Raw genomic sequence first — 42,854 nt, forward strand, 5'->3', positions numbered from 1 at the left:
TCGTTTTTTACGAACCATTGTTTTGAGACATAATCTCGAATTTATAACCGTTTTTGACGAAAAGGGCATTTTAAATGAGTATTGCGCGAAATTTCAGGGCTTAGAGCGGCTTGAAGCGCGCGAAGCGATCGTGGCCGAGTTGGAGCGTTTAGGCAACGTAGAAAAGACCCAAGACTACGAAAATCAAGTCGGATACTGCTACCGCTGCAAAAACGTAGTCGAGCCTTATATCTCAAAACAATGGTTCGTAAAAAACGAGATCGCGAGCGAGGCGATCCGTAACGTAAACGAAGGCGGCGCGCAGTTTTATCCGCCGCATTGGATTAATAGTTTTAACGCGTGGATGAGAGAGTTAAAAGATTGGTGTATCAGCCGTCAGCTGTGGTGGGGGCATCAAATTCCCGTATTTTACTGCGAGTGCGGACACGAGTGGGCGGACGAGGCCGATAAACCCGCTAAATGCCCAAAATGCGGCGGGCAAAATTTTACGCAAGATCCGGACGTGCTAGATACGTGGTTTTCCAGCGGGCTTTGGCCTATTAGCACGCTCGGCTGGGGTAACGGCGACGAGCTAAAAAACAAAAAGTGGTTTGAGGGCGATTTGAAGGAATTTTACCCCAATACGATGCTAATTACGGGCTTTGACATACTGTTTTTTTGGGTCGCTAGAATGATGTTTCAGTGCCAAAACGCGCTCGGGCAAATTCCGTTTAAAGATATTTATCTACACGCGCTAGTAAAAGATAAAGACGGCAAAAAAATGAGCAAAAGCAGCGGAAATATCATCGATCCGCTCGATAAAATAGACGAATACAGCGCCGATATTTTGCGATTTACGCTCGCGCTTTTAGCCGTGCAGGGACGCGACATAAGGCTAAGCGAAGAAAAACTCGTGCTGGTGCGAAATTTTACCAACAAGCTTTATAACGCGAGCAAATTTTTACTGCTAAACGCGAGCAAATTCGAAAATTTAGAAGACGTTCAAATAAAAACCGCGCTGGGCAAATATATGCTCTCGCGCTTTAACGAATGCGTTCGCGAGGTTCGCGAAAATTTAAGCGCTTATCGCTTCAATGACGCGGCGACGGCGCTTTACCGCTTCTTGTGGGACGAATTTTGCGACTGGGGCATCGAGCTTAGCAAGGCGGACAAAGGCGCGATAAGCGAGCTGGGCGCGATATTTAAAGAGGCTATGCGCGCGCTAAGCCCGTTTATGCCGTTTATCAGCGAGTATCTATTTCACGAGCTTAGCGGCACGAAATTAGAAGATGGCGCGCAGTCCATCATGGTACAAAGCTATCCTTCTAATCTAAGTCGCGACGAGGCGATAGAGCGAAATTTCGCATTAATTATAGAAGCTATCGTTAGCATTCGCCGCGCAAAGGCGCAAATCGAGCTAGGCAACGCCAAAATCCCGCTAGCATACGTAAAAACTAACGACGACGGCGCAAATTTGGGCGAATTCGCAAATTACATAAAAACGCTCGCAAAATGCGAGGACGTGGAATTTACGCGCGAAAAACTAGAAGGCGCGATCCGCGACGTAAGCGAAAATTTAGAGAGCTTCGTTCCGTTAGCTGGCGTCGATACGGGCGCGATGACGGCGCGTCTAAATTCGCAAAAAATAAAGCTTGAAAAAGAGATACAGAAGCTATCGAATATGCTAAATAACGAAAAATTCATCGCTTCCGCGCCGGCAAACGTAGTCGAGGCTAACCGCGAAGCGCTTGCCGTCGCGCAGGAAAAATTTAATAAAATTCGCGACGAATTGGTCGCGCTCGGGGGTCAAGATTGATAGAGATTAAAGATTTAAAGAAATTTTACGGACAGGCGCTAACGATAGACGGCGTCAGCCTAAACGTAGCAAAGGGCGAAATTTTCGCCATCGTAGGTCACAGCGGCGCGGGCAAATCGACGTTGCTTCGCTGCATAAACGGATTAGAAAGCTATCAAGGCGGTTCGCTTAAAGTATTCGGGCGAGAAATTAGCGAGCTAAAAAATGACGAGCTTAGAACGTTTCGCCGCGACGTAGGGATGATTTTTCAGCATTTCGCGCTGATGAGCCGCAAAAACGTCTTTGAAAACGTCGCCGCGCCGCTTAAATTTTGGGGATTTGATAACGCGCATATTAATTCGCGCGTAAACGAACTCTTAAATTTAGTAGGGCTCGGCGATAAGGCAAAAAGTTATCCTAACGCGCTTTCCGGCGGTCAAAAGCAACGCGTCGCGATCGCTAGGGCATTAGCGCTAAATCCTAAAATTTTACTCTCCGACGAGGCGACCAGCGCACTTGATCCGAACACCACCAAAGGCGTCTTGGAGCTTCTTACTCGCATTAACCGCGAGCTTGGAATTAGCATCGTCATCGTCACGCACGAGATGGAAGTCGTAAAATCTATCGCCTCGCGCGCGATATTGCTAGAACACGGCAAAGTCATCGGCAGCGGTAGCGTAGAGGAGCTGTTTTTAAAACCCAACGAGAAGATGAAGGAATTTTTGGGCGAGGAGGAGATTTTACCTAGCGGCGGCGTAAATATTAGGCTATTTTTTCCAAAAGAGGTCGCGCAAAACTGCGTAATAACCAGCATGGCGCGCGAGCTAGATATCGATTTTAATATAGTCTGGGGCAAATTAGAGCGGCTAAACGAGCGCGTGCTGGGAAATTTAGTCATAAACGTAAACGAGCGCGATAAGCAGCGCGTGCTTGATTACGTAAGTAAAAGCGGCGTTTTATGGGAGGTGGCGTGATGTTTGGCATAGATTTTTCGAAATTTCCGGAGCTTTTTAATAAAATTTTACTTCCGGCGATTAACGAAACGCTTTATATGAGCTTAGTTTCCACACTTTTAGCGTTTATAATAGGGTTAATTCCCGCGGTGCTTTTAATTCTTTGGGATAAAAACGGGCTAAAACCGAACCCGAAATGTTATTTTACGCTCGACATAGTGATAAATACGCTTAGAAGCTTTCCGTTTATCATACTCATCATCGTGCTTTTCCCGCTTACCAAGCTCATCGTAGGCACTAGCATCGGTACCACGGCGGCCATCGTTCCGCTTACTATCGGCGCAGCGCCTTTCGTGGCTAGATTAATCGAAAATTCGCTAAAAGAGGTCGATAAGGGCATCGTCGAAGCGGCAAAGAGCTTCGGCGCGTCGAATTTTCAAATTATCTTTCGCATAATGTTCGTCGAGGCGTTGCCCGGTATCGTTTCGGCATTTACGCTAACGCTAATCGTAAATATCGGCTTTTCGGCGATGGCGGGCGCGGTAGGCGGCGGCGGTCTCGGCGCGGTAGCGATAAACTACGGCTATCAGCGCTTCCGCCCGGATATTATGTTTTACACGGTCGTGATCTTAATCATAATGGTGCAAATCGTGCAAATTTTGGGCAATTATCTCTATAAAATTACTAAAAAGTAGCCGTAATCGGCTACTTTTATTTTTGTTTAAAGTTTTTTTGCTTACAATCACCGCTAAATTTTACCCGAAAGGATCAGCCATGAAATCAGATATGTGCGATATGCGTCGCTATACCCGAAACGAGTCGTCGAGAGACTAACCTAAGCGCGAAATTTCTTTTTAAGTGCTTAGATTGGCTAGCATTTAAAAAGAAATTTAAGCTCCCATTTATACGCTTATCCTTTTTAAATTCGCTAGCAAAAATTTTTAAAAAGGATAAAACAATGAAATTTTCTAAAATCTTACTAGGCGCTTTGCTTGCCGTTAGCTTAAATGCCGCAGACAAAGCTAAAACAATCGTCGTAGGCGCCACCCCAGTTCCTCACGCAGAAATTTTAGAAACGATTAAACCGCTTCTAGCAAAAGAAGGCTACGCGCTTGAAATCAAGGAATTTAACGACTACTCTATACCTAATCTCGCTACTGAGGACGGCGATTTAGACGCGAATTTCTTCCAACATCTTCCGTATTTAAACGAATTTAACAAAAATAAAGGCACGCATTTGGTTAAAACCGTCGGCGTACATTTAGAGCCGATGGCGGTTTATTCGCAAAAGATTAAAAACATTAACGAGCTTAAAAACGGCGATAGCGTCGCGATTCCAAACGACCCTACAAACGAATCTCGCGCGCTTGACGTGCTAGCCGGCGCGGGACTAATTAAGTTAAACGACAACCCGCTAAAAACTCCGCTTGACATAACCGAAAATCCTAAAAACCTGAAATTTAGCGAAATCGAAACCGCGCAGCTTCCGCGTACTTTAAGCGACGTTACGATCGCCGTTATTAACACAAACTACGCGCTAAACGCGAATTTAAACCCAACCAAAGACGCTCTTGTCGTCGAAGGCAAAGATAGTCCTTACGTAAATTACGTAGTAGTTAAAGCCGGTAACGAAAACAGTCCAAAAACAAAAGCCCTCGACAAAGCCATTAACGACGAGAGCGTTAAAAAATTTATCGAGGATAAATATAAAGGCGCGATACTTCCGGCTTTTTAACCGAATTTAGGCGCTCTAACGAGTAAAATTTCAAGTCGCCGGGCCGTTGCGCCCAGGCTAACCCCGCTCAAAGGCTTTTTACCTTTTGTGCTAAATCTAAAAGGAAAAACAATGAAAATAAGCAAAATTTTGCTATCTACGCTAGTAGCGTTATCGCTAAACGCCGCCGATAAGGCGCACACCATTAAAGTCGCGGTCTCTCCCGTCCCGCACGCCGAAATTTTAGAGGCGATCAAACCGCAGCTTAAAAAGGAAGGCTACGACCTTGATATTATAGAAATAAGCGACTACTCGATACCAAACGTCGCTACGCAAGACGGTTCGCTGGACGCAAACTTTTTCCAGCATCTACCCTACTTGCAAAACCAAAACGAAACGCGCGGGTTAAATTTAGTTAGCGTCGCGGCGATCCACTTAGAGCCGCTGGGCTTTTACTCCAAGAAAATTAAAAATATCAACGAGCTAAAAGACGGCGCTACCGTCGCGATCGCTCATGATCCTAGCAACGGCAATAGAGCGCTTCAAATTTTGCAAAAAGCGGGGCTTATAGAGCTAAATAAAAATGCCAAAGTAGCGAGCGTGCAAGATATCGTTAAAAATCCTAAAAACCTAAAATTTACCGAACTTGAAGGCGCGCTTATACCGCGCGCGCTAGATGACGTCGATTTAGCAGCGATTAGCACGAATTTTATCCTTGATATGGGGATGAATCCAAGCAAAGACGCGCTTTTGATCGAGGATACCGATAGTCCTTACGCAAACATAATCGTAGTAAAATCCGGAAACGAAAACGAACCTAAAATTAAAGCGCTTGTAAGCGCGGCTACTAGCAAAGAATCTAAGGAATTTATCCTTAAAAAATATAACGGCGCGATACTGCCGACATTTTAATTAATCAAAAAGGAAATAAATGAAAAATTTAAAATTTTTACTAGCGGGCGCGCTTTTTGCGCTAAATCTACAAGCCGCGGGCGATGAAAAGACGATCGTAATAGGCGCCACTCCCGTCCCGCACGCCGAAATTTTAGAAGAGGTCGTAGCGCCGCTTTTGGCAAAAGAGGGCTATAAACTAGAAGTTAAAGTTTTTAACGACTACGTGATTCCTAATTTAGCCGTCGAACAAGGAGATCTCGACGCAAACTATTTTCAGGGCTTGCCGTATATGAAGTCGTTTAATAAAGACAATGACACGCACATAGTCCCGACCGTCGGCGTGCACGTCGAGCCTATGGGTATTTACTCTCGTAAAATCAAGAAGCTAGACGAGCTAAAAGACGGCGATAAGGTCGCTATCTCAAACAACACCGCAGACTCTACGCGCTCAATAAATTTGCTTGAAAAAGCGGGCGTTATTAAGGCAAAAGACGGCGAATATAAGTCTCCGCACGACATCGTACAAAATCCTAAGAATTTAAAATTTATCGAAATGGAGTCGGCTCAAACTCCGCGCGCGTTAGACGAAGTAGCAATCGCGTTTATTAATATTAACTACGCGCTAGACGTCGGGCTAAAACCTACGCAAGACGCCCTACTTTTAGAAGGCAAAGATAGCCCGTATACGAACTACGTAGCCGTAAAGGCGGGTAATGAAAATTTACCGAAAATAAAGGCGCTTGATAAGGCGATTTTAAGCCCCGAAGTAAAGAAATTTATCGAGGACCGCTACAAAGGCGCGGTGATTCCGTCGTTTTAAAATTTTATGGCGGTTGCTTGACCGCCAGCCCTAACTATTTTGATTACGCTTGCCATTAAAGGAATTTTGTGAATCTGCTTTTAATTGCTACTATTATGGTTACGCACTTTATCGCGCTTATCGTGCCCGGACCAGATATATTTCTCATACTCCGCACATCGCTAGCTCATGGCTTTAAACAAAGCGTATTTGCCTGTCTTGGCGTAGGTGCGGGCATACTTGTTTGGATTATATTGACCGCATTTGGACTAAAAACGCTCTTTACACTCTTTCCACCGCTTAGACTGATTTTAATGGCATTTAGCGTGGCATACCTACTTTATTTATCAATCATTTTGTTAAACTCATCGCGAAAAGGCAGCAGTATAAATTTGGGCGCAAAGCACGAACTAAACGCTTCTAGCCTACGATTTTTTACATTAGGTTTTTTGACAAATCTCTCAAACCCAAAGGCTGTGCTTTACTTTGCCAGTATCTTTTCAAATTTTATTAGCGATACAAGCGAGGCTAGTAGTGTGATCTTGCTAATGACGGTTATTGGTGTTGAAAGTATGATTACTTTTACATTGCTTGGCAAAATTTTCTCTGCCAAAAAGGCTCGCGAGATATTTTTAAAAAACCAACGCATGCTTGACGGTATATGCTCGGCTGTTTTTGCGATTTTTGCATGCGCGATATTTTACGAGCTAGCAAGCGAAATTTTAAGCGAATTTTGACTAAAATCGCCTCTAATTTTTGCTTTAAGGTTTAATTTGCTACATGAAATTATAGATTTTATCGTATCTACCGTAAGTCAGTGGGGCTACGTCGGTATATTTTTTATGATGTTTTTAGAAAGTTCGTTTTTTCCGTTTCCTAGCGAAGTAGTAATGATACCCGCGGGCTTTTTGGCGCACAAGGGCGAGATGAGTCTGGTAGCGGCGTTCGCATCGGGGGTTGCGGGCTCGCTGGCGGGTGCCGCGTTTAATTATTATTTGTGCTTTTTTTTCGGAAGATCGCTCATCGAGCGATACGGGCGCTATGTCTGGATCACGCATGAAAAAATGGCGAAATTCGAAGCTTTTTTTAATAAGCACGGCGAAATTTCTACGTTTAACTGCCGCTTGATCCCTGGTATACGTCAATACATCAGTCTACCTGCCGGACTTGCAAAGATGAATATCTTTAAATTTTGCTTTTATACAACACTGGGCGCAGCCGTTTGGGTGGCGATATTACTTACCGTCGGCTATTTTCTAGGAGCCAATCAAGAACTCGTACACGAAAAAATGACTCAAATTACGATAGGTCTGCTTTTAGCGGTCGCGGCGATTAGCGGAGTTTATTTTGCGGTTTTAAAAAGAAAGAGCCGACCGAAAATTTAGTCGGCTACCGAATTTACGAAATTTTCTTTTGTTTAGGACGAAAAACCTTCATTTTAGTTTCGTCCGTCTCTATAAACGCGCCCTCGATTAGGTCGATGCAGTAAGGAACCGCGGGGAATACGGGCTCTAAGCACTCTTTTATCGCTTTGGGCTGCCCCGGTAGATTAATAATTAGCGCGTGCTTTCTAATGCCCGCCGTCTGGCGCGATAAGATCGCCGTCGGGACGTATTTTAGGCTCTGCGCGCGCATTAGCTCGCCAAAGCCGGGCATTATTTTCTCGCACACCGCCTCCGTTGCCTCGGGCGTTACGTCGCGTACCGCAGGACCCGTGCCGCCCGTAGTTAGAACCAAGTCGCAGCCTAGCTCGTCGGTCATAAATTTTAGCCTCTCGCAAATTAGTTCCAATTCGTCCGGTATCACCTCGTAAAAATACTCGCGCGGACTTATTATCCACTCGTCTAAGCACTCTCTTATCGCGGCGCCGGACTTATCCTCGTATACGCCCTCGCTGGCGCGGTCGCTAAGCGTTAAAATGCCGATCTTTGCCGTCATAACATCTCCTTATTCGTAAGTTTTATTTAAAATATCTACGATCGTTTCGCGTTCGATACTTTCGTAATCTAGTAGGTATTGCGCTACGCTAGCCGTTTGCGGGCTCACTCCGCGTAAAAAGCTGGTCATCTCGTCCTTCGCCTGCGCTAAAATTTTATCCACGTCGGTCGGATTTGGCATTAGTGCTCCGCCCATCGCGTATTCAAACACCATTTTTTGCGCTAGCTCCTTTGCGGCGTTTATGTCTTGCGCCGCGTTTGAAAACAGATCGTTTTCATCGAGTTCTAGCTTGCACATTCCCGCTAGCAGTACCTTTACGCGCGAAAGCATTTGCGTTTTAGACTCGATCTCGCGCTCGGCTAGCGTGAAGCGATCTTCTATGAGCGAAATTTTATCGAATTTTACTTCGAACCAATACGCCGCAAGCGCCTTTGCCGCCTGGTAGGTAGCTAAAATTCGCTTCTCCTCTTCGCTATAACTTAGCACCTTTTTTTTGCCTAAAAGCACCTTGTTTAATACAGCTTCAAAATCGCTAAGGTTTATCGTATCGCCGCCTCGTCTTAGCGAGTTGATCGCGGCTTCGTTAACCAGCGTCGATAGAGCCGCGCCGGAAAATCCGACGCTTAGCCGAGCTAGTTCGTTTACGTCCGCGTTGCAACGCTTGTTTTTAAGATAGGTTTTAAGTATCGCCGCGCGGTCTTTAAAATCTGGCATCGAAAGAAATACGCGTCTATCGAATCGCCCCGAGCGTAGCAGCGCCTCGTCGATCATTTCGATGCGATTAGTCGCGGCGATCACTATGACGCCCGAATTGTCCTCAAAACCGTCCATCTCCGTTAGCAGCTGGTTGAGCGTGGCTTCGCGCTCGTCGTTTCTGCCTCCGCCCCTACTCTTGCCGACCGCGTCTATCTCGTCGATAAAAATAATAGAGGGCGCATAGGCTTTGGCTTTTAAAAACAGCTCTCTAACGCGTTTGGCGCCCATTCCGACGTAAATTTGCACGAAACTAGCGCCGTTTTGGTAAAAAAACGGCACGTTCGCTTCGCCCGCGACCGCCTTTGCGACGAGCGTTTTACCTACTCCGGGAGGCCCTACCATCAGTACGCCTTTGGGCATTTTTATACCGAAATTTTTGTATTTCATAGGGTTTTTTAAAAAATCTACGATCTCCGCAAGCTCGCTTTTGACGTCCTCTATGCCCGCCACGTCGGCAAAGCTAACGTTTGAAATAACCGGCAGCGCAAACGAGTTTAATAACCCCTCGACGCCCGTAGCTTCGGCTTTTTCGCCGTTTTTTAGTTCGGTCGTTTGCTCTTTTTTCTTAACCCTAGCGAGCGCGACTAAAATGATAAAAAACGCCGCAAAGACGATTAAAATCGTTAAAATTTCGCTCGTATCGACGTAGATTTGCTTGTTTTCTATCGGCGCTACTTTAAAAAGCTCGCTTAAATTTACGCTATCTTTTACCACTTTGTAGCGGTTATTTTGCGCGTATAAAATTATTTCATCGCCCTCGATTACCGCACGGTCGATAAAATTTTGGCTAAGCAGCTGCTTATAATCGCTAAAATTTATCGTCTTAGGCTCGCCTCGAAAGCTCGCCGCGATTAATAAAATCGCCAAAAGCGCGGAGCTTACGATTAAAATATTTTTCTTGCTTTTAAATTTTTGCGTAATTAGCCCCGATATTTGCCTCATATTCGCTCACCTCCACCCATTCTTTTGTTATATCCCGCTCGCAATTTATTAAAACTTTATTGTAAAACTGATCGAAGCCCTCGTAAAATTCGCCGCTTTTACTCTCGACTAGGACGCTTAAAATTTCTCGTCGCAACCTTCTAAATACCAAATTTTTCTCGTCCGTTATCCCTTTTAAAATTTTAAGCCGCTCTTTGGCTACGTCGCCGCTAACGTCGGTTTTAAGCCCCGCCGAATGCGTCTCTGCGCGAGGCGAATAGCAAAACGCGTGCAGGTGCGTAAGCGGAAATTTCTTAAAATTTTCCAGCGCTTCGCTCCAAATTTCGGGCGTCTCTCCTGGATGGCCTACGATATAATCCGTCCCTAGCGCAAAGCCTAGGCTAGCAAGCTCTAAAAAAAGCTCTAAATCGCTAAACGCCTCGTTTCTGCGGCGCATGATTTTTAGCATTTTCTCGCTCGTGTGTTGTAGCGCGATATGCAGATGCCGCTCTAGCCATGTTTCGCGCAAAATTTCGCGAAAGCTCTCGTCTATTTGGCTAGGCTCTATGCTGCCTAGCCTAATGCGACGGATGCCGGAAATTTTGCCTAAATTTTGAAGCAAACGCCCCAGCGAGCTACCGCTATCCCTGCCGTAGCTGCCGATATTAGTGCCCGTTAATACTAGCTCGTTATAGCCGTTTGCCGCTAAAATTTTAGCCTCGCGCAAAATCGCCGCCTCGTCCATGCTACGCGCCTTTCCGCGTACGGAAGGGATGATGCAGTAGCTGCAAGAGAAGTTGCAGCCTTCTTGGATTTTAATAAACGCTTTCGTGTGGTTTTCGTAATTAGTCACGATATCGCGGTCGATCGAGTTTAAATTCCCAAGCTCGAAAAAGCGGTTTCGTCCGCCGATTAGCTCGTTTATGCGAGATTTCTCGCTAGCTCCCAAAACGCCGAAAATTCCCGACTTTTCAAATAGCTCTTTGCCCTTACTGACCGCGCCGCAGCCTGTTAGTATAACGCGTGCGCCGCGGCTTTTAGCGCCGTTAATGTAGCTTCTAACGCCGCTATCGGCGGAATTAGTCACCGTGCAGGAATTTACTACGATTACGTCGGCGGCGTCTTCGTCGTTCGTTATCTCGTAATCTTTTACGTAGCGCTTCATCAGCTCGGTGTCGTAGATGTTCGTGCGGCATCCGAACGTTTTAAAAAACACCTTTTGCATTACTGCGCGCCGTCCTCGTCTTTTAGCTCGGTGTGAGCGCTGGGAATTTGACGCCTATCAAAATACATAGTCTGCGTCGGATAGGCGATTTTGATGTCGTCTTCTTTATTAAACGCGTCTATAAGCTCGGCGCTAATCGTGCTGCGAAGCGCGAGCGTAGCGTAAGAGTTAGACATAAACCAGACCGAAACGTTTATGCCGTAAGGCTCGAAAAACGTGAAAATTCTGGGCTCCACGTTTGGATTTTTAATGCTATATTGACTGCGAAGCTTCGTCATCTGGCGCTTTGCGATCTCGGTATAGCCTTTTGAATATTTACGCGCTATCGTTTTTGCAATATAGGCGGCCTTTTTGTGATTGCTATCGAAGCTAATAGCTATATCGATGCCGTCCCAGACGGTTTTCATCCCGTAGTGCGCGTAATTTGCGATTAGGTCGGTAAAAATATAATTATTCGGAATAAATATTATGCGTCCCGCACGGCGATTGGTTTTATAAGTGGAATACGTAACGTCCTCAAACACCGTCATTCTAAGCATCGAAATATCTATCACGTCGCCGACGAATTCAGATCCTGCGTGAAGCACTCGCACGCGGTCGCCTACGTGTATGGAACCGCCGAACATTATTACCACCCAGCCTAGCATACTCATAAACATATCCTTCATCGCGATCGCGATACCGGCCGAGGCAAAGCCCAGCACCGTCACTAAATAAGTTACGTTCTCGATGTACGCAAAAAGTAAAATTACGATAATTAGCGTAACGTTGATAAAATTTAAAAATTTATTGACCGTATAAAAGCGTTCGTTGTCCGTGATAGTGCGCTTGGCGATAAATTTCGCAAAGAAAAATAGCGCGATAGAGATTAAAATTACGATAGCGATGTAGGCCATGCTAACAAATTGCGATTTTATCTCGCCGCCGGTTATGTTTACCGCTTCGTCGGCGCGCTTTTCATAGACGTTAAACGTCGTCGTAGCGATCTGTTTGGCCGCTTTAAAGTCGGCTATTTCTTGTCTGGTTAGTTCAAGCTCGTCTTTATTTAGCTCGCTAGGCATTATTTCCACGAGTTTTGCTAGCAAGTCCTCTTTGCCGCTTAGTTTCTCGATTAGCCCGTCAAGCTCTAAAATATGCTTTGAATATTCAGCCTTATCGGTTCTTATCTTTTTAATGTAAGAAAAGCCCGAGATTAGCTCGATCGGATTTATTATGCGCGGAGGATTTTCTACTTCGGGCGCGGCTAACATATTAGAAAACGGCGCGTTTTCGTACTCTTTTAGCAAATTTATCTGCTCTTTTAGCGTCGCGATCCTTTTTTCTAGTTCGGGCGATTTTTTCGCGCCTTTTTTAACGGCGAATTCGGTATTGCTAAGCTCGCTCGCTAGCTTTTGATAGGTGTTGTAATTTGCGTATCTAGTAATCCAAACGTTATTTTTTAGCGCGTTATCTATCGCTTGTATCTCTTTTAAAATTTCAGCTCTCTTTGAATAATCAAACCCCGCGTCTTCAAGCGGTAAAGTCGCGTTTTCGTCAGACAACGCAAAAGCAAAAAAAGTAAGTAAAAGGGCTAAAATTTTCATTTAAACTCTCTTAAAATTTTAATCACTTCCTCGCGAGGCAAGTCGCTTTTTATCACCGCGTCTCCGATACCCTTTGGCAGGATAAATTTTACCTTACCGTTTTGACTTTTTTTATCTAGGCTAAACGCGTCGCAAAACGCTTCTTCGTCTGAAATTTTATAGCTTACCGGAAGATTATTTTTGATCAAAACTTTCTTTACCCGCTCGGCGTCTCGCTCGCTTAAAAGCCCTAAATTTACGGCTAGTAGGTTTGCCATATTCATACCGATAGCCACCGCTTCGCCGTGTAAAAAACTCTTGTAATTCGTCTGGTTTTCTATCACGTGCGCGAAAGTATGACCGTAGTTTAGCACCGCTCTAAGGCCCTTTTCTTTCTCGTCGGCTTCGACTACGCGCGCTTTAATCTCGACCGATCTAGTTACTAGGGCGGTTAAATTTCTCTCGTCTTTTAAATCCGCGTTTTCAAGTTCGTTAAACATTCGCGCATCGAACGTTACCGCCATTTTTATCGCCTCCGCGACGCCCGCGGCAAATTCCCTGGGTGGCAAAGTGCGTAAAAATTTCGTCTCGCAATAAACGGCCCCGGGTTGGTTAAAAGAACCGATTAAATTTTTGCCGAATTTGTTATTTACGCCCGTTTTTCCGCCTACGCTAGCGTCTACTTGCGCTAGCAGCGTGGTCGGTATATTGATAAAATCAATCCCGCGCTCGTAGATGCTCGCGCAAAATCCCGTAATATCGCTTACCACGCCGCCGCCGAAGGCTATTAACGTGCTTGCGCGGTCAAGCCTGCTCGTAAAAAGCTGCTCTAAAATTTCCTGCGCGACTGTTAAATTTTTATATTCCTCGCCGTCGGGGATAGTTACGATAAAATATTCGTCGCATTTTAGAGCGCTAAGCAGCGTTTTTAAATGAAGTCCCGCTACTTTGGGATTAGTCACGATCGCTACTTTGCCGGGGATTTCAAGCTCATTATTAAGCTCGTCGATAAAGACTTTATAATTTTTCTCTTTTTGTTTTAGCGTTAAATCTATCTGCATTTTAAACCTTTGGCCGATTTTATCTAAAATTTCATAAATTACGCGCTAGTAGGCACGAAAAGCTGCGCGTTTTTGCCTAAAATTTTATAAAGCCTATTTAGGTCCGCGCTTAAAAACGCAAGCTTATTGTCGTTTGCTATTTTTTCGTCGAAAACTACGAAATGCAATAAATCTTTTTCGTTTTTTAGCTTTACGAGCGGATTTATATCGCCGCTGCTTTCGATACTAATACGCTTTGAAAATATCTCGCTAAGGCTTTCAAAATGCTCGGCAAGCGCGGTTTTATCGCTATTTTTAGAGTCAAAATGGTAAAATTTTACCTCTATTTGAAGCTGCGCGCAGCAATCCACGATCACGGCGGATTGATTTTCTATCTCGTCGCCTTGGCTGCCTAAAATAACACCCTGCTTCACCTCTTTTAAATTTTTAACGCCGAGCTTTAAAACGGGTAGTTTCAGCGCGTAAAGCACGGTCTTAAATTTTGAAAAATATCCGTCGTCGCAAACTACTAGGCCGACGTCTAAAAGTGGAATTTCCGATGCGAGTTTTGAGTTATTCTTTGAAAAATAATCCATCAAAACCGCAATATTTTTATCGTCTAGCGCCTTTAAACGGTCTAAATTTTTACCCAAAGTCGGGTTCAAAACCTTAAAAAATAGCCGCTTATTTTTTAATTTTTCGTGTAGAAATAGGCTATCGTCAATAATTTTAGCTACCCTAGCCTCGCTCATTAGGCGCATATCGATTACGGCGTATATGTTGCTTCCAAAAGGGCTCGGGAATTGCCCGCTCTCGCGTTTTATAGCGCGGTAGACGTTTTGCAATACGCTAGGCTCGCCCGTAAGCAGCAGCGTATCGCCTGGACGGATAGATTCGGCGGGTTTTGGCATTAATATCTCGCCGCCTCGATATATCAGCGCGATACGCCACTTTTTTTGCTTGATCTGACCGACTCGGCGATACATATAAGCGCTTCCTACGGGTACTTTTACCTCCATTATTTCGCCTTCTATCAGTCCGATATTATCGGCAAATACCGGCACGTCGGGCAAGCAGTCCATAAGTCTAGCCGCCGTTATGTCTCTAACGTCCACTACGTCTAGGTGTTTATCTTGCAAGAAGCGCTCTTTTTCGCGCTCGCTTAGCTGCCAAAGATTCATAAAAACAAGGTCGGTTTTCGTGCTTATTTTTCGTAAATTTTCGTAAATTTCAAAGCTCTCGGCGCGGTTTTGGCTAACGACGCAAAACTGGCTAAAATAGCCGTCGATCGCGCTTTTAAGCTTTGAAAGGCTAGTAGCGTCGAAGTAGCGGAAAGTAAAATTTTCTAAATTTTGCGCGTCTTCGCCCATGGTTTCGTCGTCGCTGATTATTAAATATTCGTGTTCGCTAATTTTTGAATTATGTAGGCGTCGCAAGAAATTTTTCGCCAAAATTCCGTCCGCGACTATTAAAATTTTTTTCATTTAAACTCCGTAAATTTAAAGTGGGATTATAACAGAACGAGATTAAATTTACGATTGCGTAAAATTCGAGCTTTAAATTAAAGCGCAAAGACGGCGCTAAATAGCCTGCGCCAAAAGCTCGTCTATCGCCTGATTAGCCGCCTTATTTATCGTCTCAAACACCGTCTTTGAGCTAGGATTGGGACAAAATAGCTCTTTATTAACGATACCGGACTTAATAGACTTTTTAGCCGTAAATAGCTCGTAAGCCATCGAAATTTCAGCCTTATCGCCTCTAATTTGCAGCGAAATTATATTTACTTTTAAGCGCAAATCGTCGGTTCCTGGCGCAAATACGGGCTTTACGCCGCAGTTTAGATAAGCGCCCTTAACCAGCGCTTTATAGATCATCTCGCTAGGCAGCGTTACGAATTTTGCGTCTTTTAAGTAGCGTATCTCGTTGTTTTCGGCTACGATTAAAATATTGCTAGTATCGACTAGATCGAGCGCCCCTACGTTTTGAATGTAGATATTTTTACGCCCCTCCGTTTGCGCGCCGCATTTTGCGTTTGCGTAATAAAGTTCGTACATCGTAGGCTGCTCTACTTGCATTTTTAGCGAGCATCCGCAGATTATCGTCGCGCTCAAAAACGAAACTAAAATTTTATCCGCGTAAAATCTTGCTCGCGGCGCCCCTAAAATTCGTAAAATTTCCATCTATCTCCCCTTTTTATCCGCGCCTTGCACCGGCTCTTTAAAGAAAAACTCATACGGATTATCCTCTAATCTATCAAGCGCGGCGCGAAATCCTCGCAGCGTCTTTTGAAAATCGCTTAGCAAATTCGTAGCTTCTAAGATCATCGGGTTTAAACTCGCTCTTAAATCGAATTCTCCGCCCTCTACCCTATCTCGCACGCTTTTTTGCAGGCCGTTAAATCCGCCTATCGCGCCGTTTATAGAAGCTATTAGCGTATCCGCGTCTTTTAATAACGCGTTTAAATTTTCGCTCGTTTGTTTTACGTTAAGCCCGTTTAGTTTCGCGCTTAACTCATTTAGATTGTTTAAAATTTCGCTTAAATTTTTAGCGTTTCGCTCGTTTGCGATTTGCGCGCTAAGATTTTGCAAATTCGCGACTATGCTTTCTAAATTTTGCGCGTTTTTTTCCGATAGCAGGCGGTCTACGCGCTCTAACGTACCGTAAATTTTCTCGCCCATACTTTGCACGTCGTCTTTTACCTTGCTTAAAAGACTATCTTCAAGCTTTAATACCGGTTTATCGTCTTTGCTAAAATCTTGCGTTCCGCGACTGATATTAATGCTGGCTACGCCGCTAATTATCTGAAATTCCGTGTTTGCTACGCTATCTTTTTTTATCGGCAGATCGTCTCTGATTTTTAGCGTTATTTCGATGAGTGCGTCCGCGTCTTTTACGAAATTTATACCGCCTACGCTACCCGCCGGGACGCCGATAAATTTTACCGCCGAGCCCTCTTTTAGTCCGGCTGGAAGCTCTTTTGTGTAGATATAGTAGTTTTTGTATTCTAGCTTACCGCTATCGCCGCTCATCCACCATACAAAGCCCACGAACGCCGTCACGCACAACAAAAAAAACATCCCGACGATCGTATAAGAATTCCTATTTTCCATTATTTACCCTCATCTTAAATAGCTCTTCAAGCGGATTTCTCGGCGCTTTTTGCAGCTCGCTAAGCGTACCTTCAAAGGCTATTTTTTTATTTTCTATTATTAAAAAGCGGTCCAATATATCAAAAATACTATCCGCATCGTGCGTTACCATCACGACCGTAACGCCCAAAGTATCGCGCAGATCTCGCACCAGCGCATCCATTTGGCGGGAACTAACCGGATCTAATCCGCTATTTGGCTCGTCTAAAAATAGCGCGCGAGGACTAAGCACGAGCGCTCTGGCTAGCGCGGCTCTTTTTTTCATCCCGCCGCTAAGCTCGCTGGGATAAAGCGCGGCGGCTTCTTTTTTAAGCCCTACTTTTTGTATCCAAAACATCGCTATTTCATCAATCTCGCGCTTTTTAAATTTCGAATATTCGCTTAAAAGCACGCCAACGTTATCTAAAATCGTCATCGAGCTATATAGCGCGCCGAATTGAAACATCGTCCCGCTTTGCAGGCGAATTTCTTGCCGCGCGCTCTCGTCCGCCCGCCACATATCTTGCCCGCCGAATAAAATTTCGCCGCTAACGGGGCGTTTTAGATACATCATCGTTTTCATCAGCGTCGTTTTACCGCAGCCGCTACCGCCTAAAAAGCCGTAAATTTCGCCCTGCTTTACATGCCAGCTAACCGCGTCGTGCATCACGCGCTCGCCGTATTTAGTGGTTACGTCTTTGCCGACGATTAAATTCTCGCTCATATTTTCATCCAGTTAAACGCGATCGCGAAAAACGCGTCTATCGTGATAACCCAAAATATCGCGTTTACGACGCTAAGAGTAGTCATCTCGCCCAGGCTTTGCGCGTTATTTGCGGTGCCTAACCCCCTCATGCAGCCGATTATCGCGATTATCGCACCGAAAAACGGAGCCTTTATCATACCGACGGCGAAATGGCGCAGCTCGACCGTGTCCCTAAATCTGCTTAAATAATCGCTAAAATCGATCCCTAGCAGTATTTTGCAAACGAACATTTGCCCCGTTATACTTACGGCGTCGGCTAAGAAAATTACTATCGGCACGCACGCCGTCATCGCTATTATACGCGGCAAAACCAAAAAGTTAAACGGATCAAAGCCCATAGTTTTCATAGCGTCTATCTCTTCTGAAATTTTCATAGCTCCGATTTGCGCGGTAAAGCTAGACGCCGAGCGCCCCGCGATTACGATAGCCGCGATTAGCGGGCCTACTTCTCTAAGGGTTAGCATACCCATAATTTCTACGATAAAAATGCTAGCCCCGAAGCTTGCTAGCATCGAGCTACCTAGATACGCCAGCACTATACCGATTAAAAACGACGTAAGAGCCACGATAAATACGGCGTTTACGCCCGCGTCGCGAACGTAGTTGCTAATCTCTTTGCCTCTTAAACGCGAAGGAACGGGTAAAATTTTGGCCGTTTTTATTAAAAATTCGCCCAAAAATCCGCTTAAATCGCGTAAATTAATAAACCCGTCGAATATCTTTTTTCCTAGCCGCGCCAAAAAATTTAGACGATTTTGCACGGGTAAATAATCGGCGTTTATATTACCGTCGTTAATTAGCGCCAGCATTGAGGCAATTTTATCGTTTGCGCCTAAAATTTCATATTTTTTGCCGTTTGCGGCGCGGATTATTAAAATTAAACTCGCGTAGTCGATGCGGTTAAGCAAGCTAAAATTTAGCCTTATTGCCGCATTAAATTTACGAATTCGATCTAGCGCCGCATAAAGCGTTTTTGCGTCTTTGTAGCTAATTTCGCCGCAAAACGAAATTTCGCAAACGCCGTTTTCGCTTGAAATTTTGATTTTTTCTGACAAAATTTACCTTGAAATTTTTAAATTTAGCCGCAATTTTACCTAAAATTTATAAATTTGCCTTTACCCGCTAAATTTTTGCTAAAATACCGTCCAAAAGGATAATTTATGGAATTTAAAGTAGAAAATACCGACGGCGCGGCGCGCGCTGGGCGTATCGTAACGGCGCATAGCGAAATTCTAACTCCCGTTTTTATGCCCGTCGGCACCGTGGGCGCAGTTAAGGCGCTAGACGCGACCGATATGGCCGAGATTTTAGACGCTAAGATAATTTTAGCTAATACCTATCACATATATCTGCGCCCAGGCTCGCGAACGGTGGCGGAATTCGGCGGGCTGCACGGATTTACGAAATTTCCCCGCAGTTTTTTAACCGACAGCGGCGGCTTTCAGGCGTTTAGTCTGCGCGCAAACACTAAAAACGACGAGGGCGGCATAAAATTTAAAAGCCACATCGACGGCAGCATGCATTACTTCACGCCCCGCTCGGTGCTAGATACGCAGTATGAGCTAGGCAGCGACATCATGATGATACTAGACGATTTAGTCGATTTGCCGCGCGATCCGCGAAATTTAGACGCGAACGAAGCGGCGCGGCTTAAAAAACGCATCGATCTAAGCGTCGCACGCACGATAAAATGGGCTCGCGAAGCGGTAGAGTATCACAAAAGCTCGCAGGCGCGGGGCATCGGGCTAAATCAAAATATCTTCGGCATCATTCAAGGCGGAACCGACCCGCAGGCGCGTAAATTTTGCGCCGAAGCGCTGTGCGAGATGGATTTTGACGGGCTTGCGATCGGAGGGCTCAGCGTGGGCGAAAAAAACGAGCTGATGTATGAAACCGTCGAGGCCATGATGCCTTTCGTCGATGCGGCGCGCCCGCGATATTTGATGGGGGTCGGTACGCCCGAGGATCTCGTCGAAAACGTCGCTCGCGGCGTGGATATGTTTGATTGCGTGATGCCTACGCGCAACGCCCGCAACGGCACGCTATTTACGAGCTTCGGCAAGATCAGCATCAAAAACGCGGGCTTTATCAGCGATCACGATCCGATCGATCCGCACTGCGACTGCTACACGTGCAAGCGCTTCAGCCGCGGCTATCTAAATCATCTATTTCGCGCGCGCGAGCTTAGTTTTTACCGCCTAGCCAGCATTCATAATCTGCATTATTATCTAAATTTAATGAAGCAAATTCGCGCGGCGATAAAGGATGGGAAATTTGCCGAATTTAGAAGAGAATTTTACGAAAAAAGGCAAGCTAAATGAGCGAAAATTCGCAAAATTTAAAGCCCGGCGCCAGAGCGGTTACGGGATATTTTTACGCCGAGAGTTACGAATACTTAAATTTCGCCACTTCCGCGCAGCTTGCGCATTATAAATTTTTCTTTAAAAACGGCGAAATTTTTACCGACGAAGCGCTAAACGAGCGCGCGAGTATAGACGAACTAACGGCTGCGATCAAAAAAATTTTAAGCTCTCATAAGGAGAAAATTTCGCGCTATTTAGGGCATTTGGAGAGTTTCGAGACGATTTACAAAAAGCCAAAAGAATATCCCGAATTTATGAAGCGGCACGCCGAGCTAAAATACGAAATTCGCAAATTCTATAACAAAATTTCGCGCCTACAAGACGCGCTGATAACCTGCGCCAACGAGCAAACCGCGCTTAAAAAACCGCTAAAACGCTTCATCGCCGAAACCGGCGCCGCAAAAAGCGTAGTCGCCGAGTGCGGAGCGGGGCTGGACGATATTTACGCCTTTATTCAAAGCGTAAAAAACGACAAAATCAACCGCAATATCTATATGTTGACGATGATTTCGGCGCTTTTGCTGCCGCTAAATTTTATAACTAGTTTTTTTGGAATGAATACGAACGGGCTATTTTTAAGCGAGTATCCTAACGCTACTTTTATCGTAACTTGCGCGATGGGCGCGGTTCTGGTGGGGCTTGCGGGGCTGTTTTGGCTGTATAGCAAAAGGCAAAATTGATGAAAATTTTACTTTTTGCGACGCTTTTTTACGCGAGCGCGGCGTTCGGCGAGATAGCCGCATGGCAAAGGGCTTGCAATGCGGGCGATACGCAGGCGTGTATGGAAGCGGGCAAGTATTTTACGGATATGGCGCGCACGCAAGCTTATTACGAAAAGGCGGCGCAAATGTATAAAATCGCCTGCGATAAAGACGCCTTTGAAGCTTGCGGCGAGCTAGGAGCGCTCTACGCGCAAGGTCTAGGCGTTAAAAAGGACGCCGCAAAAGCGAAAGAGCTTTTTAAAAAAGCGTGCGACGGCGGAGATAAGGCAGGTTGCGATAGGTACGAAGAGCTTAAAGAGCGAGACTAAAATTTGCGGTTTGCGCTTTAACTTTCGCGTTTGCGACCCGCTTTACCGTGCTCGGCTTTAAGGCGGTTTTCCTCGGTCGTTTTTTATTTCGCCGCACCGCGCTCGTAGCGCGGCGAAATTTCCGCTATTTTTCGCGTCTTTGCGCTTAACCGCAAATATAGCGGCTAACTTTATAAGCTTCAAAGACGGTCGCAAAAGGTAAATTTTAAGATTTTTTCGCGATACGCAACAATTTTGCCTGCGTCTTTAAATGTTCGCCCAGCTCCATTATCGGATATGCACCGGCGTATTTCTTGCCGCCTTCAAGGCTTTTACTCACTCCGCCGCGCGCGGCTATCTGCGCGAAATCGCCGATCCTTACGTGCCCGACCGATCCGCTTTGTCCGCCCATTACGACGTTTCGTCCGAGCGTCGTAGAGCCTGCGAGCCCGGTTTGCGAGACTATTAGGCAGCCGCGCCCTAGCTCGCAATTATGTCCTATTTGCACTAAATTATCGATTTTAGTATAACTTTCTATCGTCGTGCTTTCAAACACTCCGCGGTCTATCGTCGTGCAGGCGCCGACCTCGACGTAATCGCCTAAAACGACGTTTCCGTTGTGATAAATTTTTACGTGTTCGCCCGTTTTGGTGTGCGCGTAGCCGAAGCCGTCGCTTCCTATTACGCAGTTTGCCAACAAATGGCAGCCGTTTCCGATCACGCAATCGTTGTAAATTACGACGTTGGGATGAATTATACAGTTTGCGCCTACGCGAACGTTATCGCCCAAAAACGCGCCCGCCATTATCACGCAATTCTCTCCAATTTCAACGCCCGACCCCACGTAGACGTTCGGCATTACGTTTGCGCTAGGAGCTATGTTTGCGGGGCGCGGCTCGCAAAAAAGCGGCTTTGCGAAATCCGCGCTTAAAATCGCAAACGCTAGGTGCGGATTATCGCAGACGACCGCCGTCATGCCAGCAGGCACGAGCGGAAGCAAATTCGGACTAACCAAAATCGCTCCCGCGTTTGAATTTGCTATAAATTTCGCGTTTTTCTCGCCGTCGCAGTAGGTAAGCTCGGCGCGATTTGCGCGAGCGAGCGAATTTAACGCGAAAATTTCGATATCTTCCCCGCTAAATTTAGCTTCCGTTTTTTGTGCTATTTCGCTTAGTCTCATCTTAAATATCCATTAAAACCGACCCTCCGCGAACGATATCGGTCGGGTTGTATTTTTTTATCGTTTTTAAAAATCCCTCTATCCGCGCGGTGTCGTCGGCGACCATTACCGCGATGTAGTTTTCGTTGGTATTTACGATCGAGCCGTTATAGGCTTTAAGTATCGCGTCAAGCCCGGCAAAGCTCTCGTTTAGCGGAATTTTGACCAGCGCCATCTCTTTTTCTACGAACTCGCCGCTTTCTATGACTTTGTAAGTAGGAATTAGCTTGTGAAGCTGTTTTACGATCTGCTCCAATACGCGCTCATCGCCGCTAGTTACGATAGAAAGGCGCGAAAATTCGCTTTCCGGGATCGGCGCTACGGTTAAGCTGTCGATATTATACCCGCGCCCCGCAAAGAGCCCCGCGATACGCGACAAAACGCCGTGTTCGTTTAAAACTATGACTGAAATTACTCTTCTTATACTCATTTTTGCTTGCCTTTTAGCATCATATTGTATATAGCGGCACCCGCAGGCACCATCGGTAACACGTCTTCAAAGCGGTCCACGCGAACGTCTATGATCGCCGTTTTACCGCTCTTTATCGCATCTTTTAGCGCCGCGTTAAATTCTTCTTTCGTAGCGCAGACGTATCCTACGCCGCCGAAGCCTTGCGCGATTTTGACGAAATCGGGCTCTAAGCTAAGATCGGTCGACGAGTAGCGCTCTCCGTAAAAAAACGTCTGCCACTGGCGTACCATACCTAAAAACCTATTATTTAGCACGATATTAACGACGGGTAGACCGCTTTCAAACGTAGTCATTAGCTCTTGGATATTCATCAAAATCGAGCCGTCGCCCGTAAAATTTACTACTAAATTTTTAGGATTCGCCGCCTTTGCGCCTAGGGCCGCGGGCAAGCCGTATCCCATCGTGCCCAGACCTCCGCTGGTAATTAGCTGGCGCGGGCGATTAAACGGATAAAACTGCGCGACCCACATTTGATGCTGTCCGACGTCGGTCGAGATTACGGCGTCTTTGCCCGCGATTTTGGCCGTTTGTTCCACGACCCATTGCGGCTTTAAAACCTCGTCGCTATCGTCGTAAAACGTCGGATTTAGCTTGCCGTAGTTTGCCAAAATTTCTCTCCACTCGCTAAATCGCTCGGGTTTTGCCTCTACTTTTGGTATTAGCTCTTCAAGGACGTTTGCTAAATCGCCTACTATCGGAAAATGCGCGTTTATGATTTTTGAAATAGAGCTCGGGTCGATATCTACGTGGATGATTTTCGCGTTTTTGGCAAATTCGCTAGTTCTGCCCGTTACGCGGTCGCAAAATCTAGCTCCCAAAGCGATTAGCAAGTCGCACTCGCTAAGCGCCATGTTAGAAGCATAGCTGCCGTGCATCCCGCACATACCTAAATTTAACTCGTCATTAGCGTCCATTACGCCTAGCGCCATTAGAGTTTCTACCGCGGGGATGCCGGTTTTTCGGGCGAATTTTCTAATTAGATCCGACGCGTTTGATGCCACCGCGCCGCCGCCTATATAAAGCAGCGGTCTTTTACACGCGGACACGGCCTCGGCGGCTTTTTTGATCTGCTTGGCGTTGCCTTTTAGCGTCGGCTTATAAGTAGGGATCGAAATTTCTTCGGGATAGTTAAAAACACCCGTTTTGGACGTAATATCTTTTGGAATATCGATATGTACGGGCCCCGGACGTCCGCTTCTAGCGATATAAAACGCCTCTTTTATTATGCGCGGCAGCTCTTCGATGCTTTTAACCAAAAAATTGTGCTTGACGCACGGGCGCGACATACCGACGGCGTCGATCTCTTGAAAGGCGTCGGTGCCGATCATAAAAGTAGGCACTTGACCGCTGATTAGCACGATAGGAATGCTGTCGCTATACGCCGTAGCAAGCCCCGTAAGCGCGTTGGTAAACCCCGGTCCGCTCGTTACCAGCGCTACGCCTACTTTACCGCTAATCCTCGCATAGCCGTCGGCGGCGTGCGTAGCGGCTTGTTCATGGCGAACCAAAATGTGTTTGAAATATTTTTGCTTATAAGTTTCGTCGTAGATATTTAGCGCCGCGCCGCCAGGATAGCCGAAAACGACCTCCACGCCCTCTTCGTGCAACGCTTCCATTATCATCTGCGAACCGTTTAACTCTTTCATTTTGTCTGCCTTTTTGAAATTTAAAAGTCGATTATAGCTTTATTAAGGTTAAATAAAAATGATAATGCCCGAAATTTTAAGCGAGACGTAAAATTTGGTTACGTTTTTTATGAAATTTTAAAGTCTTAAATTTGCGGCTTAAATTTTACGAGACGCGCTCACTTGCGTTAAATTTCGGGCAAAGCTAAACGAACGGCCTGCCCTAGCCCGAAATTCTCGCCCGCTTACGATTAAGATCGCGGATGCGCGCAAAACTTCGTTTAAGACGCTAGCCGTAGACGGCTTAAAAGGCGGTTAAAAAGGCCAAATCGCCTCCATTAAACGCGTTCCCCACGGCTTCTTCGTCGATTTCTCCACGTCGCCTTCGGTTTTATATAAAATTTTCGCGTCGGCGATATAGCGCGAGTCGATTTCGTTGGCGTTTGATATGTCGTAAGGACGGATTACGCCCGTTACTTGGATAATCTGCTTCTCGCCGTTTACTAAAATTTCTCGGTTGCCCTCGATAAAATAGTTGCCGTTATTTAAAATTTTAATAATCCTAGCCGAGATCGTCGTCGTAAAGCGCTCGTTTCTGCTCGTCGTACCGCTACCGCTAAATTCGTTCGCTCCGCCCGCTGAAAAGCCTATATTTCCGTATTTATTTAGCTGATCTGCGACGGTGCTTAAAGGTGCCGCGCCCGCGCTAAAAGTACCCGCACCCAGCGAAGTCGTGCTGTTACGGCTATTTTTCTTGCTTCCCGTGGAGCTTTGCGTCGCGGTTTCTGATATCACGATCGTTACGATATCGTTGACGTTCATCGCTTTCCTATCGGAAAATAGCGGGTCCTTGCCGCGTCCGTAAAGGCTGCCCGCATTGCCCTGTCCTACGCTATTTTCTTTTGCGGGAAGCTGCTCGACGTAGACGGGAGGCTTCATATCGATATGCGGGTCGGCGCTAGGCGTGCATCCGCTAAAAATCGCAAGCGCGCAACCTATCGCTAGAAAATGGGAAAATTTCATAAATTTACCTTAAATTTTATATCTTGTATGCTAAAATCCAGCAAATAAAGTTCCAAAAAAGGCGGTTAGATGCAAAATTGTTACGTTATTTCGCGCGAAATTTTAGACGATTTGACGCGGATTATATCAGCAAAATTTAAAAATTTCGCTGTGTTTGAAGTAAATTTTAGCCAAGACGAGCGAGAACTGATTAAAAAAGGGTTAGACAAGGAGCCGATATTAGCGCTAATATCGCGCTTTGAAAAAGCGAGCGAAGGGTTCGAATTTTTAATAATCGCAGGCTGCGAAGGCATCGGGCTAATCGGCAAAACCGAGCTAAATTTAAAAATAGCCAGACATCTAAACTCACCCGTTTTCGAGCGCGAAAATTTAAACGAACTTCGCGCCATAAACGCGAGTTCCAAGCTCTTAATCACGAACGACGTAAGCGAAATTTTAGTCTCCTCGCAAAATATAATTACGCCTTACCGTTTTGAGAAAATTTTACTGCAAAGAGCGCGCGAAGCGGGCAGCAGCGTCATTTTGCCAGAAAGCGACGACGAGAGAATTTTAAAAGCGGCGCAAATTCTACTAGCGCAAGGCGCGGTAAAAATTATCTTGCTAGGCGACGCGGAAGAGATAGATAAAAGAGCCCGAAATTTGGAGATAAATTTAAGCGGCGCGCAGATATTCGACCCTAAAACCGATCCGCGCGGCGAGGAGTTCGCGCAAATTTTATACGAAGCCAGACGCGCAAAAGGCATGAGTTTAGAGCAGGCGCGAATTTTAGCGCGCGATAAAGTTTATTTCGCTACGCTAGCCGTAGCTTCCGGTGCCGCGGGAGCCGTAGTGAGCGGCGCTACTATGAGCACGGCCGATACTATTCGTCCTGCGCTGCAAATTATAAAAACAAAGCCGAACGCAAAGCTCGTTTCGGGGCTATTTTTTATGGCGTTAGAAGAAGAGACGTTAGCCTACGCAGACTGCGCCGTAACGCCTAATCCGAGCGCGGACGAACTAGCTAGCATCGCGGTTACGAGCGCGCAAACGGCAAAGGCGTTCGGCATCGAGCCGCGCGTAGCGATGTTAAGCTACTCGACCGCAGATAGCGGCAGCGGCGCGGACGTAGATTTTGCGCGCGAAGCGGCGGCAAAAGCGCTTGAAATCGCCCCCGAGCTAAAAATCGCGGCTCCGATCCAATACGACGCGGCCAGCGTGCCTAGCGTGGGCGCTAAAAAGATGCCGGGCTCCGAGGTCGCGGGGAGAGCGAACGTATTTATATTTCCTAACCTAAACTGCGGAAATATCTGCTACAAAGCCGTCCAGCGCAGCGCGAACGCCGTAGCGATAGGTCCGATTTTACAAGGACTAAAAAAACCGGTTAACGATCTAAGTAGAGGCTGCGAGGTCGCGGACATCGTAAACACCGTGCTAATTAGCGCAATCCAAGCAAAGGCGGAATAATGAAAATTTTAGTACTAAACTCCGGAAGCAGCTCGATAAAATTCCAGTTATTTTTAATGGATAACGAGCAAAGCATAGCAAGCGGGATCGTCGAGCAGATCGGCTGTCCCGGCGGGCGCGCGACGCTTAAAGCAAACGGCGAAATTTACGAAAGGACGACGCCCGTCGCGGATCACCACGCAGGGCTTGATCTAATGGACGAACTGTTTCGCGAGTCGGGTACGCTACACGATCTAAGCGAGCTAGACGGCATCGGGCACAGGATAGTGCACGGCGGCGAGAGCTTTTTTAACTCCATGATCGTAACGCCCGAGGTTATCGAAAAAATCGAGCAAATAAGCCCGCTGGCTCCGCTTCATAACCCGGGCCACATCGCGGGTATCAAAAATGCGATGGCAAGCAGTAAAGGCGTACCTCACGTCGTAGTTTTCGACACCGTCTTTCATCAAACGATGCCTGAATACGCCTACCGCTACGCCCTACCCTACGACGTTTGTAAGGCTCACCACATCCGCAAGTACGGCTTTCACGGCACTTCGCACAACTATGTTTGCAAGCGCGGCGCGGCGCTTTTGGGCGTGCCTTACGAAAATTTTAACGCAATCTCGCTGCACCTTGGCAACGGAGCTAGCGCGTGCGCGGTGCAAAACGGCAAAAGCATAGATACGTCTATGGGTTTAAGCCCGCTTGAAGGGCTTATTATGGGGACGCGTAGCGGCGATATGGATCCTGCGGCGCTCGTATATCTCTTAAACGCCGGCGAGCTCAAATGGGACGAGATAGACTCGTTTTTAAATAAAAAAAGCGGACTGTTAGGCATTTGCGGATCGAGCGATATGCGCGACGTGGTTGCAAAAATGGAGCACGACGAGCGCGCGAAACTGGCGTTTGAGATGTTTTGCTACCGAGTGAAAAAATATATCGGCGCTTATTACGCCGCGCTCGGACGCGTAGACGCGCTGATTTTTACGGGAGGTATCGGCGAAAACGCGCCTAATACGCGCCAAAAGCTCTGCGACGAACTAGCGCATCTAGGTATTAAAATCGACCGCGAGCTAAATTTTGGCGCAAGTCGCGCCGAACGCAGCCTAGACGCAAAAGGGGCTAAAATTTCCACGCTGGTAATCCCTACGAATGAAGAGCTAGAAATAGCAAGGGAGACTAAACGCTTAATTTCGGGAAAGAGCGCGTAAAATTTAGCCCATCCCGCCAAAATAAAAATCGCTAAAATTCGCGCCGAACGACCGCGCCGATTTTTAGCAAACTACCTCTTTTCTTTCTTTTTATCCGCTTGCTTCGCGTTTTTAGCGGGCATCTTCGGCGTAGCGGGGGCTGCTGCGGCGTTTGCTTTTTGGCTTTGGGCGCCGGCAGAGTCTGTCTTCGCCTCGCCCGCTAAATTCGTCCCCAAATTTTGAGCGCTCGCATTATCTTCGCTTAAATTAGCGTCGCTCGCGCGCGTAAATTCGCCGACTAACTCGTCGTAGCGCGATTTTGCTTTTTCGTAGACGCCTTGATTTAGATCGACTCCGATCTTTTTTAAATCGACGACGTCGCCGCACGCGAGCAAATAGCCGCTATCGCAGCTTTTCATTAGATAACCTACGCCAAGCTCGGCGCTCGTGTGCCTATTTAGCGCCGCATCCATTTGAGGCGTTATTTGCTCGTTTATATACATTAAGCCTAGCTCCTCGCACGCCATTTCGTCGTTTACTTCGCAGCCCGCGCTAAAAATTTCATACGCCGCCGCGAAATTTTCATCGTTTATCGCATCCATTCCGCGCTCGATATCGTCGATGTCAAAGCCGAGCGCGGCTACCCACAGCGCGCTTAAAAATATAAATTTTCTCATCACATAAAGCTCGGAGCGTCGTTTGAAAATAGCACCAAATCGCCCATTTTCGTATATTTTACGAGCATTTCTTGCATCTTGGTTTTATCCTTTATAATTATAATTTCAGGCTTACTTAGCGCTTTCATCAGCGCCTGCGCGTTTAGCGGACTTGAAATCATCACGACGTCGAAAATTTCGTTCATCACGCGTCCTAGTCGTTCGTTTTCCTCGGGCGTGCTCTCGACTATACCCGGCGTTATTACCACCTTGCGTCCGCCGTAAGTCGCCGCAAGCTCGTAGCTAGCGCTCATTCCCGCGAAATTTCCGTTAAAGCTATCATCTATTATCAGTTTGCCGCTCGCTTGGATTTTTTGCAAGCGATGCTCTACGTTTTGCATTTTAGCTAACACCCGCGCAATATTTTCGTAGGAAACGCCTAAATATTTAGCTACTTTAATACAAACGGCAAGATTTGCGGCGTTAAATTTTCCGAGCAAAGGCGAGCTAAATTTCTCCCCGTCAAGCTCGAAATTTAAGCCATCCAAACTAGCGACGACGTTTTTTAAATTTTCGTCGTAAATTTCGATGTTTTCGCCCGTTTTTTGAGCGCTAGAATGCAAAAACGCCTTTTGCAGGCGCGGACTTTGCAACGCTTCAAGCTTAGTCGCTCGCACGTTTTCAAGCGTTTTAAAATACTCGATGTGCTGCTCGCCTATCTCGCCTACTACTACGATTTGCGGGCGTAAAAACTCGACGATCTCGGCGATATCTCCGCGCTGACGCGCGCCCGCTTCGGCGATGTAGATTTGCGTATTCGCGGTTAAGTTTTCGTTGACGTCTTTAATTAGCCCCGCAAGCGTGTTTACGCTGCGCGGCGTCTTGTGGCAGATAAAATCGTCTTTTAGTAGCTCGAAAAGGAAATTTTTAATGCTGGTTTTGCCGTAGCTAGCCGTTATTAAAATTATCTTTAAATCCGAAAAATTCCGTAGCTTTGCATCTGCCTTTCGCCTAAAATTTAGCGCGTTTATCCGCTCGAAAACAAAACTAGCTCCGAGCGACGCGAAAAGCGTTAAAAGCGCGTCTATTTTTACCGCGCCCGTAAATTTAAAGGATAGCGCCGCGCCTAAAACGCAAGCAAGCGCCGCAAAAGCGAAAAACCGCTTCACGCGAGCGGTAAAAACCAGCTTTTTATCAAGCTTTTTGTGCCACAAAAAAAGCGCGGGCAAAAATGCGAAATAAAAGTATATCCAAAACCACGTTCCCGTCGCGTAAAACAGCGCGAGCGGAACGGCGAAAAACGTCGCGTGCCAAAGCGGCCGCGTAAAATGAAATAGCACGCGCTCCACGCGATACGAAAACCACTGAAAACACGTAATCGCGTAAAAACATATCGCAAACGCGAATGCCGCTTGGCTAGCGATAAAAAACGCTTCTTTCGTAAAATCTGGCGAGCTCATTTTATCTCCCTCACGCTTTCTATACCGCTATCAAGCGCCTCTTCGTCTGAGCGAAGACTAAAATTTTCCTCGTCGGCGCTTAAAATTCGCTCTATTTGCTCGCAGATAAATCCCGCGTGCAGTAAAAAGAAAAAATGGTCTCCGCTAAGCGGGAAAAATTCGCTGTTTTTAATTAGCGAATGGATTTTCTCCCCGCTTTTTAAGCTCGTAGCGCGGTCGCTCTCGCCCCAAAAGACGAGCGCGCGCCCGTTAAAATCTGCAAATTTCGCGCTAAAATCCTCGTTTACGACGTTTTTAAGCGTCTCGTACATCGTGCGGCTCATTCCGCTCACGTCTTTACTGGCGAAAATTTTATAAAATTTCCCGAAACCCAAAATTTTAAAAAATTTAAAAATCGCGATTTTAGCGCGCACTAAAAAGGGCTTAGGCTCTACGATGCCCGCAGAGCTTAAAAGCGCTAAAATAGGCGGATTTAAAAGCACGGCTACCTTCCCGCCGAAGCTGTGCCCCGCTATAAGCCTTGGGCAAAGGCCCAGTTCGCTCAAAAATGCGGAAACAATTTTTGCGTAATCTTTCGTAGTTAGCGGCTCGCCTATACTGCTAGCTCCAAAGCCCGCAAGATCTACGTAAATATGGCGAAATTTCGTCAAATGAGCGCCGAACGCCTTTTTCATCAGCTCTTTATTTGCGCCCCAGCCGTGTAAAAACAACACGCAGATATCAGCCTTAGGGTTTAAAATTTCATAGCTTATCTCATACGTACGAGAGCCTACTTTTACGCTTTTACTCGCCATCTTGCCCTCTTTTGTCCTCTGCGGCTCGCTTGTCGTCGTAGATGCTTTGTAAAATTTTAGCCGCTTTTTGCAGCTCCTCGCGCCCGCTAGCGTTCGCCAAAATTTCCTCGAATTCGCCCTGCTTTTTAGCCGCGTAGATACCGCGCAAAATTCCGACCGCATCTTGAAGCCGCTCGTACTCGCTCATACTTAAAAGTATGGCTTCGAATTTGTTATTTTTTACTATCACGGCGCGTTTACTCTCGTTTTTGCTAATCTTGCTTAAAACAGAGCTAAAATTTCGCACGACCTCGGTCGCGGTAAAAATTTCGTCTTTGCTAAATTCCGCCATATTGTGCCTCTACATAAAATTTTACGCAAAATTTAGCGTATTTTTGATTAGACTTAGGTTAAAATTTAGCCTATTAGGCTAAATTTTGCCGCCCTTGGCGCTAGTGATGGAATTTATAAATTTGTAGTCTATTTTGATATTTTTAGCTTGCGGAAGCGATTGCGCGAGTTTATCTAAAACGTCCTCGAAATCGGCGAATAGGTAGTTTGCGAGGCTGCCCGGGTTTGGATTTATCTCGTTTAGATAGACCTTGTCGTCTATTACGAAAAAGTCGCAGCGAATGAGCGCGCCCTCAAAACCGCTTTCGTAAATTTTTCTAAACGCCTCTTTTAGCCTCTCTTCAAGCTCACTTGAAATTTCGGCGCTTTTAGCTTTGCCGTCGTTTGAAAAGCTAAGGTATTTTTGCTCGTAATCGAGAAATTCCTTTTTTTTAGGCTCTTCTATGACCGAATAAATAAACTCGCCGTCCGCCTTACAGCCGGCTAAATTATACTCTTTTACGCCCGCCACAAAAGGCTCTACCAGCACTTCGCTATCAAATTCAAACGCCACGTCCAGCGCGTATTCCAGCTCGCTTTGCTCATGCGCGACGCTCACGCCGATGCTGCTTCCAAGCCGCGCGGGCTTTAAGATAACCGGGAAATTTAGCCCCGCTCTTTCGCCTCGTTTAATCGTTTCGTATTCTAGCGTCGCGACGCCCGCTTTTTGGGCCAGCAGCTTAGTTAGGGCTTTATTAAAGCTCATTACGCTAGCTTCCGGGCGCGGTCCGATGAAGCTAACGCCGTAAAATTCGAGTAGCGCGGCTAGCTTGCCGTCTTCGCCGTCCGCGCCGTGGATTAGATTAATATAAACGTCCGCTTCTACGCGCTTAACGCCCAGTAATCCGTGCGAATAAAAGCCGCCTTGCGATAAAAATACCCGCTTGCAGCTTTTATATTTTCCGGAGCTAAAAAAATTAGCCCTCATCTGCGCGGCAGGAATTAGGTAAAATTCTCTTCGCGCGTCGCAAAATATAAACGTCAAATCTCGTTTTAGCACGTTTTTCACAGCGATCGCGCTAACGATGCTAATCTCGTGCTCGTAGCTTTGTCCGCCGAATATTATCCCAAATTTCATAGATTTCCTTTACGCTAGTTTTTTTAGGGCTTCTTTGACGATTTCGCCCGTATTTTCGCCTTTGCAATCGCCTAAAATTTTAACGATCTTGTCGCGCTTAAAGCCGAGCGCTTCAAGCGCCATTAGCGCTTCGCTTTGATAGCTAGGCACGGCCTCGTCGGCGATTAGTTTGGCGTCTCCTAGCTCTGCGATTATCCTGCGTGCGCTTTTAGGCCCGATACCCGGCACGCTTTGAAGCGCCGCAGCATCGCCGCTAACTACCGCCGTATTAAACGCGCCTGGAGTAAGCGACGAGCATATCGCCATCGCCGTGCTGGCGCCAATCCCGTTTAGCTTGATTAAAATTTCAAACATCTTTTGCTCGCTAGCGTCTAAAAATCCGTAAAGCAAATTCGCGTCTTCGCGAATTATCTGCGTAGTTTTTAACTCCACCTTCGCGCCCGTTTCCAGTTTGGCGCTGCAAAATAGCGAAATAAACAGCCCGTAGCTTATCCCGCTAGCCGTTTTTAACACGACGAACGCGGGCATTTTTTGCGTTATTACGCCTTCGACGGCTTTTATCATTTTTATCCTTTAAAACGTTACTTTCTCGAAATCGCCCAGCGAATTTGATTTTTTAATCCTAAAATCGGTCTCTCCGTCCGCTTTTTCGAATTTTTCCAGCGTTATTACGCGCGCGGTTTCGTTTTGCTTGGTCGAGTACGTTACGGTTTTTGGCGGATCTACCAGGGTAAAGCGAATTTCGTTTAGATCTATCCAGCCGCCGCGATTTATGATCTTTGCCGAAAATACGCCGTTTTGCATCACGTCAAGCTCTTGCTTTAAGGCGGCGAGCTCGTCTTTTTTACTATTAAATTCGCTCAAAATCGCGTTATATTCGCCGACTAAATCCTGATACTCTTTTAGCTTTTTCATAAAGGTTACTGGCGGCACGACCTTTGTTTTTTGCAACTCTTCAATCTTTTGCTTTATCGTATAAATCGGCGCTTTATTTTCGTCGATTATGATTTTTTTAGTTCTTAAAATTTTAGGCAATCGCTCCAACTCCGCGTTTAAAGCATCGATTTTAGCTAGCTGCTCGTCTATCTCGCCCGTTTGATCTTTCATTTTGCTCGCGTCTATGATAAAGCGATTATTCGTGCCGCGCAAATATTTCACGTCTATAATGTTTGAAGCCGTTAGCGTGCAGTTTGAGCCTAGGGTTTCTATCTGGATGCTTTGAGCCGTGATCTGTCCGCCGACCACGCTTTTTACCCTTACTTTTTTAGCCAGCACGCAGCCGCCTTCTAGCCTATCTATCGTAATCTCGTCGCCCTCTGCGTAGCCGATGTGAATCGCTATATCCGCGCTTGCGGCGTAAATTTTTGATTTTCCGTGCGTTTGTCCGCCGATTACTACGTGGTTTGCTTTTACTACGGCGTTTGAACCTATATTGCCCTTTACCTGCACCTCGTCGGCCTCCACCGCGACGCCCGGACCTATCGCGTCTTTTATCATATCGCTCTCTTTTACTACGAGCGTTACGTTAGTATCAAGGCCTGCTTGCACGGAACCCGTGGACTTAAAATCGATCTGGCTTACTTCAAGCGTCTCGGCGATGTCGTAAAAGCCTTTGTTTTCGCTTACGTAACCGGCCTTTTTAGCGATAAATTTTACGCTCTCGTCATCCTCTCTTCGCTCGATATTATCGCTTACTTTTATCTCGTTGCCGTTTTCGTCTTTGGGCGCGGGGATGGCGATAAATTTACCGCGCGCGTCGCGTCCGTTTTTGCCGTCTTTGGGCTTTATTTGCTCCATAATAAGCTCGCCCTCGCTCACGCCGAATAAAAATCCGCGGCTCGCGTAGTCGATTTTACCTTCTTTGCCGATATTTTCCAGCTTTTTTTTGTAATAATAAATCGTTTGCGCGTCGGTCGAGATTTTAGGCGCGACGCCTACCGCGACTACTATCGTCGTATCCTCGCTAATTTCGTCTTTTACGCGAAGCTGCGAGGCTATTTGCAGTAGCTTTTCCTTCGTCTCGCCCGTTCGCACTCCGATTAAAATTTGCGCCTTTAAAAGCTGCTTTGATATATATTCAAACATTAGCCGCTCTAAGCCCGCCGTATAATGGCATTCGCCGGTTTTACGAACCGTAGCGATTACTTTGGTTACGGCGCCGTTTACGCCGATCGAAATTTTAGGCATCGGCGGCGGAGGGCTTTTGCGCAGGTCGTAAAATTCGACTAAGTAACTTTGCGAAATTTCTAAGCTCGGGTCGATAAATAGCTCGTTATCGTCAAACACCCCCAGCTCGTCTTGCTTAACCTCGACGGGCTCTTTATTCGCTTCGTTCGTATAAGAAGTGAAAATTTCTTGTATGTCAAAATCGATAAATTCCGCCGCTACGCCTTGTTGCGCGCTTAACTCGCGAAGTTTAGCGTAAGGTTTGTCGGTTTGAATTTGCACCGGTTCTAAAAATTTTATCTCGCTCAAAATATAATCCGATTATCAAAATTTAAAGCTTGATTATCCCATAAAATTCATTAAATTTGGGTTATGCGAGCTTTTAGGCAAAATTAGTTACAATCCGCGAAGCTAAATTTAGATAGGATCCTATGTTTATCAAAGGTTTTTTTTCAAACTCGGCGGGCATTATGATCTCGCGAATTTTGGGGCTTGTCCGCGATTTATTAACCGCGTCGATTTTAGGCGCGGGGGTTTTTAGCGACCTATTTTTTATCGCGTTTAAAATACCTAATTTATTTCGTAGAATTTTCGGCGAAGGGGCGTTTACGCAAGCTTTTTTGCCTAACTTCGCAAAGGCCGGCAAAAAAGGAATCTTCGCGGCGAAAATTTTTATAAATTTTTTGCTTTTTATCACCGTTTTAACGCTTGCAGTCAATCTTTTCACCCCGTTTTTTATTAAAATCATCGCCAGCGGCCTAACCGCTCAAAATATCGCGGACGCCGCGCCGTTAGTTTGCGTAAATTTTTACTATTTGGCGCTAATTTACGTTGTTACTTTTTTAGGCTCGCTGCTTCAATATCGCGGGCATTTCGCCACCACCGCGTTTAGCACGGCGCTTTTAAATTTAGCTATGATCGCCGCGCTTTTACTCTCGCGAGGGCTTAGCGAGCGCGAGGTCGCGTTTAATCTAAGCCTAGGCGTGGTCGCGGGCGGAGTTTTACAAGTCGGCGCGCACCTAATAGCGCTAAAATTTAACGGAATTAGTAAAATTTTTTACGGCGGACTAGTTAGGCTCGCGCGCGGTAAAAAGGCCGAAACGAAAGGCTTTTTTAGCAACTTTTACCACGGGCTTTTAGGTTCGTCCGCGATGCAGATAAGCGCGTTTATGGATACCTGGCTAGCTAGCTTTTTAGCGGCGGGCTCGATTAGCTATCTTTTTTACGCAAACCGCATTTTTCAGCTTCCTTTGGCGATTTTCGCTATCGCGCTAGCCCAAGCGCTGTTTCCTAAAATTACCCGTCTTTTAAAATCGGGCGACGAGCAAAACGCGCTAATTTGGACTCAAAAAAGCTTTAACCTGCTTTTAGCGCTGCTGCTTAGCGCGAGCGCGGCGGGCATTATTTTTAGCGAAGGCATAATTTGGCTGCTTTTTGAACGCGGAAATTTTAATAGAGCCGATACGCAGGCATGCGCGGCGGTTTTGAGCGCTTATTTGATAGGACTTACGCCCTTTGGACTGGCGAAGCTTTTTTCAAACTGGCTTTACGCTAAAATGCAGCAAAAATTAGCCGCTAAAATTTCGCTTATCACGCTAGGCGTGAATCTCGCGTTAGCGGTGGTTTTGATGAAATTTTACGCAGCGGCGGGACTTGCGCTGGCAAGCTCGCTGGGCGGATTTTTACAACTGGCGCTATACGTAAGAGCCTTCGGAGCGCGAAATTTTTTAGCTATAATCTCGCCCAAAATTTTATGCGCGATAATAGTCTGGACCGCTATTTTATCGTTTATTTTAGAAATTTTAAAGGAAAAATTATATGTATATCTATGATACCTCAAAACGCAAAAAGGTAAAATTCGAGCCCGTATCTCCTATGAAAGCGAATATCTATCTGTGCGGGCCTACCGTTTACGACGACGCGCATTTGGGTCACGCAAAAAGCGCGGTAAGCTTTGATCTGCTTCGCCGCACGCTAACCGCGCTCGGATACGAGGTAAATTTCGCGCGAAACTACACCGACATAGACGATAAAATTTTAAAAAAAATGGACGAAACCGGCGAAAGCTTAGAAGCCATAACGCAGCGCTATATACAAAGCTACGAGCGCGATATGAAAGCGCTAGGCGTACTAGATCCGAATTTTAAACCCAAAGCCACGCAATGTCTGGAAGCGATCAAAGAATATATCGTCTCTTTGTTAAAGAGCGGATTTGCCTACGAGATCGCAAACGACGGCATATATTTTAATACGAGCAAAGACGAGCGGTATTTCGAGATTAGCGGCAAAGATAATAACGCCGAACTAATCGCGCGCGTGGCAAGCAACGACGGCAAAAAAGACGTCAAGGACTTCGCGCTGTGGAAATTCGACGAAAAATGGTACGATAGTCCGTTCGGACGCGGCAGGCCCGGCTGGCACACCGAATGCGTCGCGATGATAAAGCAGCTTTTTAGCGCGAGCGGCGACGAAAATTTTAATATAGACATTCACGCGGGCGGCATCGACCTACTCTTCCCGCACCACGAAAACGAGGCCGCGCAGTGCCGCTGCGCCGAGCGCAAAAGCCTAGCTAAATACTGGATGCACAACGGATTTATTCAAGTAAATAACGAAAAAATGAGCAAAAGCCTAGGAAATAGCTTTTTCGTAAAAGACGCGCTACGCGAGAATTTAGGCGAAGCGCTGAGGTATTATCTGCTAACTAGCCATTACCGCGCGAATTTTAACTATTCAAGCGAAGATTTAAGCGCTGCAAAAAAACGGCTGGATAAAATTTACCGCCTTAAAAAGCGCGTTTTGGGCGTAAGCGCTAGCGCGGCGGATAAAAATTTTAAACGCGAAATTTTAGAGGCTCTAAGCGACGATTTAAACGCCTCAAAAGCGCTTGCCGCGGTAGACGAGTTTATAAAAAACGCAAACGACGGGCTTGATAACGCACCCAAAGATAAGGCGCTAAAAGGCTCAATCGCCGCGAATTTAGAGTTTATCGCGCAAATTTTAGGCGTGGGGGCGATGGATTGCTTCGAGTATTTTCAATTCGGCGTTACGGACGAGCAAAGGGCTAAAATTTCGCGCTTAATTAGCGAGCGAGACGAAGCTAAAAAGGCGAAAGATTACGCTAAAAGCGATGCGATTAGAGACGAGCTCGCCGCGCTTGGAATTAGTATAATGGATACGCCGTGCGGCTGCATGTGGGAGAAAATTTAATGAGCGGCGAGAAAAAACCTATGAGCCTAAAAGAAATTTTAGGGCGATTTAAGGGCTATTATAAAGACTATATCCCTCAGTTCGCGCTAGCGTTTTTAGGCATGATAGCAGCGGCTCTTAGCACCGCGGCGCTCGCAAAACTCGTCGAGCCCGTACTAAATGAAATTTTCGTACAAAAAGAAAAGGATATGCTTTACTTGCTACCCTACGCCATTATCGCGGTGTATTTCGCCAAGGGCGCGGGCGGCTTTTTGCAGGCGTATTACACGGCTTACATCGGACAAGACGTGGTGCGCCGCTTCCGCAACGCGCTGCTTGAAAATTTGCTAAAACTAGATATGGAATTTTTTAACAAGTACCGCACGGGCGAGCTAATCAGCCGAAATATCAACGACATAGAGCGCATTAGAAGCATCGTAAGCTCGCTAATACCCGAATTTATCCGCGAAGTAGTTACTATCGTAGGGCTGCTCGGCGTCGTGATTTATCAAAGCTACGAGCTTGCGTTTTTCGCGCTGATAATCATGCCGCTGGCCGCGTATCCACTCTCGCTGCTTGCTAAACGCATGAAAAAAATCTCCCGCAGCTCGCAGGAAAAAACCTCCGATATTAGCGCGAAACTAAGCGAAATTTTTACCAATATCGAGATAATTCAGGCAAATAACGCGCAAAGCTACGAACACGCGAAATTTTGCGAAGAAAACGCGAAATTTTTCAAGCTAAATTTAAAAAGTACCAAAGTCAGCGAAGCGGTAAGCCCTTTAATGGAAACCTTCGGCGCGGTAGGTATCGCCGTGGTCATCATCGTAGGCGGCAAGCAAGTAATCGAAGATACGATGAGCATGGGGGCGTTTTTTTCGTTTTTAACCGCGCTTTTTATGCTTTACACGCCTATAAAGCGGATTTCTGGGCTTTATAATAAAATGCAAGACGCCGTCGCCGCAAGCGAGCGGACGTTTGAGCTACTGGATCAAAAAAGTTCTATCTCGGACGGTAAGCGCGAAATTTCAGGCGATATAAAGAGTATAAAATTTGAAAACGTTACGCTTGATTACGGCGAGAAAAACGTACTAAAAGGCGTTAGCTTCGAAGCGCAAAAATCGCGCCTAATCGCGCTCGTCGGCGCAAGCGGCGGCGGCAAGAGCTCTTTAATGAATTTGCTGATTAGATTTTACGACGTAAAAAGCGGGCGAATTTTAATAGACGGCGTAGATCTGCGCGAGTTTAGCCTACGCTCGGTACGCGAAAATATCGGACTGGTAAGCCAGCGCGTTTATATTTTTAACGACACAGTCGCAAAAAACGTAGCTTACGGGCGCGAATTCGACGAAAAAGCCGTCGTCGAGGCGCTAAAAACGGCGAACGCGTGGGAATTTACGCAAAATTTAGAGGGCGGAATTCACGCCGTTTTAAGCGAATTCGGCGCTAATCTTTCGGGCGGTCAGCGCCAACGCATCGCGATCGCGCGCGCGCTTTATAAAAACCCGCAAATTTTAATATTCGACGAGGCCACTAGCGCGCTGGATAACGAAAGCGAAAAGCAAATCACGGACGCTATAAACAAGCTTCGCGGCGAAAAGATAATCTTCGTGATCGCTCACCGTCTAAGTACCGTGCGAAATGCCGATAAAATCGCGGTTTTAGAGGACGGAAAAATAGCAGACTACGGAAGCGACGAAGAGCTTTTGGGGCGCTGCGAAATTTACGCCAAGCTTAAAGGCAAATCCTTAGTTTAAGGCTCTTTTTGCTAAAATGCGCCAAATTTCAGCGCTTAAAAGAAGTTAAAGATGTTAAATTACGACGCATTAAAATCCGTTTTTTTTAAATTCGACCCCGAAACCGCTCACAAAATCGCCGAAATCGCGATGCGCGGGGCGAATTTTATATTTCCGGGCGCTTTTAGCCTAGTCGCGCGCAAGTGCGTGATAAACGACGCTAGATTACAGCAAAATTTACTAGGCTCTATCTATAATAACCCCGTAGGCGTCGCGGGAGGGTTCGATAAAAACGCGACGATGATCCCTGCTCTTACGGCGATGGGTTTCGGCTTTTTAGAATTCGGTACTTTCACGCCCAAACCGCAAGAAGGCAACGACAAGCCGCGCCTTTTTCGCCTAATCGAAGAAGAGAGTATCCAAAATGCGATGGGTTTTAATAACGAAGGTTGCGAGCGCGTAAAATCGCGCGTTAGCAAGCTTTATCCAAACGTATTGCCGCTTTGGGCCAATATCGGTAAAAATAAAATCACTCCGAACGAAGCCGCTATTAGCGATTACGAAACTCTCGTGCGAGAATTTTGCGAGCTAACCGACGCTTTCGTTATTAACGTCTCTTCGCCTAATACACCTAACCTTCGCGCGCTGCAAGAAAGCGAGTTTATAAGCGAGCTTTTCGGGCGCATCCGTCCGCTTACCAAACGCCCGATAATATTTAAAATAGCCCCCGATATGAGCGAGCAAAAGGCGGTAGAAATCTGCAAATGCGCGGTAGATAGCGGTGCGGACGGCGTGATAATAAATAATACCAGCGTGGATTATTCGCTATCGCATTCAGCGAATTTGCAAAATTTCGGCGGCCTTAGCGGTAAAATAATCGCTCAAAAATCGCGCGAGCTTTTCGGGACGGTCGCTAGCGAGCTTTACGGTAAAACGACGCTAATTAGCTGCGGCGGCATAGATAGCGCGCAGGAAGCTTACGAACGGATAAAATTAGGCGCTAATTTGGTACAAATTTTCACGGCGTTTATATTTAAAGGGCCTATGATAGCGCGCGCTATAAACGCGGGAATTTTAGAGCTTTTACGGCGCGACGGATATGAAAATATCAAGCAAGCCATCGGTGCGAATTTGAAAGGAAAAGCGTGATAAAATTTAATAAAACAAAACTTAAAAACGGACTTGAAATTTACCATCTACCCGTCAACAAAGGCTCAAACGTAATTAGCGTCGATATTTTTTACAAAGTCGGCTCGCGAAACGAAACCATGGGCAAAAGCGGCATCGCGCACATGCTAGAACACCTCAATTTTAAATCGACTAAAAATTTAAAAGCCGGCGAATTCGACCGTATCGTAAAAAGCTACGGCGGCGTGGATAACGCGAGTACGGGCTTTGATTATACGCATTATTTTATTAAAAGTTCTAGCCCGATTTTAGAGCGCTCGTTAGGTCTTTTTGCCGAGCTGATGGAAAATTTAAGCTTAAAAGGCAGGGAATTTCAGCCCGAACGCGACGTCGTGCACGAAGAGCGCAGATGGCGCACGGATAATAATCCTATCGGATACTTATATTTTCGCCTTTTTAACCACGCCTTTATCTACCACCCTTATCACTGGACGCCAATAGGTTTCATAAAAGATATAGAAAACTGGACGATCGAAGATATCCGCGAATTTCACGCGACATATTATCAGCCGCAAAATGCGATTTTATTAATTAGCGGCGACGTAGACAAGAAAACGGCATTCGAGCTTGCTAAGGCAAAATTCGGACACATTAAAAATAGACGCGAGTTGCCTAAATTTCACTGCGTAGAGCCCGCGCAAGACGGTGCTAAACGCATCACGATCCACAAAGAAAGCCAAACGCAGCTGCTTGCCATCGGCTATAAAATCCCGCCGTTTAATCACGACGATCAAGCCTGGCTGAGCGCCGTTAGCGCGTATCTTAGCAGCGGTAAAAGCTCGGTCTTGCAGCGCGTACTAATCGACGAACTACAACTCGTAAATGAAATTTACGCCTACGATATGCCTAGTATCGACGAAAATTTATTTATCATTCTCGCCGTTTGTAACCCTGGCGTAGAAGCCGAGCGCGCGGAGAATGAAATTTTAAAAATTTTAGACGAGTTAAAGACGAAACCTATCGCGCAAGACGACGTAACGAAGATTAAAAATTTAATCAAAAGCAAATTCGTATACGCGCAAGGAAGCGCTTCAAAAGCGGCGAATTTACTAGGCGATTATCTAGCGCGCGGGAGCATTGAGCCGCTTTATAAGCTTCAAAGCGCAAGCGAAAATTTAAGCGCCGAAATTTTACGAGATACGGCTAAAAAGTATTTTACGCCGCACAATTCTACGACGATCATCCTAAGAAAGGAAAAAAGTGAATAAAAAAACAATAATGGGCGCTATGACGGCGCTGATTACGCCTTTTAAAGACGGTAAATTAGACGAAATCGGTTATGAAAAATTAATCAAAAGACAAATCGCAAACGGCATCGATGCGGTCGTACCCGTAGGCACGACGGGCGAGAGCGCGACGCTAACGCACGACGAGCATAGAATTTGCATCGAAATCGCCGTAAATACCTGCAAAAATACCGGCGTAAAAGTGCTCGCAGGCGCCGGTAGTAACGCCACTCACGAGGCGGTAGGTCTTGCAAAATTCGCGCAAGATCACGGCGCAGACGGCATCCTCTCGGTTGCGCCCTACTACAACAAACCGACGCAAGAAGGCCTATACCGCCACTACAAAGCGATCGCTTCAAGCGTCGAAATCCCGGTGCTACTCTATAACGTCCCGGGCCGCGTGGGCGTAGATATCCAGCCGTGCACGGTTTTTAGACTGTTTAAAGAGTGCGAGAACGTCTACGGTGTAAAAGAAGCCACCGGCAGCATCGAGCGCTGCGTCGATCTGCTCGCGCACGAGCCTGCCTTGTCCGTCATCAGCGGCGAGGATGCGATAAACTACCCTATCCTCTCAAACGGCGGCAAGGGAGTGATCTCGGTCACGGCAAATTTACTCCCCGACGAAATCTCAAATTTGACCCACTTTGCGCTAAAAGGCGAATTTGCGCGCGCAAAAGCCATAAACGACGATCTTTATGCGGTAAATAAAATAATGTTTTGCGAGAGCAACCCTATTCCCGTCAAAGCCGCGATGTATATCGCAGGGCTCATATCAAGCCTCGAGTACCGCCTGCCGCTTTGCGAGCCGAGCACCGAAAATCTCAAAAAAATCGAACAAACCATAAAACAATATAATATAAAAGGATTTTAATGAATTGCGAAAACGAATTTAAAGGCAAAACTCTAGTAATCAGCGGCGGAACGCGCGGCATCGGACGCGCCATCGTGGAGGAATTCGCCGCAAAGGGCGTAAATATCGCCTTTACTTACAACTCAAACGAAGAGCTAGCCAAAACCCAAGCCGCCGAGCTCGAGGCGACATACGGCATAAAAGCCAGAGCCTACGCGCTAAATGTACTTGAGCCCGAGACCTACAAAGATCTATTTTTAGAGATCGACGCCGATTTTGACCGTATAGATTTTTTCGTCTCAAACGCCATCATCTCGGGTCGCCCGGTAGCAGGCGGATATACTAA

The 42,854-nt window shown here is 46.3% G+C and carries 40 protein-coding genes and 1 pseudogene; 20 read left to right on the plus strand and 21 right to left on the minus strand.

The features are described from left to right. The 8 genes from QZ147_RS00005 to QZ147_RS00040 form a co-directional block, all read left to right on the plus strand. The coding region (locus QZ147_RS00005; protein ID WP_295145906.1) for a class I tRNA ligase family protein at positions 1 to 1,795 on the plus strand (1,795 nt) is incomplete at its 5' end. After that, positions 1,792 to 2,748, plus strand: a complete 957-nt coding sequence (locus tag QZ147_RS00010; protein ID WP_295145908.1) for a methionine ABC transporter ATP-binding protein — start codon at positions 1,792 to 1,794, stop codon at positions 2,746 to 2,748. The genes QZ147_RS00005 and QZ147_RS00010, both read left to right, overlap by 4 nt. Continuing rightward, complete coding sequence (locus QZ147_RS00015) at positions 2,748 to 3,422, plus strand: methionine ABC transporter permease (protein ID WP_295145973.1); 675 nt, start codon at positions 2,748 to 2,750, stop codon at positions 3,420 to 3,422. Before QZ147_RS00010 ends, QZ147_RS00015 begins: the two co-directional genes overlap by 1 nt. Positions 3,423 to 3,685: 263 nt before the next feature. Beyond that, positions 3,686 to 4,462, plus strand: a complete 777-nt coding sequence (locus QZ147_RS00020; protein ID WP_295145910.1) for a MetQ/NlpA family ABC transporter substrate-binding protein — start codon at positions 3,686 to 3,688, stop codon at positions 4,460 to 4,462. 111 nt (positions 4,463 to 4,573) lie between these two features. Further along, on the plus strand, positions 4,574 to 5,353 hold the full coding sequence (locus QZ147_RS00025; protein ID WP_295145912.1) for a MetQ/NlpA family ABC transporter substrate-binding protein: 780 nt from the start codon (positions 4,574 to 4,576) through the stop codon (positions 5,351 to 5,353). A gap of 19 nt (positions 5,354 to 5,372) precedes the next feature. Then, on the plus strand, positions 5,373 to 6,155 hold the full coding sequence (locus QZ147_RS00030; RefSeq protein ID WP_295145914.1) for a MetQ/NlpA family ABC transporter substrate-binding protein: 783 nt from the start codon (positions 5,373 to 5,375) through the stop codon (positions 6,153 to 6,155). 68 nt (positions 6,156 to 6,223) lie between these two features. Further along, a complete protein-coding gene (locus QZ147_RS00035; RefSeq protein WP_295145916.1) occupies positions 6,224 to 6,871 on the plus strand; it encodes a LysE family transporter in 648 nt (215 codons plus the stop codon). A gap of 36 nt (positions 6,872 to 6,907) precedes the next feature. Beyond that, positions 6,908 to 7,519: a DedA family protein gene (locus tag QZ147_RS00040; RefSeq protein WP_295145917.1), complete on the plus strand. Its 612-nt coding sequence runs from the start codon at positions 6,908 to 6,910 to the stop codon at positions 7,517 to 7,519. Between the two features lie 13 nt (positions 7,520 to 7,532). On the opposite strand, the gene mog is transcribed toward QZ147_RS00040, so the two are convergent. The 10 genes from mog to QZ147_RS00090 all read right to left on the minus strand — a co-directional run bounded on the left by mog (position 7,533) and on the right by QZ147_RS00090 (position 18,525). Next, a complete protein-coding gene (gene mog, locus QZ147_RS00045) occupies positions 7,533 to 8,072 on the minus strand; it encodes a molybdopterin adenylyltransferase (RefSeq protein WP_295145919.1) in 540 nt (179 codons plus the stop codon). 9 nt (positions 8,073 to 8,081) lie between these two features. Continuing rightward, positions 8,082 to 9,770: an ATP-dependent metallopeptidase FtsH/Yme1/Tma family protein gene (locus QZ147_RS00050; RefSeq protein WP_295145921.1), complete on the minus strand. Its 1,689-nt coding sequence runs from the start codon at positions 9,768 to 9,770 to the stop codon at positions 8,082 to 8,084. After that, complete coding sequence (gene mtaB / locus QZ147_RS00055; RefSeq protein WP_295145923.1) at positions 9,733 to 10,974, minus strand: tRNA (N(6)-L-threonylcarbamoyladenosine(37)-C(2))-methylthiotransferase MtaB; 1,242 nt, start codon at positions 10,972 to 10,974, stop codon at positions 9,733 to 9,735. The genes QZ147_RS00050 and mtaB overlap by 38 nt, the downstream gene beginning before the upstream one ends. After that, complete coding sequence (locus QZ147_RS00060; protein WP_295145924.1) at positions 10,974 to 12,557, minus strand: mechanosensitive ion channel domain-containing protein; 1,584 nt, start codon at positions 12,555 to 12,557, stop codon at positions 10,974 to 10,976. The genes mtaB and QZ147_RS00060 overlap by 1 nt, the downstream gene beginning before the upstream one ends. Continuing rightward, positions 12,554 to 13,597 (minus strand): 3-dehydroquinate synthase, encoded by a 1,044-nt coding sequence (gene aroB / locus QZ147_RS00065; RefSeq protein WP_295145925.1) that lies wholly within the window; start codon positions 13,595 to 13,597, stop codon positions 12,554 to 12,556. The genes QZ147_RS00060 and aroB overlap by 4 nt, the downstream gene beginning before the upstream one ends. A gap of 38 nt (positions 13,598 to 13,635) precedes the next feature. Further along, entirely contained in the window at positions 13,636 to 15,060 is a 1,425-nt protein-coding gene (locus QZ147_RS00070; protein ID WP_295145927.1) for a TrkA C-terminal domain-containing protein, read from the minus strand. A gap of 96 nt (positions 15,061 to 15,156) precedes the next feature. After that, a complete protein-coding gene (locus tag QZ147_RS00075; protein ID WP_295145929.1) occupies positions 15,157 to 15,756 on the minus strand; it encodes an ABC-type transport auxiliary lipoprotein family protein in 600 nt (199 codons plus the stop codon). Further along, a complete protein-coding gene (locus tag QZ147_RS00080; protein WP_295145931.1) occupies positions 15,757 to 16,686 on the minus strand; it encodes an MlaD family protein in 930 nt (309 codons plus the stop codon). It lies immediately after the preceding gene. Then, positions 16,676 to 17,428, minus strand: a complete 753-nt coding sequence (locus tag QZ147_RS00085; RefSeq protein ID WP_295145933.1) for an ATP-binding cassette domain-containing protein — start codon at positions 17,426 to 17,428, stop codon at positions 16,676 to 16,678. Before QZ147_RS00085 ends, QZ147_RS00080 begins: the two co-directional genes overlap by 11 nt. Then, a complete protein-coding gene (locus QZ147_RS00090) occupies positions 17,425 to 18,525 on the minus strand; it encodes an MlaE family lipid ABC transporter permease subunit (RefSeq protein ID WP_295145935.1) in 1,101 nt (366 codons plus the stop codon). Before QZ147_RS00090 ends, QZ147_RS00085 begins: the two co-directional genes overlap by 4 nt. Positions 18,526 to 18,630: 105 nt before the next feature. On the opposite strand from QZ147_RS00090, the gene tgt reads away from it, so the two are divergent. The 3 genes from tgt to QZ147_RS00105 are packed head-to-tail and all read left to right on the plus strand — an operon-like array spanning position 18,631 to position 20,863. Continuing rightward, positions 18,631 to 19,791 carry a tRNA guanosine(34) transglycosylase Tgt gene (gene tgt, locus QZ147_RS00095; protein ID WP_295145936.1) on the plus strand — a complete coding sequence of 387 codons (1,161 nt, stop codon included), beginning with the start codon at positions 18,631 to 18,633 and terminating at the stop codon, positions 19,789 to 19,791. Next, positions 19,788 to 20,513, plus strand: coding sequence for a CorA family divalent cation transporter (locus QZ147_RS00100; protein ID WP_295145938.1), 726 nt, complete (start codon positions 19,788 to 19,790; stop codon positions 20,511 to 20,513). The genes tgt and QZ147_RS00100 overlap by 4 nt, the downstream gene beginning before the upstream one ends. After that, entirely contained in the window at positions 20,513 to 20,863 is a 351-nt protein-coding gene (locus QZ147_RS00105) for a hypothetical protein (RefSeq protein ID WP_295145940.1), read from the plus strand. Before QZ147_RS00100 ends, QZ147_RS00105 begins: the two co-directional genes overlap by 1 nt. Positions 20,864 to 21,068: 205 nt before the next feature. Here QZ147_RS00105 and lpxD read toward each other — a convergent pair whose 3' ends face one another. The 4 genes from lpxD to flgH all read right to left on the minus strand — a co-directional run bounded on the left by lpxD (position 21,069) and on the right by flgH (position 25,181). Then, positions 21,069 to 22,022: a UDP-3-O-(3-hydroxymyristoyl)glucosamine N-acyltransferase gene (lpxD, locus tag QZ147_RS00110; RefSeq protein WP_295145942.1), complete on the minus strand. Its 954-nt coding sequence runs from the start codon at positions 22,020 to 22,022 to the stop codon at positions 21,069 to 21,071. A 1-nt stretch (position 22,023) separates the two neighbouring features. Next, positions 22,024 to 22,485: an acetolactate synthase small subunit gene (gene ilvN, locus QZ147_RS00115; RefSeq protein ID WP_295145975.1), complete on the minus strand. Its 462-nt coding sequence runs from the start codon at positions 22,483 to 22,485 to the stop codon at positions 22,024 to 22,026. A 2-nt stretch (positions 22,486 to 22,487) separates the two neighbouring features. Continuing rightward, on the minus strand, positions 22,488 to 24,179 hold the full coding sequence (locus tag QZ147_RS00120; RefSeq protein WP_295145944.1) for an acetolactate synthase large subunit: 1,692 nt from the start codon (positions 24,177 to 24,179) through the stop codon (positions 22,488 to 22,490). Between the two features lie 294 nt (positions 24,180 to 24,473). After that, the gene (flgH, locus tag QZ147_RS00125; protein WP_295145945.1) at positions 24,474 to 25,181 is read right to left on the minus strand and encodes a flagellar basal body L-ring protein FlgH; all 708 of its coding nucleotides are present in this window, start codon (positions 25,179 to 25,181) and stop codon (positions 24,474 to 24,476) included. A 69-nt stretch (positions 25,182 to 25,250) separates the two neighbouring features. Between flgH and pta the strand changes: the two genes are divergently transcribed. Together pta and QZ147_RS00135 are read left to right on the plus strand one after the other, a co-directional pair. Beyond that, positions 25,251 to 26,624 (plus strand): phosphate acetyltransferase, encoded by a 1,374-nt coding sequence (gene pta / locus QZ147_RS00130; RefSeq protein WP_295145947.1) that lies wholly within the window; start codon positions 25,251 to 25,253, stop codon positions 26,622 to 26,624. Continuing rightward, the gene (locus QZ147_RS00135) at positions 26,624 to 27,817 is read left to right on the plus strand and encodes an acetate kinase (RefSeq protein ID WP_295145949.1); all 1,194 of its coding nucleotides are present in this window, start codon (positions 26,624 to 26,626) and stop codon (positions 27,815 to 27,817) included. The genes pta and QZ147_RS00135 overlap by 1 nt, the downstream gene beginning before the upstream one ends. Positions 27,818 to 27,888: 71 nt before the next feature. Here QZ147_RS00135 and QZ147_RS00140 read toward each other — a convergent pair whose 3' ends face one another. The 7 genes and pseudogenes from QZ147_RS00140 to QZ147_RS00170 all read right to left on the minus strand — a co-directional run bounded on the left by QZ147_RS00140 (position 27,889) and on the right by QZ147_RS00170 (position 34,628). Continuing rightward, complete coding sequence (locus tag QZ147_RS00140; protein WP_295145951.1) at positions 27,889 to 28,473, minus strand: hypothetical protein; 585 nt, start codon at positions 28,471 to 28,473, stop codon at positions 27,889 to 27,891. Then, positions 28,473 to 29,912: a UDP-N-acetylmuramoyl-tripeptide--D-alanyl-D-alanine ligase gene (gene murF / locus QZ147_RS00145; RefSeq protein WP_295145953.1), complete on the minus strand. Its 1,440-nt coding sequence runs from the start codon at positions 29,910 to 29,912 to the stop codon at positions 28,473 to 28,475. The genes QZ147_RS00140 and murF overlap by 1 nt, the downstream gene beginning before the upstream one ends. Continuing rightward, positions 29,909 to 30,706: an alpha/beta hydrolase gene (locus QZ147_RS00150; RefSeq protein ID WP_295145955.1), complete on the minus strand. Its 798-nt coding sequence runs from the start codon at positions 30,704 to 30,706 to the stop codon at positions 29,909 to 29,911. The genes murF and QZ147_RS00150 overlap by 4 nt, the downstream gene beginning before the upstream one ends. A 121-nt stretch (positions 30,707 to 30,827) precedes the next feature. Then, a pseudogene (locus tag QZ147_RS00155) lies at positions 30,828 to 31,037 on the minus strand (prevent-host-death protein); the annotation flags it as partial. Positions 31,038 to 31,115: 78 nt separating this feature from the next. Further along, entirely contained in the window at positions 31,116 to 32,153 is a 1,038-nt protein-coding gene (locus QZ147_RS00160; RefSeq protein WP_295145957.1) for a D-alanine--D-alanine ligase, read from the minus strand. Between the two features lie 9 nt (positions 32,154 to 32,162). After that, positions 32,163 to 32,717, minus strand: a complete 555-nt coding sequence (gene ruvA / locus QZ147_RS00165; RefSeq protein WP_295145959.1) for a Holliday junction branch migration protein RuvA — start codon at positions 32,715 to 32,717, stop codon at positions 32,163 to 32,165. 9 nt (positions 32,718 to 32,726) lie between these two features. Then, positions 32,727 to 34,628 (minus strand): flagellar assembly protein A, encoded by a 1,902-nt coding sequence (locus tag QZ147_RS00170; protein WP_295145961.1) that lies wholly within the window; start codon positions 34,626 to 34,628, stop codon positions 32,727 to 32,729. Positions 34,629 to 34,750: 122 nt separating this feature from the next. On the opposite strand from QZ147_RS00170, the gene murJ reads away from it, so the two are divergent. The 7 genes from murJ to QZ147_RS00205 all read left to right on the plus strand — a co-directional run. Next, on the plus strand, positions 34,751 to 36,151 hold the full coding sequence (gene murJ / locus QZ147_RS00175; protein ID WP_295145963.1) for a murein biosynthesis integral membrane protein MurJ: 1,401 nt from the start codon (positions 34,751 to 34,753) through the stop codon (positions 36,149 to 36,151). Further along, a complete protein-coding gene (cysS, locus tag QZ147_RS00180; protein ID WP_295145965.1) occupies positions 36,138 to 37,529 on the plus strand; it encodes a cysteine--tRNA ligase in 1,392 nt (463 codons plus the stop codon). The genes murJ and cysS overlap by 14 nt, the downstream gene beginning before the upstream one ends. Then, positions 37,529 to 39,265, plus strand: a complete 1,737-nt coding sequence (locus tag QZ147_RS00185) for an ABC transporter ATP-binding protein (protein ID WP_295145977.1) — start codon at positions 37,529 to 37,531, stop codon at positions 39,263 to 39,265. The genes cysS and QZ147_RS00185 overlap by 1 nt, the downstream gene beginning before the upstream one ends. Positions 39,266 to 39,316: 51 nt before the next feature. Beyond that, a complete protein-coding gene (locus tag QZ147_RS00190) occupies positions 39,317 to 40,393 on the plus strand; it encodes a quinone-dependent dihydroorotate dehydrogenase (protein ID WP_295145967.1) in 1,077 nt (358 codons plus the stop codon). Continuing rightward, positions 40,390 to 41,640, plus strand: a complete 1,251-nt coding sequence (locus QZ147_RS00195) for a pitrilysin family protein (RefSeq protein WP_295145969.1) — start codon at positions 40,390 to 40,392, stop codon at positions 41,638 to 41,640. The genes QZ147_RS00190 and QZ147_RS00195 overlap by 4 nt, the downstream gene beginning before the upstream one ends. Beyond that, positions 41,633 to 42,529 carry a 4-hydroxy-tetrahydrodipicolinate synthase gene (dapA, locus tag QZ147_RS00200; RefSeq protein WP_295145970.1) on the plus strand — a complete coding sequence of 299 codons (897 nt, stop codon included), beginning with the start codon at positions 41,633 to 41,635 and terminating at the stop codon, positions 42,527 to 42,529. Before QZ147_RS00195 ends, dapA begins: the two co-directional genes overlap by 8 nt. Next, positions 42,529 to 42,854 (plus strand): SDR family NAD(P)-dependent oxidoreductase (locus tag QZ147_RS00205; protein WP_295145971.1); only part of this gene is annotated, 326 nt, incomplete at its 3' end. The genes dapA and QZ147_RS00205, both read left to right, overlap by 1 nt.

This window comes from uncultured Campylobacter sp. (genome assembly GCF_905371695.1).
Taxonomy (GTDB): Bacteria; Campylobacterota; Campylobacteria; order Campylobacterales; family Campylobacteraceae; genus Campylobacter_A.

Bases quoted from the DNA above. Each gene is read 5' to 3' on its own strand.
- QZ147_RS00185 (WP_295145977.1), top strand. From the start codon at position 37,529: ATGAGCGGCGAGAAAAAACCTATGAGCCTAAAAGAAATTTTAGGGCGA.
- ruvA (WP_295145959.1), bottom strand. From the start codon at position 32,717: ATGATAAAAGCCGTCGAAGGCGTAATAACGCAAAAAATGCCCGCGTTC.
- QZ147_RS00020 (WP_295145910.1), top strand. From the start codon at position 3,686: ATGAAATTTTCTAAAATCTTACTAGGCGCTTTGCTTGCCGTTAGCTTA.
- QZ147_RS00030 (WP_295145914.1), top strand. From the start codon at position 5,373: ATGAAAAATTTAAAATTTTTACTAGCGGGCGCGCTTTTTGCGCTAAAT.
- QZ147_RS00070 (WP_295145927.1), bottom strand. From the start codon at position 15,060: ATGAAAAAAATTTTAATAGTCGCGGACGGAATTTTGGCGAAAAATTTC.
- tgt (WP_295145936.1), top strand. From the start codon at position 18,631: ATGGAATTTAAAGTAGAAAATACCGACGGCGCGGCGCGCGCTGGGCGT.
- QZ147_RS00015 (WP_295145973.1), top strand. From the start codon at position 2,748: ATGTTTGGCATAGATTTTTCGAAATTTCCGGAGCTTTTTAATAAAATT.
- aroB (WP_295145925.1), bottom strand. From the start codon at position 13,597: ATGCAGATAGATTTAACGCTAAAACAAAAAGAGAAAAATTATAAAGTC.
- cysS (WP_295145965.1), top strand. From the start codon at position 36,138: ATGTATATCTATGATACCTCAAAACGCAAAAAGGTAAAATTCGAGCCC.
- QZ147_RS00190 (WP_295145967.1), top strand. From the start codon at position 39,317: ATGTTAAATTACGACGCATTAAAATCCGTTTTTTTTAAATTCGACCCC.
- flgH (WP_295145945.1), bottom strand. From the start codon at position 25,181: ATGAAATTTTCCCATTTTCTAGCGATAGGTTGCGCGCTTGCGATTTTT.
- QZ147_RS00080 (WP_295145931.1), bottom strand. From the start codon at position 16,686: ATGGAAAATAGGAATTCTTATACGATCGTCGGGATGTTTTTTTTGTTG.
- QZ147_RS00105 (WP_295145940.1), top strand. From the start codon at position 20,513: ATGAAAATTTTACTTTTTGCGACGCTTTTTTACGCGAGCGCGGCGTTC.
- QZ147_RS00150 (WP_295145955.1), bottom strand. From the start codon at position 30,706: ATGGCGAGTAAAAGCGTAAAAGTAGGCTCTCGTACGTATGAGATAAGC.
- murJ (WP_295145963.1), top strand. From the start codon at position 34,751: ATGTTTATCAAAGGTTTTTTTTCAAACTCGGCGGGCATTATGATCTCG.
- QZ147_RS00140 (WP_295145951.1), bottom strand. From the start codon at position 28,473: ATGAGAAAATTTATATTTTTAAGCGCGCTGTGGGTAGCCGCGCTCGGC.
- QZ147_RS00075 (WP_295145929.1), bottom strand. From the start codon at position 15,756: ATGGAAATTTTACGAATTTTAGGGGCGCCGCGAGCAAGATTTTACGCG.
- QZ147_RS00060 (WP_295145924.1), bottom strand. From the start codon at position 12,557: ATGAAAATTTTAGCCCTTTTACTTACTTTTTTTGCTTTTGCGTTGTCT.
- mtaB (WP_295145923.1), bottom strand. From the start codon at position 10,974: ATGCAAAAGGTGTTTTTTAAAACGTTCGGATGCCGCACGAACATCTAC.
- QZ147_RS00160 (WP_295145957.1), bottom strand. From the start codon at position 32,153: ATGAAATTTGGGATAATATTCGGCGGACAAAGCTACGAGCACGAGATT.
- murF (WP_295145953.1), bottom strand. From the start codon at position 29,912: ATGAGCTCGCCAGATTTTACGAAAGAAGCGTTTTTTATCGCTAGCCAA.
- lpxD (WP_295145942.1), bottom strand. From the start codon at position 22,022: ATGAGACTAAGCGAAATAGCACAAAAAACGGAAGCTAAATTTAGCGGG.
- QZ147_RS00135 (WP_295145949.1), top strand. From the start codon at position 26,624: ATGAAAATTTTAGTACTAAACTCCGGAAGCAGCTCGATAAAATTCCAG.
- QZ147_RS00050 (WP_295145921.1), bottom strand. From the start codon at position 9,770: ATGAGGCAAATATCGGGGCTAATTACGCAAAAATTTAAAAGCAAGAAA.
- QZ147_RS00100 (WP_295145938.1), top strand. From the start codon at position 19,788: ATGAGCGAAAATTCGCAAAATTTAAAGCCCGGCGCCAGAGCGGTTACG.
- QZ147_RS00025 (WP_295145912.1), top strand. From the start codon at position 4,574: ATGAAAATAAGCAAAATTTTGCTATCTACGCTAGTAGCGTTATCGCTA.
- mog (WP_295145919.1), bottom strand. From the start codon at position 8,072: ATGACGGCAAAGATCGGCATTTTAACGCTTAGCGACCGCGCCAGCGAG.
- QZ147_RS00085 (WP_295145933.1), bottom strand. From the start codon at position 17,428: ATGAGCGAGAATTTAATCGTCGGCAAAGACGTAACCACTAAATACGGC.
- QZ147_RS00120 (WP_295145944.1), bottom strand. From the start codon at position 24,179: ATGAAAGAGTTAAACGGTTCGCAGATGATAATGGAAGCGTTGCACGAA.
- pta (WP_295145947.1), top strand. From the start codon at position 25,251: ATGCAAAATTGTTACGTTATTTCGCGCGAAATTTTAGACGATTTGACG.